Here is a 57,671-nt window from a genome sequence, read left to right on the forward strand (position 1 = left end):
CGTCATGATCGTCGCCGGGTTCGAGTTCACCAGCACCACCCGCAGACCCTCGGCCCGCAACACCCGGCACGCCTGCGTACCCGAGTAGTCGAACTCCGCCGCCTGACCGATCACGATCGGGCCGGAACCGATCACCAGAACCGACTTGATGTCACTGCGCTTAGGCACGCCGGCCCTCCGTCACGAGGTGATCCAGTAGCTGGCGGCGGTCCGGTCCACGGCGCGGTCGAGCGGGTCGCGGACCAGCCGGGCGACCAGCCCCACCGGTGTGAACACCAGCAGGTAGACGAGCAGGAGCAGCAGCTGCAGGCCGGTCCGGCGCGCGGCGTCCAGGCGTTCGCCGTCGGTGCGTGCGGTCCTGCGGGGTTCGGCGCCGTGAGGTTCGGTGCTGGGACGTGCGGTGCTGGGACGTGCGGTGCCCATCGGGGTCGTCCTTCCGGAGTCCGGGAGTCGGGTGGTGCGGAGGAGGGTGGTCGGGGGCCGGGCGGGTGGTCGGGGGTCGGACGGCGGGGGCGGGTGGTCAGTCGAGCGGGATCTCGTCGCGCCAGTCGCCCTCCTCGGTCCAGGCCGGCTGGTCGGCCTTGGCGAGCAGGAAGCCGCCGATCGCCAGGGTGTCGATGTCGGTGCGCATGAAGCAGCGGTAGGCGTCCTCGGGGGTGGCCACGATGGGCTCGCCGCGCACGTTGAAGGAGGTGTTGACCAGGACGGGGCAGCCGGTCCGCTCCTTGAAGTCGCCGAGCAGCCGGTGCAGCCGGGGGTCGGCCTGCGCGGTCACCGTCTGGATCCGCGCGGAGTGGTCGACGTGGGTGACGGCGGGGATGGTGGAGCGGGCGGCCCTCAGCCGGTCCAGGCCCCGGGCGTCCCCGTCCGACTCCAGCCGCTGCTGTTCGGCCACCTGGGCGACCACCAGCATGTACGGGCTGGGCTGGGAGAGCTTGAAGTACTCCTCCGCGTCCTCGGCCAGGACGATCGGCGCGAACGGACGGAACGACTCCCGGAACTTGATCTTCTGGTTCATCACCGACTGCATCGCCGGGTTCCGGGGGTCGCCCAGGATCGAACGCCCGCCGAGTGCCCGGGGGCCGAACTCCATCCGGCCCTGGAACCAGCCCACCACCTTGCCGTCGGCGAGCTGGTCCGCGACCCGCCGGGACAGCTCCTCGGAGCTCAGCCGGGTGTAGGGGATGGCGTGGGCGTCGAAGTACGCCCCGATCCGCCGGTCGTCGAAGCCCGGGCCGAGCCGGGAGGAGCGCATCGCGTCCCGGCCCTGCCGCGGGTGGCGGCGCGGGGCGCGTTGGGCCAGCAGGGCGGCCCCGAGGGCACCGCCGGCGTCCCCGGCGGCGGGCTGGATCCAGACCTCGTCGAAGATCCCCTCCTCGACGATCCGGCCGTTCGCCACGCAGTTGAGCGCGACGCCCCCGGCCAGGCAGAGCCGGCGCTCGCCGGTCCGCTCGCGGGCGGTGCGGGCCAGCCGGACCATCACCTCCTCGGTCACCTGCTGGACGGACGCGGCGAGGTCGAACTCCCGCTCGGTGAGAGCGGCTTCGGGCTCCCGGCGAGGACCGCCGAACAGCTCCTCGAACCGGCGCCCGGTCATCACGTGGCCGTGCAGGAACTCGAACCAGTCGGTGTCGAGGTGGAACGAACCGTCCGGCTTCAGGTCGATCAGCCGCTCCCGGATCAGCCGTGCGTAGACCGGCTTCCCGTACGGGGCGAGGCCCATCAGCTTGTACTCGCCGGAGTCCACCTTGAAGCCGCAGAAGTAGGTGAAGGCCGAATACAGCAGACCGAGCGAGTGCGGGAACCGCAGCTCGGCGAGCGGTCGCAGGCCGTCCCCGGTGCCGTGCCAGAGCGAGGTGGTGGCCCACTCGCCGACGCCGTCGACGCAGAGCACCGCGGCGGACTCGTACGGGCTCGGGAGGAAGGCGGAGGCGGCGTGCGACTCGTGGTGCCCGAACCGCCGGACCGGCGGGACGTCGCCCAGCCCCAGCCCGCGCAGTTCCTTGCGCACGGTGTCCAGGGTTCGGGCCTTCCACCCGAGCCAGGCGGGCATGACCTCCCGGAAGGAGCTCCAGGTGTGCGGCGCGGTCGCCGCGTACGTGGCGAGCACCCGGCGGAACTTGCGGGCCGGGTCCTCGTAGTAGGCGATCGCGTCGACGTCGTCCAGCTTCATCCCGGCCTCGTCGAGGCAGTACCGGACGGCCTGCGCGGGGAAGGCCGGGTCCTGCCGCCGCCGGCTGAACCGCTCCTCCTGGGCGGCGGCCGCGATGCCGTCCGCGCCGACCAGCGCGGCGGCGCTGTCGTGGTAGTAGGCCGCGATGCCAAGCACTGTGGTGGCCACCGGTCAGCTCCTCAATTCCTCTTCTTCAACGTGACGTTCAGTGCCGCGTACAGGTCGGGCACGGTGCCCTCCGGGGGGTTGAGGGACCGGTACCCGGCCCGGACGCGCTCCCAGACGGTGCTCTCCTGCTGCGGGCCGACCACACCGGGGAGGTCGGCCATGTAGCTGTCGATCGCGTCCGCGGCCCAGGCGGAGTGGCCGGTGGCGACGTTGTCGATGGTGTTGTGCAGGTCCACGAACTGGGTGCTGAAACCGTGGTGCCGCAGGGCCGCCCGCGCGCTCCGGTAGCTGCCGCCGACACCGGAGAGCTCCATGGCGAGGTTGAGGCCGAGGATCTCCGGCTGGAAGCGCTGGGGGAAGCGGGAGACGCTCAGCCAGTAGACGGGCAGGGCGAAGGAGTCGTCCCGGAGCCCGGGCCACCCGGCGAACCCGGCGGAGTCGGTGGGCGGCAGTTCGACGCCCATCGTGGCGAGCAGGTCCCGGTAGATCTTCGGGTGGTTCAACTCCCTTTCGCCGTTCCCGAGTTCGTCCCAGTATGTGCGAAAGAGGAACTGGCCGCAGCGGGAGGAGGCCAGCCGGTAGTCGGTGAACCCCTGCAACCAGCCGCCGTCGATCATGATCAGTGGTGCCAACTGGAGTGTGGAGTCGATGAGTTCGTCCCGGCTCGGGATCGGGACGCGGTTCTCGGCGAACTCCGTGCCGTGCCGGTCGTGCGCCTGGTCCAGCCACTCCCGCAGGCCGTTCTCGCCCGCCCAGGCGGCCGGCAGCTGCTGAGGGGCGCGGTCGAGGCCGTAGCGGGCCCGGGCCAGCCAGCGGCGGGCGTAGTCGTACGCGTACCGCCGCAGGCCGGGGGTGTCCTTGCGGGTGAGCAGCGCGCGGTACGCCGCCCGGACGTCGAGCCGGGGGAGCGGGGCGCCGTCGGGGGCGGACGGCGCCGGGGCCGGACGCTCCTGGTGCAGGTACCAGGAACGCTGGGCCCGGTGCAGGGCCCGGCGGTCGTCCGGTCGGCCGGGGCCGTCGCCGGTCGTCGCCGCATCGCCCGCCGCAGCGCCCCCGGCCGCACCGCCGTCGACCGAACTGCTCGCCGCCCTGACGCCGTTCGCCCCGGGGGCGCCGTCGGTCGGCAGACCGGCGATCCAGCGGCGCAGGACGGCGATCTCGGCCGGTGTGAAGATTCGGAACATCGGACCCTTGGGACCGATCAGGCCGCGCAGCAGCGGGCTGGCGTCGGGCCTGCCCGGCCGGACCAGCGGGCTGGCCGCCAGCGCGTCGAGGAACGGGCCGGGCCCGCTGCCGACGTCCGCGAACCACGCGCCGAGCGGCCGGCCCGCGAGCTTGAACCGGGAGTGGTAGACGGCGGCCTGCCGGGCCCGGGTGCAGATCATCCGCCACACCTCGTAGTCCGGGTGCCGGGAGATCAGCGCCTCGTCGAGCAACGCGTCGCACCAGCGCCGCAGTTCGCCGAGGGCCCAGTGGAAGCCCCGGCGCAGCCGCTCCGCACCGACCGGCCCGTTCTCCGCCAGGTACTGGCGGGCGGCGGCGGCCGACAGGTCCAGCGCGGTGGCCGTCGGCTCGCCGCGCGCGGCGCCGAGGTCCAGGGCCAGGACGTCGTCCCGGTCCAGGACCTCCGGTCCGAGCCCCGCGAGCGGGGGCGGCAGGCCGACCGACCGCAGACAGAGGTCGGCACCCAGCAGTTCGGGCAGGAAGGCGCCGGGCTGCCGGCTCATGGCGAGCAGCAGCGCGGGCAGCCGGAAGCTGAAGCCCTCGACCCGCTCGTTGGCGGCGAGCCGGATCCGGGCGATCGGCTCCTCGATCCGGTGCCGGTGCAGGACGCGGCTGTAGTCGGAGCCCCGGTCCGCCTCCGGGTAGCCGACGCCGACGTCTGCGGCGTACAGGGTGAGCACCCGCAGGGCGAGCTCGGTCTCGGCGTTGCCCGAGCTGGACAGCCACTGGAGCCACGCACCGGCGGACAGGGCCAGTGGCGCGCAGTTCAGCAGGACGCACCGGACGGCCGCGCCGTTGTCCGGCCCGCCGGTCGGGCGGAGGTCCGGTCCGTCGTGCGGGCGGACGTCAGGTCCGGCCAGGACCTTGCGGAACCGTTCGCCGACCTCGGCCGCCCAGGTACGGGCGAGCCCGGTCAGCTCCTCGAAGTCCACCTGCTCGTCGGTGGGTTGATCGCCGGTGGGTTGTTCGCGGGCAGGTTGTCCGGTGCGCCGGCCCTCCGGGCCGGCGGCGGCGAGCGCCGCCCGCACCGGTTCCAGGTCCGCCGGCCGGAGCGGCAGGTCCCCCTCGGGGTCGAGCGCGCGCAGGTACAGGATGCGGTGGTCGGGCTCGGACTGGACGGCTGTGTTCCTCATGGCGTACCGCGCACCTCCGTTCGGGCGTGGGGATCAGAACATCGGGTAGATGGAGCTGTCGTTGCGGCGCTTGCGACGGCGGCGGCGGAACAGCGCGACGATCTTCCGGAACATCGGTCGGCTCCCTACTGCTGAGGTGGTCGGCGGGTGGTGCGGGTCAGAGGTCGAGCGCGGTGCGCATGAGCTCGGCGGTCACCTGGTGGCCCCGGTCGGTGAGGTGGACCTGGTCGACGAAGAGCCACTCTCCGGCGGCCGGTGACGCCGCGATCGCCGCGTTGGCGTCGAGGAACGGAACCCCGAGTTCCTTGGATACGGCCGCCAGGCGCTCGGCGTACGCGCGGTGCACGGCCGGGTCGAGGACCGGGGCGAAGAGGTTCCACATGCCCGCGCGCTCGTTGCCCGCTTCCGCGATGAGTGCCCGCTCCTCGGCCGTGAACGGCTTGCGGGTCCAGGCGGCGGTGGGCTGCAGCACGTAGTGGAGCCGCGCTCCGAGCGGGGTCACCAGGTCGGCGAGCGCCCGCAGGTCGCGGGCCACGTGCCGGACGGCGGTGTCGATCCGCTCGGCGGGGTCGGGCACGGCGGTCCCGCCGTCCGCAGGCTCGTCCTGCCGGCCGAGCCGTTTGGCGACCCGGCCGAGCCGGCCCCGGGCCCACCCCGGCTGGCCCAGCCGCTGCCCGAGGTCGGGCGTGCCGAGCTGGCCGAAGAAGTCGCCCGAGAAGAAGAACTGCGGGTAGTCGTCGTCGGCCTGCGGCAGACCGGCCACCACGAGGTTGTTGAGCCCCGAGAAGACCAGGACGTCGCGCACCGCCGGCAGCCGGTGCCGGTGCAGCAGGAAGAGGAGGACCTCCTGCGTGGAGTTGAAGGCCGGCGCCGCCAGGTTGAGCCAGGGCCGGGCGCGCGGGCCCCGGGCGAGCAGCGAGGGGATCGTCCAGGCGTCCCCGCCGGCCCCGAAACCGAACGCGGGGGAGGCGCCCAGGACGACCCCGACCGGTTCCTCGGGAACCGTCCCGTGCAGGGAGACCGGCCCGGCGGTCCCGTGGGAGACGCGGAACCCTCCGGCGTCGGTGTTCACCGTCGAGGAGCGGTAGCCCGTCCGGTTGAAGAACGTCACGTGCGGCAGCCAGCGCATCTCGCCGGTCGCGAAGTCCTCGTACTGCCTGATCTGCGGCGTCAGCCGGTGCTGCGCTTCCACTGCGGCGCCTCCGATGTACCGGTGGGTCTCTTCGACCACCGAGTCTTCGAGGCGTGCCTCGAATGCCGCTCGAACCCCGTCGGAGCCGTGCGCCGAGGCCCTGCGCCGGGGCCCTCTGCCGGGCCCGGCCCGGAGCCAGCCCGCCCCGGGCGCAGGGCGGTCCGGGGCGGGCGTCGGTCCAGGGTCAGGCGGCGGCCTGACAGGGGTCCTCGGCGGAGCCGGCCGAGCCGGCGGACCCGGTCGAACCGTCGGCCCCGGTGCCGGCCGTCCCCGGGTGCACCGGGCACTCGGCGTACAGCCAGAACCAGTCGCCGCAGCTGGTCGTGGTGACGGTCCCGCCGCTCAGCGCGAGCCGTGCGCGGAGGTTGTTCAGCCCGATGCCGCGCCGCACGGAGGCGGTCTCCGGTGAGGCCCGGACCCCGTTGTTGGCCACCGACAGATGGACCCGGCCGGCCCGCTCCGCGATGATGACCGTGCACCGGGTGGCGTCGCTGTGGCGGAGCAGGTTGGTGACGGCCTCCCGCATCACGATCGACAGGTTGGTGCCCACCTGTTCGTCGAGCCGTTGTGGCGGCTGCCCGTCGATTCTGAGGCTGACCCCGGCGGTCTCCAGGGTCCCGCGCACCACTCTCAGCTCCCGGGCCAACGACATGGCCTGCGGCCCGGTGGCCACCGCACGTACGTCGGCCAGTGCCTGACGCGCAATCAGAAGGGTTTCCCGGAGCTCGGCCTGGGCCCGGCCGTCGTCGGTGCCGACCAGGCGCTGGATCAGCTCGATCTTCAGGGTGATCGCCGAGAGGCTGTACCCGAGGAGGTCGTGCAGGTCCCGGGAGAACCGCAGCCGCTCGCTGGAGACGGCGATCCAGGCCGCCCGCTGCCGGGCCTCGTGCTGGCGGTGCACGAGATCGCACAGCGCGCTCAGGCCGTAGGTGAGCAACCCGACTGCCAGCGAGGACAGTTCGAGGTACATCGGCGCGAGCCCGTCGTGCTGGCGCGTGGAGAGCGCCAGCAGGGCGACGTTCACGAGTGCGTACAGGGCCCAGGCCAGCGGTCTGCCGCGCAGCGCGATGAGGATCGCGCCGCCGAGGAAACCGCTCAGGCTGCCCGAGAGGACATCGGTGAGCGGCAGGGTCAGGAAGGTCAGGACGGCCTGGAGGCTGAGCAGCCAGGCGGTGTGCTTGCGCGGCGCTCGGAGCGCCCGGGGGTGGCAGTTGTAGAGCTGGAGGAGGAAGCAGCAGGTCACGATCAGCAGGGCGCTCACCAGCCCTGGTCTGTCGTGGGTGCGCTTCGCGAGATTGACGGCTCCGATGATGCTGAGCCCGAAGGTGACCGCTCCTACGAGTGCGTAGGCGAACCGTGGCGGCATGGTCTCGCCGTGGGGTTCTTCGGTGACCGGTGCGGAGACAAAACGGTGGGGACTCTTTGTGGGGATGTTCATGCCCTCGCCCTTGATCGGTGTACGGCGAGTTCATACACGGGGTGCCTGGGTGTCATGCACAGGGCGGCCAAGTTGGCCGAAACGCTGACGGGTTCGGCGGACCGGTCGACACCCCGGTCCGCCGAACCCGCGGCACCGCGCCCGAAACGGGTCACGTCCGCCCCAGGTCGATGCCGGGAGACCGGCTCCTCCCGAAGGGGGGCAGGTCGCCCATGAGCTCGGTCGGCACCCGGACTTCGGCCGCCCACAACAGGCCGAAGAGCACCGCACAGGCGATCGCCGCGTCCTTGCGGGGGCGGGCTCAGAACTCGCCCGGCAGGCACTCCTCGTGCAGTTCCCCGCCGAAGGCGTGGCGGGCGTGCTCGCGCATCCGCGGGCCGTAGGTGCGGTCGTCCGCCAGGTCGGAGTAGCCCTCGCCCCGGAGGGTGATCAGCCCGGCGGTGTCGGCCAGGTAGACGTCCAGCCCCGGGTACATCAGCATGATGCACGGGATGTCGTCGACGTCGAGGGCGAACACCGGGTACTCGCCGTGCGCGTCGGGCTCGCCGGTCGCCAGGACACGGCGGGAGTCGGAGCCGCCGGGCAGCAGGAAGCATTCGTCGAAGCGGTCCGACAGCGGGGCGAAGCAGGAGCCCCAGGGCTCGCCGAACTCCTCGTCGGCGAGTTTCCCCATCGGGCGCGGAGCGAAGTCGCCCTCCGGTCCGAACCAGTCGAACCGGCGCAGCAGGCTCGTGTCGAAGGCCAGCCAGCGCCGCAGGCTGGGCGGGAGCGGGCGCCCGCTGGGGAAGGTGATCCCGGCCAGGACGTCGGCCGGCAGCGGCTCCGGAGCGCCGGTGAGCCAGGGGCCGACCCAGGGGCTGTAGCCGAGGACGAGCCGGTGCGGATCGGCCTCGACGGAGGCGACGACGCGGTCGGTCAGTGCGGTGCCGTGGTCGGCGGTCGGGGAGGTCATCGGTCTCGGCGTCCTGTCCGTGGGTGGCCGGGTGCTGCTCGGTCGCGCCGAATCTACGACCGGCCTCTGACAGTTCGGCGGTCGGGGACGGGCGGCCGGACGCCGGTGCGGGGTCGGACGGAGTCGGCGTAGCGGTGGCCGGCGAAGGCCCGGACCGCGTCGGGGACGGCCGCGCCCCGGTCCGGCAGCCGGTCCGGGCGCAGCAGCGCGTACACCTGGTGGCCCGCCCGGAGATGGGTCCGCCGGATCCCGGGTTCGGCGCCCGGCACCGCGTACACGGTGAGCCACGGGCGCCGCGTACGGCCCGGCAGCGGACCGCAGGTTTCGGCGGAGAGCTGTTCCCGGCGCACGAACACCTCCTGACCCCCCGCCTCCCGCACCGCGGGCCGGCCGGGCCCACCCGGAGCCGCAGCGGACGCCGCCGACGCCGGAAGGAGCGCACCGACATCCAGCACCCGAGGACCGCGAGGAGCGGCCGGACGTCGACCAGCTGGTCCGGCCGGGTCACCCCGTCGCGCCTCAGGTGCGCGACCGTGAACACCAGGACGACGGCGGTGACGGCCGGCGTCAGGAGGAGCCGGAGTCCGGCGCCCCGGCCGGCGGTGAACGTGCGCTCCGGCCCGCCGCGGCGGGGGTCCACCGCGTCCGCCGGACCGCCCGGGAGGATCCCGGGAGGGGCGCCCTCCAGGGCGCGGCAGTACGGAAACCCGGCCCGTCGCGCCCGGGCACTCAGGGGCGGTGCGGCACGCGTTCCCCGGGGGCGTCGGGCCCGACGCCCCCGGCCGCCCCCTCCTGCGACCACGTCAGGGTGGCGACGACGGAGCGGAACGCGGTGCGGTAGACGCTCGGGCTGCTGCCCGTGTACCGCTGGAAGTGGTGGCGGAGGTTGGCGGGCGTCCCCAGCCCCGTACGGGCGGCGATCCGGGCCACCGGCTCGTCCCCGCGCTCCAGGAGGCGCTGCGCCCGCTGGATGCGGGCGCGCAGGAGGTACTGGAGCGGCGGCAGGCCGGTCTCCGCCCGGAACCGGCGGGTCAGACCGCGGACGGTGAGCCCGGCGTGCCGGGCGATGTCGTCCAGGGTGAGCGGGCGGTCGAGGTGGGCCTCCATCCACCGAAGGGTCGGCCCGAGACCGGACCCGGCCGGTCCGGGCGTCCCCGGTACCCTGCGTGCGGTCACCCGGTCCGGGCCGTCCGCGCCGTCCGTGCCCGCCGGCCCGGTGACCGCGCCGCCGCCCGGCGGCCCGGCCGGGCCGTGCAGCTCCAGGAACACCTGCCGCTCCGTCTCGACGGCGACGGGCACACCGTGGTCGAGGGTGATCAGACGCAGGCAGAGGTCGAGGCCGCCGAGCACCCCGGCCGCGCTGTAGAACGGGTCGGCCTCCACCACCGCCCCCTGCGGGTCGACCTCGACCCGGGGGTGGCGCGCCGCGAGTTCCGCCGCGTGCCGCCGCCCGGTGGAGGCCCGGCGGCCGTCCAGCAGCCCGGACGCGGCGAGGGTGAACGTTCCTGTGCCGACCGACCCGATCCGGCAGCCCCGGGCGGCCGCGGCCCGCAACGCCTCGGCCACCCCGCACGGCGGCTCGTCCAGGTAGCCGTCGTGCCCGGGCACCAGCACGGTGTCGCAGGCCCCCAGCTCCGCCAGACCCTCCGGACCCCACGGGGTGTCCAGCCCGAACGGGGCCGCGCCGCCGGTGCCGCGGAACCCCGGCGCCGCGCAGTACCGCACCTCGTAGTCCACCTGCGGGTGGCAGCGGGCGGCCGTGCCGAAACAGATCCCCGGTGCGGTGAGCTGGTGGCCCGGCACACCGTCGAGCGCGAGGACGGCGATCACTGGCATGTCCAGAATTTAGCCCAGGGTGACACCGGTGCTGCTGTCGGCCCCCGGCGCCGGCGCGAAGGATGGAGCACACGGCGCCGCAGGCCAGAGGCCCTCCGGCAGCCGGTTCCGACCATCCCGCGGCGCGCGACGGCGCGCCTGACGAACGGATCCCCTGTGTCCAAGCCGAGTACCCGCCTGCGCCGTGCGGCGCGCACCGTCGCCGTCGCGCTGGCCGTGGCGGCCAGCGCCGCGACCATGACCGGCCCGGCCGAAGCCGTCGTCAACGGGCAGAACGCCGAGGGGCGTTACCCGTTCATGGCGTCGATCCCGATCACCGTCCCCGACCTGAGGTTCGACGACGGCGTCTGCGGTGCGACCCTGATCCACCCCCGCTGGGTGCTGACGGCCGCCCACTGCGTCGACACCCGGCTCGTGAAGCCCGACGGCATCGTGCGCATCGCCTCCGACCGCCGCACCTCCGGCGGCACGGTGCGCGGCATCGAGCGCGCCGTGACCCACCCCGGCTACGCGCTGGGCGTCGACGGCGCACCGAACGAGAACGACCTCGCGCTCGTCCGGCTCGACCGGCCCGCCCCGCAGACACCGATCCGGCTGGCCGACCGGCCGGCCCCGCCCGGAACGCCCACCCGGATCCTCGGCTTCGGCACCGTCGTCGACACCACGGACATCACCCAGGCCGCGTTCGCGAACCGGCTCCAGCAGCTCGACACCCGCCGGGGCGCCGTCGACGAGTGCTCGCCCGGCCGGGCGGGGCTGACCCGCCTGTGCACCGTCAGTCGGGTGCCGGGGGCGATGGCCTGCATCGGGGACTCCGGCGGCCCGCAGATCCAGCGCGGCCGGGGCGGACGCTGGGAGCTGGTCGGCGCCACGTCCGGGGACGGCGACACCGACCCCACCTGCTCGACCGGCCCCGGGCTCTACAGCAGCGTGCCGGCCTACGCGGGCTGGATCCGGTCGACCATCCGCACCTACGAGGGCTGACCCGCCGCCCGCCCCACCCCGCCGCCCGCTCCTGCTCGCCGCCCGCCCGGTGCCCCGGATCCCGGTCCGGGGCACCGGGCGGTTCCCCGCCCCTGCCTCCCACCCTCCTCGTCCGTGTCCGAACCCTCCCGGAATATCCTCCTCCCATGCCAGTGATCGCCGTCCTCGTCCCCGACCGCCTGCCCGGGCACCACCTCACCACCCCCGGCCTGGTGTTCGGCACCGCGGCCCGCGACCACCCCGGTGTCGCCTACGACGTCCGGCTGTGCGCCGCGGGCGGCGGCCCCGGGCCGGGCAGGATCGGGCTGCCCGCGCCCACCGCGATCACCCTTCCGTGGGGCCTGGCGGGCGCGGCCGACGCGGACGTCGTCCTGCTGCCCTCGCGCGAAGCCCTGCCCGTCCACCAGGGCCTCCCTGCAACCGAGTCGACCGAGGTCCTGCACGCCGCCGCCGCGCGCGGCGCCCGGATCGCCGCGGTCGGCACGGGGGTGTTCGACCTCGCGGCCACCGGCCTCCTCGACGGCCGCCGGGCCACGACCGGCTGGCGCCACCAGGAAGAACTGGCCCGGCGTCACCCCCGCGTCGAGGTCGACCCCGCCGGGACGCTCGTCGGCGACGGCCCGTTCCTCACCTCGGCCGGGATCTTCGGCGGGCTGGACGTCTGCCTGCGCGTGCTGGCGCAGGACCACGGCGAACAGGTCGCCGGCGACACCTGCCGGGAACTGCTCAGCCCGCTCGCGGTCCACGCGGAACGCGTGCGCGAGGGCATCGACCGCGGACTCGCGGACAGCAGCGGCCTCGACGACACCCTGGCCTGGCTGGACAGCAGGATCCACCTGCCGCTCACCCCGGCCGACATCGCCGCGCACGCCGGTATCAGCGTCAGCAGCCTCAACCGCCGCTTCCGCGCGCGCACCGGCCTCAGCGCCCAGCGCTACCTGCTGCGCCTGCGCCTGCAGCGGGCCCGTGAACTGCTGGAGGGCACCGACGACTCGGTGGAGTCGGTCGCGGCCCGCGCCGGCTTCACCTCCCCGGCCGGACTGCGGCACCACTTCGGGCAGCTCACCGGCACCACCCCCCGCGCCTACCGCGCGCGCCACCGCACCACGGCGCCCGGTCCCTGAAGGCGCCTGCGTGAGCGGCGGCGCGGGCGTGAGCTGCCGGACGTGCGGCCGGTGCGGATCCCCGGCCTCCCCGCCCCGGCCTCCCCGCCCCGGTCGAACTCCCCGGGCGTGCCGACCGAACAGGCCCTGACTACCGCCGAGTTCACGCCCCGGGCGGCTGCCGGACGCTGTCTGACGTGCCGGACCCTGCCGGTCGGACCGACCGGAGACGGCGGCCGGTCCGACCGGCAGGGGGCTGCCGGGCCGTCCGGTCGGCCTGTCCGGACGCCCTGTCAGGTCAGCCCGCCCGGTCGGCCGTGTAGCGACTGGCGGGCCGGGGGAGGCCGAGGTGGCCGCGCAGGGTCCGTGCCGTGTACGCCGTCCGGAAGGCGCCGCGCCGCTGGAGCTCGGGGACGAGCCCGCGGGCGACCGCCACGAGGTCGTGCGGCAGCCGGCCGGGGCGCAGCCGGAACCCGTCGAGCCCGGCCGTCCGCCGGTCGAGGAGGAGGTCGGCGAGCTCCGCGGGCGTCCCGGTGAAGATCTCCGCGTCGGAGCGCAGCGGTTCGCCGTTCAGCTCGTCGAGCCGGTCCCGTTGACGGGCGGCCTCGCCGGGCCGGTCGTCGAGGAACACCAGCAGGTCCGCGAAGACCTTGAGGGGCCGGTCGGGGGACCGGCCGACCGCTGCGCCGGCGGTGGCGACCTCGGCCAGGATCGCCGCGGTGCCGGCCGGGGAGTGCGGGGTGACGAAGACCAGGTCGGCGCCCTTGGCCGCGAGTTCGTACGGGATCCGGGCGTGCGCGAGGACGGCGACCGGCGGCTGTCCCTGCGGTGGGCGCGGGGTGATGGACGGGCCGCGGACGGCGAAGTGCTCGCCGTGGAAGTCGATCGGGTGGAGGCGGTCGCGGTCGAGGAACCGGCCGGTGGCGGTGGAGCGGATCTCCGCGTCGTCCTCCCAGCTGTCCCAGAGCCGTCGTACGACCTCCACCACGTCGGCGGCCTCGTCGAAGAGGGGCGCGAGACGCTTGGAGATCGCGTCGGAGTCCTGGACGTCGTCGTGGGTGAGTCGCGGTGTGGTGCGGCGCCCGAAGTGGGCGGCGTCGTCGGCGCGGGAGGAGAGCTGCGGGCGCCAGCCGGCCCGGCCCTGGCTGGTGAAGTCGAGGGTGGCGAGGGCGGTGGAGAGGTGGAACGGCTCGGTGTGGGTGACGTTGGTGGTCGGCACCAGTCCGATCCGCGAGCTGAGCGGTGCCACCCGGGAGGCGACGAGGACGGCGTCGAGGCGGCCGCGGACCTGGTCGGTGCGGTCGTCCGGGGTGGTGGGGTCGGCGGACTGGAGCGCGAGGGTGTCCTCGAAGGTCACCAGGTCGAGCAGGCCGCGTTCGGCCTCCGCGACGAGGTCGGCCCAGTACCCGGCCGTGAACAGCTCGCCGGAGCGGGCGTCCTCGGCGCGCCAGGCGGCGGGGTGCCAGCCGGCGCCGTCGAGCGCGACGGCGAGGTGCAGCGGCGGCCGGTGCGACTCGGTGGGGCTCATGCGGTGGCCTCCTGCGCCGTTCGGCGGGCCTCCGGCAGCCCGAGGTGTTCGCGGAGCGTGCTGCCGGTGTAGTCGGTGCGGTACACGCCCTTCTCCTGGAGCAGCGGTACGACCCGGTCGACGAGCTCGTCGAGCCCGCCCGGGGTGAGGTGCGGGGTGATGACGAAGCCGTCCGAACCGTCGCTCTGCACGAACGCGTCCATGGCGTCGGCGACTTCGTGCGGCGTGCCGATGAACGTCTGCCGGCCGGTGACCTCGGTGACGAGCTCCCGGATGCTCAGGTTTCGTTCCCGGGCCAGCGTGCGCCACTGGCGGGCGGTGGCGGCCCGGTCGATCCGGAACAGGGCGTGGCCCTTGAACAGCAGGCTGTCGGGGTCGGGGTCGATGTCCGGGAGCGGGCCGTCCGGGTCGTAGCCGGAGAGGTCGCGTCCCCAGACGCCTTCCAGGTGGGCGATCGCCGTCCCGGGGCCGATCTGGGCCCGGCGGATCTCGGTGGCCCGCTCCCGGGCCTCCTCGGCGGTGTCGCCGAGGACGTACGAGACGGCGGGCAGGATCTTCAGCTGCTCCGGTGCGCGGCCGTGGCCCGCCAGTCGGCCCTTGACGTCGCGGTAGAACTCCTGGGCCTCGGCGAGTCCGGCGTACCGGCTGAAGACCACGTCGGCTGCGGCGGCGGCGAACTCCCTTCCCTGGGGCGACTCGCCGGCCTGGATGACCACGGGGTGGCCCTGGGGCGGGCGGGGCGTGTTGAACCGCCCGGTGATGTCGAAGTGCGTGCCCCGGTGGGTGAAGGACCCGGCGCCGGGGCGGACGAACCGGCCTCCGGCCGCGTCCGCGAGGACGTCGCCGTCGGCCCAGCTGTCCCACAACTCCCGTGCGGAATGGAGGAATTCGGCGGCCCTGGTGTACCGGTCGGCTTCCGGGAGGAAGCCCCCGCGGCGGAAGTTCTCCCCGGTGAAGTCGTCCCGGCTGGTGACCACGTTCCAGGCGGCGCGGCCCTCGCTGAGGTGGTCCAGCGCGGCCAGCCGCCGTGCCACCTCGTACGGTTCGTTGAAGGTCGAGCTGACGGTGGCGGCCAGTCCGATCCTGGAGGTGACGGCCGCCAGCGCGCTGAGGACGGTCAGCGACTCCGGGCGGCCCGCGACGTCCAGTTCGTAGATCTCGCCCTTGTGCTCGCGCAGGCGCAGGCCCTCGGCGAGGAAGAAGAAGTCGAACTTGCCCCGCTCGGCGGTCCGCGCCACGTGGCGGAAGGTCTCGAAGTCGATCTGGCTGCCGGCGCGCGGGTCGGACCAGACGGTGGGGTTCCCGATCCCGGGAAGGAACACGGCGAGATGGATCTGTTTTCCTGACACGACGAACGACCGCCTCCCGTCAGCCCGTTGGCCGGGCCTGCCCATCCTGCGCACCGCCGGGAAGCGGGGGCAACCGTCGCAACCAACTGTTCACGGGCGGACATGGGGCGCCATGCGGGGACACCCGACCGGCGGGTTTCGGACAGACAAAGGCTGAAATCAGAAAATGGCTTCGAAATGAAGGATGGAATCAAATATTCCGCTTGAATCCATGGCAGTATGTGAGGTGTGAAGCGTGAAATGTCACATGGCTTCCACCTGACTTCCACCTGACATTCCTACCTACGAACGGGAAGCACCCGATGAATCGGCTCCTCGCCATTCTTGCCGGCAGCACCCTCCTGACCGTCGCCGGCGCCGCCCAGGCCACCGCCCAGGCCTCCGACGAGGCCGCGTCCGCCGTCGTCACGAGGACCTGCGTCAGCAGCTACCGCGGCGTCGTGGTCAACGAGCTCTGCGCCGTCGTCTACGGCGACCAGGTCACGTTCACCGGAACGGCCACCCCGAGCAGCGTCGCGTGGTCGCCGCGGGCCGTCCCCTTCCGCTTCACCGCCTCGGTGGTCGGCGGTCTCCAGCTCGGCGCGCTGAAGCCGGCGCCGGTCGTCAGGCGCAGTGCGACCGAGGTGGGCACGATCTCCGGTGTCGTCCCCTGCGGCTCGACCGCCGAGGCCACGATCGAGGCCACCGAGTGGGGCTGGCCGCCGTCGATCGCCACCCTCGCGGTGCCGGCGAACTGCTGACCCCGCCCGGGTGGGAAGGGCCCTGCCCGGCCGGTCGGGCAGGGCCCTTCCGCGGCTCCGGTCCCGGTCGCCCGCCTCGCACGGCGCCTGCGGGGCGGGAGACCGCGTCACCGGCTGCCGCGCGCGGTCACCGGCGCTCCGCCGGCGCTCCGTCGGCGACGAGGGGCACCCGGGTCAGGCGCGGCTCAGCCTGGCCAGCCGCACCAGGGCGAGCGGGTGGTTGGCGGCCTTGCGCGGGGAGGGCGAGATCCACACCGTGGCGCGGACCTGGTCCGAGGCGCACAGCGGCGCGGTGGGCGGGTTCAGCGAGCGGTGACGTGCACTCATGTCGTCGGAGCCTTCCTGGTGGGGGGCGCGGCGGTCCTTCTCTCCGGCCACTCCAGGGAACCGGTCCGGCCGGGCCGGATCAATGCGGAGGACTACCTATCGACGCGGGTGAACGCTGGGGGAGCCGTCCGCGAAGGCGCCGTCCCGCCGGCCGCACCGCCCGTCGCCCCGTCCGCCGCCCACCCGCCGACCGCAGGTGCCCGACGTGCTTCGGGCGCCGCAGGTCAGACCTGCACGCCGTCCGCCGAGCCGCCCCCGATCCCGTCCGCGTCGGCCTTCGCGAGCGCCCGCGCCGTCTCGGCGCGACTCGTTCCCAGCTTGTGGAGCACGTTCGCCACATGGTGCTCGACGGTCCGGGGCGAGAGGAACAGGGCCTGGGCGATGTCCTGGTTGACGGCGCCCTGGGCGAGGAGTTCCGCGACCTGCCGCTCCCTCGGTGACAGGCGCTTGCCGTAGCCGCGGCGTCCCGGCGAGCCGGTGTTGCCGAGGTCGAGGTCCCGGCGGAGCTTCTGACAGCGGGCGGTGTCGGAGGTCGCCGCGACGTCGAGGTAGACGCGTTCCGCGGCGGCGATCCGCTCGGTAGCCCGGGCGCGGTCGTGGGGGGCGAGCGCGGCGGCGATCCGCTCGTCGGCCCGTGCCGCCTCGTACGGCCGGCCGATGTCGTGCCACTGGTTCCGGGCCCGGGTGAACGCCTCGTCGGCGCCGGGCTCGCCACTCGCGCTGAGCAGGAGTCCCCGGGCGAGGTCGAGGGCCGCCGAGACGGCGGGCGCGGCCCGGCCGGTGAGGGCGTCCGCGGCCTCCTCGGTGACGGCCGCGGCGCGGGCGTGGCCGCCGGTGGCGATGAGCGCCTCGACGGCGACCGGCAGCAGTTCGGCGGTCCTGGCCCAGGCGTCGGCCTGACGCGCGGTGGTGAGGGCGGGGCCGACCGTGGCGGCGGCGGCGACGGCGTCGCCCTCCAGCAGTTGCAGGCCCGCGAGGCCGGCGGCGGCGCGCAGGGCGGCCGTGACCTGGGACTCCCGCTGACCGTACCGGCCGGCGATCTCGAACTCCTCGCGCGCCAGGGCCAGTCGGCCGCGGGCGGCGGCCAGCCGTCCGAGCAGCAGGGAGCGTTCGGCCCCGGCCATCGCCAGGTCGTCGAACTCCGCGCCCAGGGTGTCGAAGCGCTGCTCCAGCTCCTGCCAGCGGCCGGCCAGCATGTCCAGCCGGATCAGCGCGAGGCGGCTGTAGCACTCCAGGTACGGGATGGCCGCCTGCCGGGCCAGTCGCCGGCTCTCGGCCAGCAGGTGTGCGGCCCGGCGGTCGTAGCCGAGCTCGATGCCGATCTCACCCGTGTTGTAGAGAGCCCGGGTGGTCTGCCGGACGACCTCGGGGCGTTCGGAGGACCGGGGCAGTTCGTCGAGCCGGTCCCACACCGCCGGGTCGCCGTCCCGGGCCATGAAGGTGAGCGAGGTGGCCCGCACCGCGGCGGCCACGTCCTCGTCCGGACTGGTTGCCAGGAGGCCGTCGGCCCGCGCCAGCCAGTCCGCCGCGTGCCGGCCGGCGCCGTCGCGCTCGTCCATGGCGATCGCGACCATGGCCCGGGCGGCCCGGCTGGGGCGTTCCTCCAACTCCTCCAGGGCTTCCCGGATCCGGTCGAACCCGGCCCGGTTGCCGCTGTGGACGGCGGTGAGGAACCCGAGGGCGAGACGGATCTCGCCGCGGTCCGCGACCGGCAGCCGGGGATCGGCGACCATGCCGCTCAGGACCTGGATGCTGGCCGCAGGGTCCACGTCGTCGGCCGCGATCCGGGCCAGGGCCAGCGCGGCCCGCCCGCGCCGCTGCGGGTCGAGCCCCGGCTCGTCCAGGAGGCTGCGCAGCATCGCCCGGGCGCTGCCCGGGTCGCCGAGGGCCACGGCCTGGTCGGCGGCGGCCTGCGCGAGGTCCTGCCAGGCGGGGCGGTCGCCCATGGCCAGCGTGTGGTGGGCGATCTGGACCAGCGGCCGGGGGGCCCGGGTGTCCAGGGCCTCGACCGCCCGGCGGTGCAGGACCCGGCGCTGCGGCCCGGGGACGCGCCGGTAGGCGACCTGCTGGGCCAGCACGTGGCGGAAGGCGTAGCGGTCGGGGGCGCTCTCCTGGAGGACCGCCGCGTGCAGGGCCTCCGTCAGGCCGTTCGCGCCGTCGGCGGGGCCGAGGCCGGCGACGGCGGTCAGCAGGTCCTCGTCGGCGGGGACGGCGAGGACGGCGGCGGCGGCCACGACGGCGTCGCCGGCGCCGCTGAGGCGGGCGAGCCGTTCGGTGACGGCGTCGCGCAGGCCCTGCGGCACCTCGCGCCGGGCCAGCCGGGCGGCCAGGTCGGCGGCCGGGTCGGCCCCGCCCGGCCGGCTGCCGGTCCGGGTCTCGGCCCGGGTCTCGGCCCGGGGCCGTTCGGCGATGGCGAGCAGGTCCTCCTCGGCGGTCAGGGGGAGGCCCTGACTGCGGTCGAAGAGCACGCGGGCGAGGTCGGGGGTGGCGCGCGGGCCGAGCGCGGCGCGGGCGAGCTCGTGGACGTCCGGCTCGGTGAGGGGGCCCAGCCGGATCAGCGCACCGGCCACGCCGGGCGGGCGCCGGTAGGCGGCACCGAAGGCCGGTGCGTCGGGCGGCATGTCCTCGGCGCGGTAGGTGACCGCGAGGGAGAGTCGCGGCGGCATGTCGCGGGCCAGCTGGAGCAGCAGGTCGCGGGTGGCGTCGTCGGCCCAGTGCAGGTCCTCGATCACCAGGACGGCGTCGTCGAGTGCGCCGAGCAGCGCGCGCAGGCCCTGGACCAGCAGATGGCGCCCGGAGAGCAGGCCCTCGCCGCCGGACGGTGCGGGGGGCAGGTGCGGGGCCAGGTCGGGCAGCACCCAGCGCAGCGCCCCGGCGCTGGGCGGGAGGTCTCCGGGCGGGGGCAGCAGGGCGGCGGCGTCCCGCAGGGCGTCCACCACGGGGCCGAACGGCAGCGGTTCGCGCAGCGGGTGGCAGAGTCCGCCGAGCACGGCACGTCCCGTCCCGGCCCGGGCCGCGACGGCCTCGGCCACCAGTCGCGACTTGCCGATGCCGGCCTCGCCCTCGACGACGAGCACGGCCGGCGGGCGGGACAGCGCGTCGCACGCGAGGGCGAGCTCGTGGTCGCGGCCCACCAGGGCGAATCCGGAGCCGTGGGCGGCCGGCGGCTGGGGCCGGCTCATCGCCGTGCTGCCGCGGGGCGGTCGTGGCGCTCGGCGTATCCGGTCTGGGCTGGCATGACCCCTATGATGCCTCCGCCCCGGTCGGGCGCGTCGGGTGGGCCCGGGTGCACGTCACCCCGGCAGGCCGGCCGGGACTCCGCCGGGGGTCCGGCGTCCGGGGCGCACGACGCGTCCCGGTGTCTCGACGACCTCGCAGCCCGCGCGGGCCAGCCGTGCGACGGTCGCCGCGGCGGTGCGGTCGTCGAGCGAGAAGACGAACGGCCCGGGGACGAGGACGACGTCCACCCAGCCCTGCTCGGCCGCCGTCACCAGCTTCTCCAGGGCGGGCAGCGGGCCCCTGGCGGAGCGGCCGTGGTCGGCGTAGACGTCCGGGAACGGCAGGGCCAGCCGGACGGCCAGCATCTCCATGGCGGTGCGCACGTACTCCGCCTCGCGGGTGTCGTAGGGCTGGCACCGCAGGTACATCGCGGGCCGTCGCACCGGTCCCACCGGCGTGCGGGCGTCGTCCATGCCGTTCACCTGGCCTTGTTGTCGTGGAGCGCGTCGTGGGGCGTCGGGACGGGACGGCGGTGCTGGGCGTGCGATGCCGTCGGTGGCCCGGCAGGTCCGTGGGCCTGTGAGCCCGCCACCTCCTGACTCGTGTCCGCGCCGACCGCAGTGGCCACGGTGACCGCTGTGGCCGGTGCGGCGCCCGGGGCGATGATCCAGCGGACCTCCGGAATCGTGCGGAGAACAATGCGGGGGAGTACCCATCTCTCGGTCCGTGTCCTGGTGGGCGGAGGTTCCCCGGGCCGGCGCTCCGACCCCGCCCGCGGTCGCACCCGGTGGTTTTCGGTCACGCATGCGGTGCCCGGTGACCGTTTTTCCGGCAGGGGAGGCGATGTGGGCGGTCGGCGCCGGTTTCCGTGGCAGTATCGACGTTGCGATGTGACATATCACATTGTGTTCGAAGGGTGTCGGCCCCACACGGCATGCCTAGCCGACCCTCAGGAGAGAAACCCGTGAAGCGAACCGCCCTCGTCCTCGCCACTGCCCTCGCCCTCGCCGGTCCGCCGGCCGCCGCGGTGGCCGCCCCCGCCACTGCCACCACTCCTTCTGTCGGCGCTTCGGCCCCGACGGCCGCCGGTCAAGCCTCCGGGACTGCCGCCGGCCCCGCCGCGGTGACGTCCGGCTGCGGGCCCGCCGTCATGATGATCAACAGGCTGAACTCCGTCTGCGTGACGGTCGACGGCACCTCGGTCAGTGTCTACGGGAGCAGCGCGCAGCTGATCCCCGGGCCCGGACGGAGCTTCCTCTACACGGTCTCCCTGGCCGTCGTCGGCGGAGCGGGGCTGGGGACCCGCAGCGGCTCCACCTACCTCGGCGCCGGAACCGGCTACGTCAGTGGCCCGAAGGCCGAAGCCCCGTGCGGCTCGACGGTCCGGGCGTCCTTCTCGCTGACGGACTTCGGCACCCCGCCGCCCGCGTCGACCGTGGACGTCCCCGTCACCTGCTGATGCCGGTGCTGCGCCCGGGTCGCCCCGGTCCGCCGCCGCGCGGCCCGGGGCGCCGGGGTCCGGACCGCCGCCGCCGGGGGCCCCGTCGGCCCCTGCGGCGGCCCGTCACCGCCCGCGCGGACCCCGACCCCGACCCCGACCGGGTCCGGGTCCGGGCCCGGGGCCGGGGTCTCGCCCGGGGAAGCGGTCGGACGTGTGGAGGCCGGACGCGTCGAGAAGGCCGCGGAGCAGCGGAGCGAACCGGGGGATCACGGCGTCGGGCGGCCGGGGCCGGTACGCGACGGTGTCGTGGACGCGGACGGCGACGCGCAGGGCGGGCCAGAAGCTGTCGGACACCTCCGCCGTCGCCCCGTACCCGGCGGCGGCCGCGTCGACGAGCCGCTGCCAGGCCTCCGGCGCACCCGCGCCGAGCGACCACCGCAGCCCGATCAGCTCGCCCACGAGCCACCCCAGGTCGGTCGCCGGCGGGGCCAGACAGAGATCCTCGCCGATGAACACCGCGGCCGCGCCTCCCGGCCCGCCGGGCAGCAGTGAACCGAGTCCGGGTGCCCCGTGGCAGAGCACCCCGTCGTCGCCCGGGGCCAGGGCGGCCGAGCACCCCCGGACCAGGGTGTTGTGGCGCCGTGCGCCCAGTGCGTCGCGCAGCAGTTCCGCGCCGGGAACGGGCGAGTCGTCGGTGAGCCAGGCGTGCAGCCTGCGCAGGGCGCGGGAGGGGGCGGGCGGCGGGGTCCCCGGCGGCAGCGGTGTGCGGTGCAGACGGGCCAGCAGCGCGCCCAGGCCGGTGACGGCGTCCACGAGGGCGGTGGGCGGAGCGCCGTCCGCCCTCCGGTCGCCCGGCAGCAGGAGCCGGGCCGCGCTCAGCGGGCTCCGCGCGGAGTAGTGGCGGTGCCCCCGGCCGTCCTCCTCCCCGAGGAGCCAGCCGGTTCCGGCGGCCCGGCCGGTCCCGGGGACCGCGGGCAGGCCGGCGAGCAGCGCGGCCGTTCCGGGGGAGACGGCCGCGAAGGGGGACGGCGCGTCCGGGCCCGGCGCGCGCGACCAGCGGTAGCCGTGCACGGTCCGGCGCACGGTGGTCCGGAGCAGGCCCGTACCGAACTCGACGGCTTCAGCGGCCACGGCCCGCCCCTCGGGCCGCGCCGGACGCTCCGTCCGCCGCAAGGGGCGGGGCGCCGGCGGCACCCCCGTGACCGCCGGCGTCCCCACCCCCGCGGGGCCCGGTCCCCCCGCCGGGCCCCGTTCCTCCGTGGGCGCCGCCCCCGTCGGCGCCCCCGCCCCCGCCACCCCCGGACGAGTCCGGGCCGCCTCCGCTCCCGCCACCCTGCCGCCCCTGTCGTCCTGGACGGTGAAGGCCGTTCTGCACGGTTTCCTCCTGTGGTGTGCGGGGCGGTCGTCCGGCGCCTCGACGCGCGCCGCCGGACGGTGGTGCGACCGCGGTCCCGGGCCGGTGCGGCAGATCCGAATCTCGCAGCCGGGACTTGCCCGGACCTTGCGAGGGGTGTTGAACCCGCAGGTCGGCGCCGATGTCGCGTTCCGGCGGCGATGGCTACGCTTGCCACGGGCGGTCCGCTCCCCACCATGATTCCGCTCGAAAGCAAGGAGATTGACGACATGTCAGTTCGGATCCGCTTGCTCGGGGGCGTCGAGGTCCTGATCGGCCGGCGGGCCGTCGACCTGGGGCACCCGCGCCAGCAGTGCGTGCTGGTGGCCCTGTTGGCCGACCGTGACGCCTGCGTGACCGCGGAGCAGCTGCTCGAACGGGTCTGGGGCGAGGCCCCGCCCCGTGGTGGCCGGAGCACCCTCTACAGCTACCTCTCCCGGCTCCGGCAGGCCCTGGAGGGGTCCGACGAGGCCAGGATCGAGCGCCGGGGCGGCGGGTACGCGGTCGACGTGGACCCCATGGCGGTCGACCTGTACCGCTTCGCACGCTGGACGGGCGAGGCGCGGACCGCCGAACCCTCCCGCGCGAGGCTCCTGTTGGAGCAGGCGGTGGCGCTCAGACGCGGCACGCTGCTGCCCAGGATCGACACGCCCTGGCTGAACGAGCTGCGGACGCGGCTCGACGAACGGCACCGTACCGCCGAGGCCGACCTGATGGACCTCAGACTCGACTGCGGCGAGCACACGGAGGTGCTCGGCGACCTGCAGCGACTCGTGACGGGCCACCCCCTCGACGAGGGCCCGGCGGGCCGGTTCATGCTCGCCCTGTACCGCAGCGGACGCCAGGCGGACGCACTGGAGCACTACGAGCGCACCCGGAGGGAGCTCGCGGAACAACTCGGCGTCGAGCCCGGTCCGGAGCTGCGCCGTCTGCACCTGCGCATCCTGGCCGCCGATCCCGCCCTGGAGGCGCCGAGGACGGAGTCGGCCCCGGTGGCCGCCGCGCCGCCGTCCGCCGAACCGGGGTTCGTCGTGCCGCGCCAACTGCCCTTGCCGCCGGACCGGTTCACGGCCCGGGAGGCGGAGCTGGAGCGGCTCGGTCCGCGTCGGGGCGAGGGCGCCCGCCCCGTCCTGGCGGTCACCGGGGCGGGCGGGATGGGCAAGACCTGGCTGGCTCTGCGCTGGGCCTACGACAACCTGGACTCCTTCCCCGACGGCCAGTTGTTCGTCAACCTGAAGGGCTTCGATCCCTCCGAGCCCCCGATCCGGCCGCAGACCGCCCTGCGCGGCTTCCTCGAAGCACTCGGGGTCGCCCCGCACGCCGTGCCGACCGACCTCCACGGGCAGACCGGCCTCTACCGCAGCCTGACGGCGGCGAAGCGGATCCTCGTGGTGCTGGACAACGCCCACGACACCGAGCAGGTCCTCCCCCTCCTGCCCGGCGGCCTCGGCTGCACCGCCCTGGTCACGAGCCGTCGTCGACTGCCCGGCCTCGTCGTGGCGCACGGAGCGCACGTGCTGACGCTGGGCGCGCTGTCCGGTGAGGACTCCGCCCGGCTGTTCGGCAGCCACCTCGGACACCCGCGTCCGGAGGCCGAACGGGCCGCCACCGACCGGCTGCTCGCGCTGTGCGGAGGGATGCCCCTGGCGATCGGTGTCCTCGCCGCGCGGGCGGCCGACCGGCCCGAACTCGCCCTGTCCGCGCTGGCCGAGGACCTCGGCCGCGTGCGCAACACCCTCGACGCGTTCGGCGCCGGCGACGGTGACACGACCGCCGACGTCCGGGCCGTCCTCACGTCCTCCTACCGGACGTTCGGCGGGCCCGCGCAACGGCTCTTCCGCCTCCTCGGCGCGCACCCCGGCCCGGACGTCTCCCTCGCCGCAGCCGCCGCGCTCGTCGGCGAGCCGGTTCCGGACGTCCGTCCGGTGGTCGCCGAACTCGCCCGCGCCCACCTCCTGACCGAGGACCGCCCGGGCCGGTACACCCTCCACGACCTGGTCCGGGCCCACGCCCTCGAACTCGTCGCCGGGGACGCGGACCGCGACGGCGCCTTCGACCGGCTGGTCGACCACTACCTCCACACCGCGCTCGCCTGCGACAGCCTGCTGAACGTCCACCAGGACACGCCGCCGCTGCCGCCGCCGCAGCCCGGCTCGGGCCCGTGGCGGCCGGCCGACGAGCGGGCCGCCCACGCCTGGTTCGCCGCCGAGTACCCGGTGCTGGGCACGCTCGTGCAGCAGGCCGGCGGCACCCGGTCGGGCGCCGGGTCGGGCATCCGGCCGGGTGCCCCCACCTGGCAACTCGCGAGCACCCTGAGCACGTTCCTCGGCAGGGGAGCACGGTGGCACGACGTGCTGGCCGTGTTCGAGGCGGCGCTCGACGCCGCCACGGCCGCCGGCGACCGGGCCGAACAGGCCCGCGCACACCGCGAACTGGGCTGCGCCACCATGGAACTGGGCCGCCACGACGAGGCCCTCGCCCACCTGGAGGAGTCGGTCCGGCTCTGCCGGGCCCTCGGGCGGCCGGAGGCCGAGGGGCATGCCGAGCTGCACCTGGGATACCTGTGGGAGGTCCGGGGGGACCAGGAACGGGCCCTGCGGCACGACCTGCTCGCCCTCGACCTGTTCGACACGGCCGGAGACGGAATCTGCCGGGCCAGGGCCCTCAACGCGGCGGGCTGGGACTACGCGCAGCTCGGCCGCTACGCCGAGGCGGCCGACACCTGCCGCCGGGCGCTGGACTACCACCGGGAGGTGGGCGACCACCGGGGCGAGGCCAACGCCCTGGACAGCATCGGATTCGCCCTGCAGGGCCTGGGCCGGTACCCGGAGGCCGCCGACTGCTACGAGCGCGCCCTGGTCATCAACCGCACCATCGGCCACCGCTCGAACGAGGCGCAGAACCTCGAACACCTCGGTGATGCGCACCACGCGGCGGGCCACGTCGCCGACGCGCGCGCCGCCTGGCAGGAGGCGGCCGAGGTCCAGACCGACCTCACCCACCGGCTGGACGACGTGGCCCGGCTCGCCGCCAAGATCCGGGACTGCGTCCCGGCCTGACCCGCACGACCTCCTCCCCGCACGACCTCCTCCCCGCACGACCTCCTCCCCGCACCCCGATCCAGGGCACCCCGATCCACGGGCGCCCCCGACCGACGGCCGCCGCCGCCACCCCGACCCGCCGCACCCCGCCGCCGTCCCTGCCGCCCCGTCACTCCGCCCCGCGCCCCGCCCGCGGCGGAAAACGTCGGGACCGGGCGGAGAACCCGGGCGTTCCCGGCACGGGCCGGGGGCGCCGGGCTAGGGTTCCACCGGAGGGGGCGGTCGGGATGACGGTGGAGTTCGGGGTACTCGGCACGATCGAGGCACGCGTCGCGGGCCGCCCCGCCGACGTGGGACACCTGCGCCAGCGCTGCGTCCTGGCCGCGCTGCTCGTGGACGCCAACCGGGCGGTGCCCGCCGACGAACTCGTCGAACGGGTCTGGGCGGGCAGGGCCCCGCAGCGGGCCATGGGCACGCTGTACAGCTACCTGTCCCGGCTGCGCCGGGCGCTGGACGGCGCGGGCACCGAGGTGCGGATCGGGCGGCAGGCCGGCGGCTACGTCCTGGAGGTGGAACCGGGCGCCGTGGACCTGCACCGCTTCCGTCTGCTCGCCGCGCGGGCCAGGGCGTCGGACGGCGAGCAGGCGGCGGAGCTGATGCGGCAGGCGCTGGAGCTGTGGCGGGGGGAGGCGTTCGCCACCGTCGACACCCCGTGGTTCCACGAGCTGCGCCGCAGCCTGGAACAGGAACGCTTTTCGGCCGAACTCGACGGCACCGACCTCTCGCTCCGCAACGGCCTGCACGGCGAGGTGCTGCCCGCGCTCACCGCCCGCACCGCACAGCACCCGCTGGACGAGCGGCTGGCCGGTCAGCTGATGCTCGCGCTGTGCCGCAGCGGCCGCAGCGCCGACGCCCTGGCCCACTACCGGAGGCTGAGGCGCAGACTCGCGGAGGAACTGGGGGCCGATCCCGGCCCGGCGCTGATGCGGCTGCACCGGCAGGTCCTCACCGACGACCCCGGGTTGGCCGCCCCCAGGCCGGCCCCGCGCGCCGGCCCGCCCGCCGTCCCCGGCCCGCCCGCCGTCCCCGTGCCGCGCCAGCTCCCCGCCTGTCCGTCCTGGCTGACCGGCCGCGACCGGCAACTCGCGGAGCTGGACGGGGCGCTGTCCGCGCCGCACCCGCCCGGCGACGCGGTGGCGGTCTGCGCGGTCGGCGGCAGCGGCGGGATCGGGAAGACCTGGCTGGCCCTGCACTGGGCGCACCGGAACCTCGACCGCTTCCCGGACGGCCAGCTGTACGCGGACCTGCGCGGCTTCGACCCGTCGGGGGAGCGACTCGCGCCGACCGTGGCGGTGCGCGCCTTCCTCGACGCGCTGGGGGTGTCCTCCGACGCCGTGCCCGCGGCCGCGCAGGCACAGGCGCGCCTGTACCGGAGCCTGGTCCAGGGCCGGCGGATGCTGATCGTGCTGGACAACGCCGCCGACGCCGAGCAGGCTGCCGCGCTGCTGCCGGGCAGCGCCACCTGTGCGGTGCTGGTCACCAGCCGCCGTCGGCTGGCCGGTCTGGCGAGCGCCCACGGCGCCCGGCTGCTGACCCTCGACGTGCTGGCCCCGCCGGACGCCCGCGCGTTGATGCTCCGCCACCTGGGGCCGGCCCGCGCCGAGGCCGAACCGGCGGCCGTCACCGCCCTGCTGGAGCACTGCGCGGGCCTGCCGCTGGCGATCAGCGTGGTGGGTGCCCGGGCGGCCGCGCACCCCGACTTCCCGCTGGCCGTGCTGGCCGAGGAGCTCAGGGACGAGTCGGCGCGACTGGACGCCCTGGACGCGGGTGACCTGACGGCCGACGTGCGGGCGGCGTTCACCGTCTCCTACCGCGCCCTGGGTGCCGGGGCGGCCGAGGTGTTCCGGCTGATCGGCCTGGCCCCGGGGCCGGAGATCGGGACGGCCGCCGTCGCGGCGCTGACGGCCTGGCCGGCCGGCGCCGTACGGACCGCGCTGCGGGAACTGGAGAACGCGCACCTCGTCCGGCAGCCCGCGCCCGGCCGCTACCGGCTGCACGACCTGGTCCGCCTCTACGCGGCCGAACGCGCACGCCAGGAGCCGGACGGCAACGACCGGGCGCTGCTGCGGCTGATGGACTTCTACGTGCACACCGCCGGATTCGCCGCCGAGCGGCTGGATCCGCACCGGGACCGGGTGAGCCCGGCGCCCGCCGGGCCCGGCGTCACCCCGGAGGAACCGGCGGACCACGGCGCGGCCCTCACCTGGTTCACGGCCGAGCACGCCGTGCTGCTCGGCGCGATCGACCGCGCGGTGTCGGCCGGTCTGGACGCGCACGCCTGGCACCTGGCGTGGGCCCTGGAGACGTTCTTCGACTTCCGCGGACACTGGCACGACTGGGCGGCCACCCAGCGGACCGCGCTGGAGGCGGCCCGGCGGCTCGGCGACCCGGCCCGGCAGGCGGGGGCCCACCGCAGCCTCGGCAGCGTGCACACCCAGATGGGTCGACCGGACGAGGGCCACCGCCACTTCCGGCACGCCCTCGACCTCTACCGGCTGCTCGACGACCGTACGGGCCAGGCGCACACCCACCGCGGTCTGGGTTGGGTGCTCGTCCAGCAGGACCGGCAGCGGGACGCGCTCGGCCACGTCGAGCAGGCGCTCGCCCTGTACCGGCAGACGGGTCACGCGGGGGGCCAGGCCCGGGCCCTGAACAACGTCGGCTGGCTGAACATCATGCTCGGCGACCACCGCACGGCCCTCGACCACTGCGTCCAGGCGGTGCGGCTCAACCGGGAGATCGGGGACCGGCACGGCGAGGCGGGCGCCTGGGACAGCCTCGGCCACGTGCACCACCACCTCGGCGACCACACCGAGGCCGTCGACTGCTACCGCCGGGCCCTGGAGCTGGACCGGGGCTTCGGCGACCGGTACGGCGAGACGGAGATCCTGGGCCACCTCGGCGACACCCACCTCGCCGCGGGAGACCCGGACGCGGCCCGGCAGACCTGGCGGCAGGCCCTGGCGATCGCCGAGGAGATCGGCCATCCGTCCACGGACGAACTCCGCGGCAAGCTCGCCGGCCTTCCCGTCGCGAAGCCCTGACGGCACCCGGACCCGACCTCCCGCCGCACCGCCGTACCGCCGTACTGGCGCCCCCCCCCGCCCACCATCCGCGCCGCCGCGGATGGTAAGGTCCGCAATCCTCACGAACGTGTCGTGCCCCCTTCACCTCGGTGCCGGCCGGATGCGTCATGCTCACTGCGGCGGGGCGTCCGCCGACGCGCTCTGACAAGGGGACAGACACGTGGCCGACCGCCGCTCCCTCACCGGCACCTTCTTCACCGGCCTGCTCGTCGCGGCCGCCGTCCTGCTGCCGGTCCGGCCGGTCACGGCCGCGGTCGGTCCCGGCGACCTCCCGTTCGGCTCGGCCACCACCGTCGGCCTGCACAACACCTACGACCCGGCGGCGTTCGGCTTCCTCGCCCAGGGACTCGACACCGGCACCGGCATGATCGAGCTGGACGCCTGGACGGACACCGTCACCAAGGAGTGGAAGGTCAGCCACTCCAACCCGCTCGGCAACGCCAACAACTGCGTCAGCGCGAGCACCCCCGCCCAGCTCTACACCGGCGGGGGTGACAAGAACCTGGAGACCTGCCTGGACGACGTCCGGGTCTGGCTCGGTGCCCACCCCGGCGCCGGCCCGCTCGTCATCAAGCTGGAGCTCAAGGCGGGTTTCGCCGGCAACCGCGGCATGGGCCCCGCCCACCTCGACTCGCTGATCGCCGCTCACCTGGGCGCCGCCGTCCTGCGCCCGGCGGACGTGCTCGCCAAGCCCGGCGGCGGCTCGTACGCGACCGCCGACGAGGCGGTGCGCGCGGGTAACTGGCCGACCAGGGCGGCGCTCGCCGGGCGGGTGCTGGTGTACGTGATCCCCGGCTCCTTCGAGGAGGGCAACCCCTTCGACACCCTGCCCACCGACATCGAGTACGCCCGCCACCTGCGCGACCTGGCCGCGGCGGGCCGGACCGGCGAGGCGCGGATCTTCCCCGCCGTGCACGGCGCCGCGTCCGGCGACCCGCGCACCAAGTACGCGGAGACGTCGATCCGGCCGTGGTTCGTGGTGTTCGACGGTGACGCCGCCGCCTACGCCGGCGGGATCGACACCTCCTGGTACGACGCGCGCCACTACCTCCTGACGATGACCGACGCCCACAAGGTCGCCCCGGCCATCAGCGCCACCGACCCCACCGCCGACCAGGCCCGCACCCGGACCGAACAGCTCGCCCGCGCCCACGCGAGCATCGTCTCCGGCGACTGGCGCAGGCTGCCCGCCGTCCAGTCCCTCGTCCTGACCCGCGGCTGACGGGTCCGGCGGTCGGCGGCCCACGCCGGCCGCACGCCCCGGATCCGGCCGGGGCACGTCGGGAGCAGGCCGGCCCGCTCCCGACGGTGCCGCTCAGGCGATCATTCGGGCGGGGTGATCACTCGGAGGGCCGGTGATCGTGGTTCCCCGCGACCGCCGGGCGGCGGCGCCGGGCTGCGACGACCAGCATCGGGGCGCCGGCGAGGAGCAGGGCCGCGCCCGTCGCGGCGACCGGGAGCAGGTCTCCGGCACCCGTCTCCGGCAGCGGCGCCGCGGGACCGTGCCCGGCCGGCGGCTGCGGGGCCGGCGGCTTGGGCCGTGGGCTGTGAGCCGGCTTCGGGGTCTCGGTCGGCTTCGGACTGTGGGTGGGCTTCGGACTGTGGGTCGGTTTCGGGGTGTGGGTGGGCTTCGGGCTGTGCGTGGGCCGGGGCGAGTGGGTGGGCTGCGGCTCGGCCCTGACCGTCACGGTCGCCGACGAGGGCGGCGAGGTGACCGTCGTGGGACCGGGGGCGACGGCCGTCGCGACGGCCGTGTTGGCGATGGCCTCCTGACCGAGATCGGCCTCGGTGACGGTGTAGGTGCCGGTGCAGGTGACCGAGCCGCCGGGAGCGAGCGGCGTGTCGGCGCAGGAGTGCACCGGGGTACCGCCCGAGCCGTTGAAGGCGGTGTCCACGACCTCGGGACGGGTGAGCGTGACGTTGCCGGTGTTGGTGAGGATCAGGGTGTAACTCACGACCTGGCCCGCGTGGTCGATCACCGCGGGTGCGGCGGACTTGACCAGGGTGAGCGCGGGCTGCCGGGTGGGCGTCACCGTCGCGGTGGAGGGCGGGGAGGTGACCGGGGGACCGCTCGGCGGGGTGCCGGTGGCGGTGGCGGTGTTGGTGAGCGTCCCGGCGTCGATGTCCGCCTGCGTCACGACGTACGAGGAGGTGCAGGTCATCGACTCCGCCGGGGCCAGGGTGGTGCCGGGACAGCTGACGGTCGGCGTGGTCCCCGCACCGGAGAACGAGGTGTCCGCGGCGGTCACCCCGGTCAGCGTGACGTTCCCGGTGTTGGTGACCAGGTAGGAGTAGGTGAGCCTCTGCCCGGGTGTCAGGGTCGCCACCAGCGTGGAGCGCCGGTTGTTGCCGCCGCCCCCGCCGGCGGAGGCGGTCTTCTCCAGGGTGAGGGACGCCCGCGGGCCGGTCACCGTGGTGGTGGAGGGCGGCGAGGTGACCGGCGAACCGGTGGGCGGGGTGCCGGTGGCGGTGGCGGTGTTGGTGAGCGTCCCGGCGTCGGCGTCGGCCTGGGTCACCGTGTACGCGGCGAAACAGGTCATGGACTGGCCCGGGACGAGGGTGGTGTCCGGGCAGGTGATCGCGGGCGGTGTGCCCGTGCCGGAGAACGAGGTGTCGGTGACGCTGATGTCGGTCAGCGTGACGTCCCCCGAGTTCGTCACCACGAACCAGTAGATGATCGCGGAGCCCGCCACCAGGGTGGTGACGAGCGCCGAGCGCCGGTTGTTGCCGCCGCCCCCGCCGCCGGTCGTGGCTGTCTTGTCCAGCGTCAGCGCCGGTCCGGTCCGGGGGCCGGTCACCGTCGCGGTGGAGGGCGGGGAGGTGACCGGGGGACCGCTCGGCGGGGTGCCGGTGGCGGTGGCGGTGTTGGTGAGCGTCCCGGCGTCGGCGTCGGCCTGGGTCACCGTGTACGTGGCGGAGCAGATCATGGACTGGCCCGGGACGAGGGTGGTGTCCGGGCAGGTGATCGCGGGCGGTGTGCCCGTGCCGGAGAACGAGGTGTCCGTGACGCTCACGCCGGTCAGGGTGACGTTCCCGGTGTTCTTCACCAGGTAGGAGTAGACGAGGGTCTGCCCCGGCGACAGGGTCGCCACCAGCGTGGAGCGGCGGTTGTCGCCACCGCCCCCGCCGCCCGAGGCGGTCTTCTCGACGGAGAGGGCTGCGCTCTGCAACGCGACCGCCGTCACGGGGGAGTCGGGCGCGGTCACCGCGGAGCCGGTCGGCGGGGTGCCGCTCGCGGTACCGACACCGGTGACCCTGCCCGCGTCGACGTCGGCCTGCGTCACCGTGTAGGGCGCGGTACAGGTCATCGAGGCGCCCTGGGCGAGGGAGGTGTCCGGACAGGAGACCACCGGCGGGGTCCCGGTCCCGCTGAACGAGGTGTTCGCGGCGGTGACCGCGGTCAGCGGCTCGTCACCGGTGTTGGCCAGCAGGTAGGAGAAGGTGATCGTCTGGCCGGCCGCCCGGAAGGTCGTCGGCGCGACGCTCTGCGTCAGCGACAGGGCGGGGGACTGCGCGGTGGCGACGGGCGCCAGGGGGAACGCCGCGACGAGGACCGCCCCTACGGCCACGACCGAGGTCAGCAGGCCGGGACCCCGGCGGGTCCCGCGTGCGCCCTCCGGTCCCGGTGGTCGTCCGGGGGCGCCTCTGGTTCCGCCGACTCGCATCGTGGTTCTCCTCATCTCGCCCCGTACCGGCAGGACCGGCGCGACGGCGGCACGACCTTCATGGACAGGTGGACGGCCGCACCCGCACCGGACGCGGCACGGAACAGATACTCGAATCCGGGGTCTCTCCATCGTTCGTGATCGCGGGAATCATCCGGTCGGGTGCGCGCACTCGCCGGAACGGTCCTGTTCCGCAGGTCCCGAAGTCCCCGAAGTCCCCGCGTGTCGCCGGACGGACGCCCCGCCGAACCGGTCGGGTGTCGCGGTGAGGGGGCCGGACGGGAGCGTGCGACGGGCGCCGTCCATTTCGGTTCGGTCACGGTGTGTCCCATTGGTTGACCATTGGGTGGGAGTGCGGTGATTGATCTTGTTGGCACCGGACTGGACCGACTCTCATAATTTCGGCTGAGACGCGTCACGGGCGGCCTGAAGTGCGCTGCCGGGGGCGGCCCGCGAGGCGCCGACGCGCGACATTCCGCTGTCTTCCTGGGGGAGTCCCTTGTCCGCGCCCGAGAGTTCGCCGTCTGCCGCCGACCAGGCGCAGCAGGGGGCGCTCGATCCCGCTGCCGTGCCCGGCCCGGGGTCGTCCGATCCCGCCCTGCCCGATCCTGCCGCGTCCGGCCCCGCCGCCTTCGACCCGGCCCCGGCCCCTGCCCCGGTCTCCCGGCGGACGCTGCCGCGCGCCCTCGGGGTGACCCTGGCCGCCGCGGGCTTGATCGCCGTGACGGCGACCAGCGCCGCCGTCACCGTGGCCGTCGGCAGGCCGGACCCGGAAGCGGCCGTCGTCGCCGGCACCGCGGCACGTCCGGGCCCGGCCGCAGTCACCTCGGCGCCGCCCACCACGTCGCCCACCGCGTCGCCCACCGCGTCCGCCCCGGCGTCCACGGCGGCACCCGCCCCCGCTCCGGCTCCCAAGCCGGCGAGCACCGTCAGAGGGACCGTCAACGGCGGGAAGCACGAGGGCGATCTGCGCTACTTCCTGCTCCCGATCCCCGAGGGCGGCGAGTCCTACGGACCGGCCGACGGCATGACGCTGACGGACGAGGAGGTCGCGGACGAGTTCAACAACCGGGACACCATCATGCGGATCCTCCGTGCGTACGGCTACAAGGACGCCGCGACCCGGACGTACCGCACGGCGGACGGCAAGGCCGAAGTCACCGTCACCCTGCTGCGCTTCGGCTCCGCCGGGGACACGAAGGAGTTCGCCGAGGGCTACACCATGAGCCTGGAACCGATGGAGATCACCGGCGACCCCGGTGCCCGCGGCTACGTCCGCACACCCAAGCAGCAGGCCTACACCGGCTCGATGACCGGGATCTCCAGCCAGGGTGACGTGCAGTACACGATCGACGTCGACGTGAAGGGTACCCCGGACAAGGCCCTGCTCAGCGAGCTGATGCGGCGCCAGCGCGCCTGGCTGACCTCCGGCGGCTGAGTCCGCCCGAGTGCCGCCCGAGTGCCGCCCGCGTCCCGCCTGATTCCCGCCGCCCGCGTTCTCCGCCGCCTCTTCCTTTTCCCAGGAGCCACCGCGTGACCACCGAACCCCTGGCGCCGGCACCCGCCGCCGCCCTCCCTCCGGACCGGCCCGCCGAGTTCCGGCCCCCCGAGGACCCGGCCGCCGGGCACCCGGCCCCCGAGGACCCGGCCGCCTTCCCCGCGCCCGCCGCCGCTCGCGTCCGCGCCCCCCGCCGGCCCCGGCCGGTCCTGCTGCTGGTCTCCGGCCTGGTGCTCGGCACCGTGGCCGGCGGGGCCGTCGGCTACGGGATCCAGGCGCGCCGGCCGCCGACGCCGCTGCCGCCGATCCAGGTGGCGCTGCCGTCCTACCCGGCCGAGGCGGTCGACCCCGCAGCCGTCGCCGCGGCTGCGCCCGCACCGCTCGCCATCGACGGCGACCTGCGGAAGCTGCTGCTCACGGCGCCGGCCGGCAGCTCGGCCTGGGACGACTACCCCGGCACGCCCAGCTGGATCTCGATCGGCGAGCTCGCCGAGCGCAGCGGCCCGTCCGCGGGCGCCTTCAGGGACCTGGCCGAGCGGGGCTTCCGCCGCGCCGTCGAGGTCGACTGGAAGCAGGGCGACCTGAAGGTCCGGGTCTCGCTGATCCAGTTCTCCGACGACTTCGCCGCCCAGGCCGGGAACCGGGTGAGGGGCTACCGGCTGGAGCCGTTCGCAGCCGAGGCCAACGGCGGCTACCGGGTGGAGAAGGAGCCCTTCTTCTGGGCCGAGACCACCGAGAAGTTCTACCAGGGCACCGCGGCCGCGCAGCGCGGCACGGTGGCGATGGAGGTCAAGGTCTTCGGGCTGCGGCCGGTGGACGCCGAGCTCGTGAAGAACCTCGCCAAGCAGCAGTGGGAGCGGCTGGTATGAGCGACGACACCGTGATGAGTGACGACACCGTGACCGGCTCCCCGAGCACCGAGCCGCACGTCGCGCCCGCGGCCGGAGCGCCGTCGGCCGGAGAACCGTCGGCCGAACGCGCCCCCGCCCCGCCGCTCGCGCCGTCTCCCGAGCCCGTTCCGTCAGACCCGTCCGGCCCGCTCGCGCTGCCGTCGGTCTCCCGCCGGCTCCTGCGCGCCACCGGCGCGACCGTGGCCGCCGCCCTGGTCGGCGTGGTCATCGGCGTCGGCATCATCGAGGTCCGGTACGACGACCCGGCGCCCGTCGCCGCCGCCGCGCCGGCGCCCGCGCCGCCCACCCCGGGCGCCACCCCGACGCCCTTCGGGGCGAAGTCCAACGGCAACCACTTCGGCTCGCTGCGCGACCTGCTGCTGCCGGTCCCCTCCGACTACGGGCTCGGTCCGGACGAGGGCGGCTACGGCAACGACGTCGAACTGACGGCCGCGCAGCTCTCCGCCGAACTGGACGAACTCCTCCAGGTGCCCAAGGAGCAGCAGGAGAAGCTCCGCGCGTACTGGGAGGGCCTGCACGTCAAGGCCACCGGTATCCGCACCTACGCCGAGCGGAAGGGCGGCCTGGTCATCGGCATGAGGCTGCGCCAGTTCAACCAGCAGGAGGTGCAGCGGATGAACGAGTACACGGCCGTGTTCACCGGTGACACCGGGCTCTTCCGCACCGGCCCCGCCGTCCCGGGCCACCCCGAGGCGCACTGCTACCTGATGCCCGCCCCGCCGTCCGCGCCGATCGACTACCTGGAGTGTTCGGCCGCCGAGGGCGACCTCCTGGTGGTCATGAGCGTCGAGGGTGTGGCGCCGCTGCCCAAGGACAAGATCGTCGCCTTCCTCGCCCAGCAGCTCGACCGTCTCGCCACCCCGGGAGCGTCCGCATGACCGACAGCACCATGCCGCACGACAGCGCCGCCTCCGGGGCCGCCTCCACGGGCCCCGCCGCCCCGGAGGGCCCCGGTACCGCAGAGGGCGACGTCACGGCGTCCGCCACTCCTGAGGCGGTCACGGACTCCCCGGCGTCCCCGGCGTCCCCGGCGTCCCCGGCGTCCCCGGCGCCGACGATGCCGGCCGCGTCCGACCGCGCCCCCGGAGACGACGCCGGCCCCGGCCCCGGCGAGAACCCCTGGACCGCCCCCGGTGCGACGGTCCCCGGCCCCGTCGAACCGCCGAGCGCCGAGGAGCTCGCGGCCCGCCGCACCCGCCGGCGCAAGGCGGCGCTGCGGTGGGGCGCGGCGGTGGTGGTCTGCGCGCTGGCCGGCACGGGTTCCGCGCTGGCGGTCACCGCGCCCGAGCGCACCGACCTCCCGGGCCTGGCCACCGAGAGCGACGGCCGCTACACCTTCCCGGCCCTGGTGCTCCCGCCGCTGCCCTCCGGCAAGCCCGTTCCCCGGGAGAACAAGAGCCGGCACGCGGCCGACCTGCGGTACCTCCTCCTCCCCGCCCCGCAGGAGGCCGGCGGTTCGCTCGCCCCGGTGGTCTTCCCGACCCCGACCCCGCCTCCGACCGGGAGCCCGACCGGGGGCCCCACCGGAACCCCGGCCGCCGCGAGCCCCACCACGTCCGCCGCTCCGCCCCCGTCGACCGCCTCCACCCCACCTGCCACGGCCCCCCTCGCGGACTGGGTCACCTGCGACGCCGTCGCCGCCGAGCAGAAGGACCCGGTCGCGGTGCGTTCCCTCCTCCTGGAGAGCGCCTGCCGGGCCGCCACCGTCCGGGAATGGACGGCGACCGACGGCACCCGGACGCAGATCCGTCTGCTCGCCTTCGGTTCCTCCGCCGCGGCCTGGGACGTCTACCGCGAGCTCCGCGACGGGGACCAGAAGGACCCCGGCTCCCGGACCACTCCGATGGAGGGCTGGGACACCGTCTTCGGCGTCGCCGTCGAGACCCGGGGGACCCCGGCCACCACGGCCGGCACGGCCCTCAGCGCCCGCCTTGCCTACCTCTCCGCGGGCGACCTCGTGGGCGTGGTCACCATGACCAACCCCGGGGGCGTCCCGGCCGAGGCCTTCCGCCAGGTCGTCACTCTCCAGTCCGACCTGCTGGCCTGACCCCCCGGGCGGGCGGCGCCTCCACGGCGCCGCCCGCCCGCTCACGTCGTCGTGCCCGGCCGCGGGGTGCTCCTCCTCAGGCGGGGACGCCGGTGGTGTCGAGGGTCAGCCGGACGGCCTCCCGGTGGAGGGCGGTGCCACTGACGACCGCGATGCTCTCCTCGCCGCGCTCCTCGCCGCTCGCGTCGGTTCCCGCGGCCCCGATCACGGCGAGGGTCGCCGTGTAGGCGCCCCACGTGAGCCGCCGTGCCGCCATCGCCGTGCCGTCCACGACGAGCCGGCCCGCTCCGAGGACGGGCCCGGACGGCAGGGGGATCGGTCCGTCGGGCGAGGAGTTTGCGAGGAAATCGCGTAGGAGGGCCTCGGGGTCCAGCGTCGGGAACACGCGGACGTGCGCCGGCAGGCGCCGCTGGGTGCTGACCTGCACCAGCAGGGTGCGCCCCTCGTGGTAGCCGAGGTCGAGCCGCTGGAGGAGCCCGTCGGTCGACCCCTGGCCCACCAGGCACTGCCATCCGGGCCGGGGCGCGTCGAGCAGGGCCGCGGGGCGGCCGAACGACCGCAGGAGCTCCGGCCAGGTGGGATCGACGGGTCGCCCCGGGTGGGCGGGACTGTGGAACACGGCGGCCCTCCGGACGGTCGCGGGTGCGCTGGGTGCTCTCCATCCTGACAGCGCATCAGCCGTTCCGGACCGGTACGTCGGCGGCGGGCAACCGGGGGAGGGGGCCGTACCGCCGGAGCGCCGAGCAGGAGGGAAGTCCACGGCGTCGACCCGGGGACCCGGGGGCGGGCCGGGGCCACCGGCTTCCGGTGGGCCGTCACCCGGTCCGGGTCGGTGAACACCGACTCCTCGCCACTCCCAACGTATAGCGCACCGGGGGGCTTGCGGCAAGGCCCCGGTGGTGGAACACAATGGTCGGCCACGGCCGATATTCCGGAAAAGACAGATCTGCCCCCTACGCCCCGCTTCGTCGACGTGCGTACTGCGCGGGACGTCGCGGGTGGGACTCGTCGCGCGGACTCGTCGCGCCGCTCCGGCGTCCCCCACCGGAGCGCGGGGGCACACGTCGCGGCCGGCCGGAATCCACTCTCGTTGAATGGGCGTTGTGATGATTGACGTGATCGTGGTCGGCGGCGGACCGACCGGCTTGATGCTGGCCTGCGAGCTGCGGCTGCACGGTGTGCACGTGGTCGTGCTGGAGAGGTCGACCGAACGGACGAGGCGGTCCCGCGGGCGTGGCCTGCACACGCGCAGCGTCGAACTGATGGACCAGCGCGGTCTGTTGGAGCGGTTCCTCGCGGCCGGCGAGAAGTTCCGGGTCGGCGGCTTCTTCGGCGGCATCCACAAGCCCTGGCCGGACGGGCTGGACACCGCGCACCCGTACGGGCTCACCACTCCGCAGGCGGTCACCGAGCGGCTGTTGGAGGAGCGTGCGCTCGAACTCGGTGCGGAGATCCGGCGCGGCCGGGAGGTGGTCGGGCTGAGCCAGGACGAGGACGGAGTGACCGCCGAGACGGCGGACGGTACGCGGCTGCGCTCCCGCTACCTCGTCGGGTGCGACGGCGGCCGCAGCACGGTGCGCAAGCGGATCGGTGTCGGCTTTCCCGGCGAGCCCTCCAGGGTCGAGACCCTGCTGGGCGACATGGAGGCGACCGAGGACCCGGCGACGATCGCGGCCGTGGTCGCGGAGGTCCGCAGGACCGAGCTGCGCTTCGGCGCCGTGCCCGACGTGGACGGGAACGCGGGGGTGTACCGCATCGTCGTGCCCGCCGACGGCGTGGCCGGGGACCGCACGACCGCCACGACGTTGGACGAGTTCAAGCGGCAGCTGCGGGCCGCCGCGGGCACCGACTTCGGCGTGCACTCGCCCCGCTGGCTGTCCCGGTTCGGCGACGCCACGCGGCAGGCCGAGCGCTACCGGCTCGGCCGGGTCCTGCTGGCCGGCGACGCGGCCCACATCCACCCGCCGACCGGCGGGCAGGGGCTGAACCTCGGCGTGCAGGACGCGTTCAACCTGGGCTGGAAGCTGGCCGCCGCCGTCGACGGCCGGGCACCGGAGGGGCTGCTGGACAGCTATCACACCGAACGGCACCCGGTGGGGGCCCGCGTGCTGGACAACACCCGCGCGCAGATCACGCTGATGGGGACCGATCCCGGGGCGGTCGCCCTGCGGGAACTGCTCTCGACGCTGATGGACTTCGAGGAGGTGAACCGGTACGTCACCGAGATGATCACGGCGGTCGGCGTCCGCTACGACCTCGGCGAGGGCCATGAACTGCTCGGCCGGCGGATGCGGGACGTCACGCTCAAGCGGGGCCGCCTCTACGAGCTGATGCACGGCGGCCGGGGCCTGCTCCTCGACGCGACCGGCGGGCTCTCGGTGGACGGCTGGGAGGATCGGGTCGACCACGTCGTCGACGCCGCCGAGGAGCTCGACGTGCCCGCGGTCCTCCTGCGGCCGGACGGCCACGTGGCCTGGGTCGGCGAGGACCAGGACGCGCTGGCCGCCCGGCTGCTCACCTGGTTCGGCGCCGCCACCCGCTGACCGCGCCCCCACCCGTCCCACCCCCGCGGCCCGGGCCGGAGCCCCCGCTCATGAGGACGGGGGGACCGTGGCCCGGGCCGATTGGGGGTGCCTGCACCCGCCCCGAACGACAACGTCGGTTTCCAGGACCGGACCGAGTCCTGGAAACCGACGTGGCTTACGAGCCCGAACCGACCGGCGGAGTCCTGAGCCGGTCCAGCCGGCCCCGTCCTCCGTCCGTTGCGCCGTCAGGCGTACGGGTTGGCCGAGAACTCCGGGCGCTCACTCGGGAAGTCGTCCGGGAAGAGGGCCAGCCGCACCGTGCCGGAGAGGAGCGCCAGCAGGACCCCGGGGGAGCTCAGGGGCAGCTGGGCGAACCTCAGCCGGCCTGCCTGCACCACGAGCGTCGGCCAGTCGTCCGGCTCGCCGACGGGCAGCCAGAACAGCAGGTCGGCGTTGTCGGTCACCGCCCACTGCACCAGGTCGTCGGTCGTCAGGCCGTGCTCGGTGAGCAGCGCGGGGAGATCCGGTTCGGGGTAGTCCCGCAGGAGCTGCCGCGCCTCCTCCGTCTGCCGGACGATGTCCGACCCCGGACGCGCCGATCCCTCGGCGAACACCCAGAGGAACTCGTCGAAACAACCCGGCCCGTAGGCGTCGATCAACGCGCGGTGGCTCCGAGGGATCTCGAACGCCGCCCGACCGGTGGCGGCCACCGCGACCTTCTGCCCGGGTGGCGGGCAGAGGGCCAGCAGGCTCTGCAGCTCATGCACGGGCGGACCTCACAGGTTGGGGAGTGTCGTCTTGAAGTGCCAGCCGAAGTCGTCGACGGCCTCGATGGTAACTCTGGTGGCGAGCGCCCCGGGATTGTCGTAGTGGGGCGTGACGCTCATGATGACGGTGTTCCCCGTGTTCTCGACATGCTTCTTGATCACCGTCTCCGCCTGGTTGATGGGGCCGTTGTTCTGCACCTTGGTCTGGGAGATGATGTTGCGGAGGTCCGTACCGGAACCACCGAACTGCTGTCCGATCAGGTGGCCCTTCGACCAGCCGGCGTCGCCGCCACCGAGCTTGACGAACTCCGCCGGGGCGTTCCGCTTGCCGCGGCTCGGTGCGCTGCCGATCAGATCGGCCTTGGCATCGGCCAGGACCTGGGGCGTCACCTCGGCGTAGGCCACACCTGCCCGGCCGTTGGACACCTCGCTGAGGTGCACGTTGCTGCCGTTGCAGTTGTGCACGAGCAACGGGCTCGCGCCCGCGACCACGTAGTAGGTGTGGACCAGGTCGACGGTCAGGTTGTGGGTGACGACGGCGTTGCGGTAGCTGCGGACGGTACGGACGGTGCTGGTGCTGCCGTCCGGCTTCCTCAGCTCCTCCCCGACGGTGAGCTCGCCCGCGTCGACCCACTGCTTGCGCGTCTCGCTCCAGTAGGGGTGGTGGTAGGTCGAGGTGACCACGGTGGACTCACCGGCCAGGGTGACGTCGGTGAAGTCCTTGTCGTCGGGGGTGGTGATGGTGGCGACGACGCGTTCGGGCCTGGTCTCACCGGTCTGCGGGTCGGTGGCCGTCACCACGTCGCCGTCGACCACCTGTTCGATGGCCTTGACCGTTCCGTCGGCCATCAGGACCTGGGTACCGGCCGGGAAGCTGTTGCAGGCCGGCGCTGCGGAGCCCGAATCGACCTCGGCCCTGCTCGCGGACGGCTCCGTACTGGGCGCGTCTCCGGCTGTCTCCTTGGCCGCCTTCTCCTCGGCCGCCTTCGCCGCCGCTCTCTCCGCTGCGCGGGCCTCCTCGGCCGCGCTCTTGGCCCGGACGATGGCCTTCTCGGCATTCGCGGCGGCCCGTTCGCCGGCGCGGATCATGTCGTAGGCCTTGTCGATCTCCTTGTAGACCTTGAAGGCCTTGATGCCCACCTTGATGGCCTTGAAGAGCTTGCCCCAGGGCACCGCGTTGAGCGCGGTGTTGACGCACGCCATCACGTCGCCCTTGGTGAAGCAGTCGCGGGCGTCGTTGTAGCCGATCAGGTCGCCGATCATGTCGACGATCTGGTGCTTGACCTCGTCGCGCTTGCGCTTGCCCTCGTTGACGATCTTGTCGGCCGCGTGCTTGTCGTCCTGGGCCTTCTGCTCGTCGGCCGAGGGTGCGGGCGTCGGCGTCGGGGTCGGGGGAGTCCCGCCCGAGTTCTTCCGCTGCTCCGCCTCCCACTCACGGAGACTCTGGCACTCGGCCGGAGTGTCGCAGGCGTGCCTCAGTCCGTTCGCGTCGGACTTGTTGACCGGGCTGTTGTTGGCGTACGCGTAGGCGTTCCACTGCTGCGGATCGCCCGCGTCCACGATCGGGTCGGGGCTGATGAAGCGGCCGGTCGCGGGGTCGTACTCACGGGCGCCGAGGAGGGTGAAGCCGGTGGCCTTCTCCTTGGTGCCGCCGACGAAGCCGCGGTCGCCCGCCCAGACGCCCGGCGCGGGCTGGCTGCCGCGCTCGTTGCCGAAGGGGTCCGTCGGACGGCGGACCTGGGCGAGGGTCGAGGCGTCGAACTGCACGCTGTTCGTTCCGTGCGGGTCCGACCCCTGATACGCCAGCCGTGAACCGGCGCCACTGGTGGTCCGGGTGATGGTGAGTCCGCCGGCGGCGGGGTAGGACCGGACGTCGGTGACGGTGTCCGTGGCGGTGTCGAGGGTGATCTGGTCGGATCCGAGGTTCAGCGTCGTCCTGCCGGCGTCGCGGCGGATCAGCTGGTTGCCGGAGGTGTCGTAGAGGTAGCTCGTGCCGGCGCTCTCACCGGTGCCGGTGACCTTGTCCAGCTTTCCCTGGTCGTTCCAGGTGAGCTTCTTGGTACCGGAGGTGTTGGTGATCGAGGCGGTGTTGCCGCTCATGTCGTAGGTGTACGACGTCACCGCGGTGCCGGCGGGGCCGGTCCGGGTGGACTTCACCAACGCGTGCGGGCCACCGGTGCCCACGCCGTTGTTCGGATCGCCGACCGCCGTGTTGGCGCCGGGGCCGAAGTTCTGGGTGGTGGTGACGTCCTTCGACGTGTCTCCGCCGACGTCCTTCTGGACCAGCTTGGTGCGGTTGCCGATCAGGTCGTACTCGTACTGCTGCCAGTAGGGGGCCGGTCCGCCGACGCTGGGCCTGCCGGCGCCGAGGGCCGGGCCGTTGGCGTTGTCGCAGGCGCCGATGCCCGGGACGGCGGGCTGCGGCGCGGTGGTCTGGCCGCCCGTGTCGGTCCAGGCCTGGGTGAGCCGCCCGAGGTAGTCGTGGTTGAAGCACTGCAGGTCGGCGACCTGGCCGTCCTGCGCGTTGCGCACGGAGGTGACCTGGCCGAGCGCGTTGTAGGTGTAGTCGTTGACGTCGACGCTTGCGGTCGGCGCGTTCTCCTTGTCCAGGATCGAGCGGGTCACCCGCCCGGTGCTGTTGTCGAACATCGTCGTCGAGACGACGTTCGCTCCGCCGCGGCCGAGGGTCGTGCGGATGATCCGCCCGTACGGGTCGTACCGCAGGTCGGCGACGTACGTGGTGGAGGGGCCGAACCCGAACGCGCTGGACAGACCGGCGAGGTGGCCGACGGTGTCGGAGACGAACGTCAGCTTCTCGGCCGCCAGGCCCGCGTTGGGCACGGCCGGGAGAAGGGTGTTCTGGAGCCGTCCGGCGGTGTCGTAGGTGTTGGTGGTGGTGTAGGTGCCGCCGAGCTTGCCCTCCTCCATGGGGATGGTGGTCTTGGTGCCGAGGATGCGGTAGCCGGTGTCGTAGCCCGTGACCTCCGACCTGTAGGCCTTGCCGGATGCCCCTCCGACGAACCGCGTGCCGGAGGTCGCCTTGCCGAGTGCCAGGCTGTCGTAGGTCCAGGCGCCGACCTGCTTGGCCGCGTCGATCGCGGTGCCCTCGTAGGACGCGACGGTGCGGCCCAGCAGGTCGGTGACGCTGGTGGCGCTCTTGCCCCGGGCATCCGTTCCGGTGGCGGCGTTCTTCGCCTCGTCGAAGGACATGGTGTTGGTCCCGGAATCCGGGTCCGTGGACTTCACCAGGCGTCCCAGCAGGTCGTACTCGTGGGTCCAGACGTTGCCGGCGGCGTCCTTGCGCCAGGCCTCCTGGCCCTCGACCGTGTACCGGTAGGTGGTCTCGTCGTACGCGCCGGTCGGGGTGTTGGCCTTGTACTGCCGCAGGGCGACGACCTGGCCGCGGGCGTCCGTGATCGACGCCGAGGCGTACCCGCCCGCCGGGGGGATGGATCGGGTCTCGTCCGCGCCCACGTACTCGGTGCGGCTGCGCCACTGCTCGATGCCGAAGGACTGGAAGATCGAGTCGGTGATCCGGCCCATGCCGTCGTAGGTCCGGACGGTCTGGGACGGGATCTTGCCGTCGGGGTTCACCCCGCCGTTGGGCAGGAAGAGCGCGCCGCCCGGTTGACCCTGGTCGGTGTAGTAGGCGGCGCTGGTCTTGGTCTGCCAGCCGTGCGAGTCGAACAGTGCGTCGGTGACCATGCGGCCGGCCACTCCGGACGGGGTGCCGGCCTGGGTCTGGCGGATACGGCCGAGGCCGTCGTAGATGGTGAAGCTGGCCGTGTACGTCTTCAGATCGCCCAGTAGCGCCTGGGTCAGCACGGTGGACGGCGCGTTGGCACCGTTGAGCGCGTACGAGAACTTGCGGTTCGGTAGCGCGTTCCTGCTGCGGTCACTGCCCGGACTCCAGGCGGAGACGACCCGGCCGAGGGCGTCGTGGTCCTGCTCGGAGATCCGGCCGTTCTCGTCCCTGGCCTTGACCGGCAGGGCGCGACCGACGTCCAGGGTGGTGACGGTCTGCCAGCCGAGCGGGTTGGTGTGGGTGATCTGCGTGGGCAGCTGACCGGTGGCCGGCTGGTAGGCCGTCCTCGTCTCGGCGCCGGTGAGGTGGGCGGCGTCGGTGCGGGTCGGGTCCTTGGTGCTGGTGACCCGGCCGTACTCGTCGAAGGTCGCACGAGCGGTGAACCTGTAGACGGCCCTGCCCGCCGCGTCGTAGCGCTCCAGGACCTCGGTGGCGGTCTGCTCGGCCTTCGCGCCGGCCTGCCCAAGCGGCAGGTTGTCGAAGTGGGAGCGGGTGTCCGCGATCGTGTTGGCCGCGGTCGGCGTCTGGTTGCAGGCACCGGCGAGCAGCAGGATCCGGGAGGCCAGTTGGGTGGTCGCCCCGCCGGGTCCGTCGGCGTAGGTGAACTGCGAGCAGCGCGCCAGCTCGGGGTGCGCCGTGTCCGGGTTGTCGATGACGACGGTGGGTCGAGCGACGAGCGTGGTGTCGTACGCGGTCGACTGTTCGTTGGTCCGCCAGCCGGAGGCCAGCTTCGTGCGGGTGGTCACCTTGGCGGTGTTCACGGCCCGGGCCGTGATCGCCGGCATGCCGCCGGACTGGTTGCGGGTGGCCGTGACCGGGCCGATCCACGGGTCGGACACGACGCTGGAGACGACGTCGCCGCCGTCGCGGTCGTAGTTCCGGGTATCGCGGATGTAGCCGGAGAGGACGTCCTCGTCCTTGACGGTGCCGCCGTGGACGTCGGTGACACTCACCTGGCGCTTGGAGCCGTTGGCGAGGACGTCGCCGTCCATGCCGCGCAGGAAGGTCGACGTCGTCCGGGTGCGCGGCGCCTCGACGGCGCTGCCGCTGCCGCCCCGCGTGGTGACCGTGGCGAATCCGCGGAACTGGTCCCAGGTACGCGTCTTGGGGTCGGTGAGCTCGGAGTCGTTGCGGTGCCAGGCCGCGCCGCCCCCGTACTCGTACGTGGTCACCGTCGGCGTCGCGCCGGCCACCATGTCCTGCTGGGTGACGGACTCCACCACGATCTTGTGGAACCAGTCGTTCACCGGATCCGGCGCGGACTGCCCCGGCAGGTACCACTTCACCGGCATGCACGCCATGGTGTTGCCGTCCTCGGAGGACGGCATCCGGCCCGCGACCCGGGAGCAGTCGGCGGCCTTGTAGACGATGTTGACCACGCCACCGGTCTCGGTGGTGATCTTCTGGATGCGCGGACGACGGTAGGGCTCCACCGAGGCGTGCGTACCGTCGGGTCGGGTGATGTCGCCGTCCACCCGGTTGGGGATCTGCAGCGGTTGGAACGAAACCTCCGGCAGCGTGATCGGCGTCTTGCCGTTGCTGCCGGTGCGCTGTACGGAGTCCAGCCACAGGGCCGGCGAGGTACCGTCACCCGGGTCCTGGAAGGACTGCTTCAAGGCGAAGGAGTCCACCGGGCGGTACGTGGAGCCGTCCCACACCTCGGTGTCGATCTTCGTGAGGCGCTTGGTCGTCCAGAACGTCGGCGAGTAGATGTCGCACGTGCCGTTCTGGTCACAGCTCTGGTCGACGGGCGTGTCCGGCCAGGACTTCGCGTTTGCCTTGGTCCGCTGGGACGGGTCGCAGGTGATCGCGCCGTTCGGCAGGCAGCGCTCGTCGGTGCGGAACCACACCTGCGCTGCCGGCTTGGCCTTGCCCTTCGCCGCGATCTGGTCCGGCAGGCGCTGTCCGTACCCCACCCACGCCGGGTACGAGGCCCGCTGGTACTGGGTGCGGGTGCCGTTGCCGTTGTTCTGGCCGCCACCGCGTGCGTAGCTGTTCTGCTCCTGCTCGTACCGGTAGGTGATCAGGTTCTGGTGCGGGTCGACGACGTAGTCAAGTGACCACTGCCAGCCCATCTGGGACCAGGAGTTGGTGGCAGGAGAACCCGACTTCAGGCACGGGTCCTGGCCGCCAGGCCAGTACACCGGCACCGTGGAGACCGAGTTGGCGGCCTGGTCGCTGCCGTCGCCGCCCGGTAGGTGGTTCGCGCCGAAGTAGAACTGCGTGCCGTCGACGGTGGTGACCCGCCAGGCCTCGCCCTTCCAGGCCCCGTTGTTCCGGTCGGTGAGCCGCTCGACCTTGGTGCCGTCCTCGCCCTGGAGGTGCCACACGCAGGACGTGTCGTCGCGCACCAGCTGTCCGGCGTGCCCGGCCAGCGACAGTGACAGCAGGTCGCCGCCCCAGCACTGGTCGCCGGAGTTCTGCACCCCGGCGTCCTTGCAACCCTTGTACCCGCGGGTGATCGACCCCGGTTGCCAGTCCCAGCCGTCACCGATCCACGACGGCTGCGCGTTGGTCGACGCGGTCCTCCCGTCCACCGCCGAGGAGTCGTACCCCAGCGAGACGCTCGGTGAGGCTCCGCCCAACGCGGAGGGCAGCTCGACCGTGTAGCCGTAGGTGAAGTTGGCCGCGTTGGCGCCGGCCTGCCAGGAGGCGGACGGAGTCAGCGGCGAGGCGGAGAAGTCGCCCTCGCTGCCGGACGGACCGGCCTCGACCGCGAGGGCCGCCACGGGCGCGGCCTGCGCCTGTGAGGCGGCGAACGCGCTGGAGGACGACGACTTGGCTGTGGGGGAGGAAGCCTGCGGCACCTCGACCTCGACGACGAGACGCCCAGTGGCGTCCCGCTGCGCGGGAACGGGGGTGCGCGACGTGCAGCCGGCGGCACCGGGGGTCGTCAGCGCACAGGCCGGCAGCTGGACCACCCGTGCCCGGGAGCCCCAGTCGGCGCCGGCGGCCTTCGCCCAGGTGGTGGTGTCGATGCCGACCCGGACCCGGCCGGGTGCGGCGCCGTCGCCGGCGTCCGCAACCGATATGAGGGCACCGGAGACCCCTGCCGAGCGGGCCCGGTCGGCGTCCGCGACCTCGACCCTGAGCTGCGCGTTACCCCCCTTGGCGGGGGCCAGTGGGGCCGGTCGGGCCGATGTGCCCGGGGCGGAGGGCTGGGGCCGCGTCTGTTCGATCCAGACCGGCAGCGTGCCGACCTGCACGGGTGAGGCGGCCGAACCGGCGGCTGCGGCGTCGCTCGCACCGGCGGACCCGGCCGAAGCCGCCTTCGCACCGGTGCCGGCCGACGCGGACAGCGCAGTCGTCGCAGTTCCGGAGGGCGTGGCGGTGTCCGACGGAGGGGACCACGGTCGGCCGCGGTCGGCCGTGTGGCCCTCGACCTCGGCGGCGGAGCCCTTCACCGGCGCGGTCTGCGGCAGCGGGGTGTTCGGTGGAACCCAGACCTTGGGTTCCTTGACGGCTCCGGCGACGGCCTGCGCGGAGGGGATGGTCACCACCGACATCAGGACGGCGAGTGTCGCGACGGCCGCCGTTCTGGAACGGCCTCTCCGCGCGAATGGCCATGTACGACGAGACAACTGATCCCCCATGAGTGCCCGAAGCAAGCAAGGGCCCCCACAGAGGCCCAGGTCAGGGGGCACCCTACGAGTACATGATCGATCTCGGGTAGGAAATTCTTAAAATTTTCTTACGTGACCAACATCACCTGTGAGGCAATGCGCCACCAGCCCCGACAACTCGGACACCCGGTCGACGAAGGGCTTTGACATCGCGGAGCCGTACGGCCAGCGTGCGACTGACGTCTGCTCCCGTACCGGCCGCTCCGCGTACCGTCGCGCCGCCGACCCGAGCCGACTTCCCATCAATTCACGACTCACGACGGGGACTCCATGCCGAGGCCGCAACCACCCGCACCCAGACCAAGATCCCGGACATCCCCCGGTCGCCGCGTGCTCGGCACCACCGCCCTGCCCATCGCCCTGACGGCCGTGCTGTCGCTCGGTGCAGGGCTGCTCGTCGCTCCGGCACCGGCCGCCGCCGCCGACCGCGGCCACGGACCGGCGGACACGTCCTGGCCCGTGTCACCGGCCAAGCCGACCGAAACCGGGCAGGCCGGTGCGGTCCAGGCGGCCCGGGCCGAGGCGAAGCAGACCGGTCGAGCCGTCACGATCGATGCACTGACCACCGAGACGTCACGGACCTCGGCCAACCCCGACGGCACCCTGACCTTCAGCTCCGCCCCCGTCCCCGAGCGGACCAAGGCCGCCGACGGATCCTGGCGCCCGGTCGACGCGACGCTGCGCGGCAACCCGGACGGCACCGTGACGCCGACTGCCGTCGGCTCCGCGCTGAGCTTCTCCGGCGGCGGCAACGGTCCGATGGCGACCATGACGACGCCGGACGGCAAGAAGCTCGCCATCACGGCGCCGTTCAGCCTCCCGAAGCCCGTCCTCGACGGCGACAGCGCGCTCTACCGCTCCGTCCTGCCGGACGTGGACCTCCAGTTGAGCGCCACCACCTCCGGCGGCTGGCGCCAGGTGCTGATCGTGCGCACCGCCCAGGCCGCCGCCGAGCCGCGGATCAGGAACCTGCACCTCGACGTCGCGGTGAACGGGCTGACCGTCCAGGCCGACCCGAACGGCAACCTCGCCGCCGTGGACGCCTCCGGCACGCCCCGCTTCACCGCGCCCTCGCCCGTGCTGTGGGACTCCGCCGTGGGCGCACCGGCCGGGGTCCCGGCGGCCAAGGCGGCGCCCAAGACCCGCGGCAAGTCCGCCGAGGCACCCCCGCCCGACAGCCTGCTCGACCCGGCGGCCACCGTGTCCTCCGCGAAGGGCCCCGGCGACAACGCCACGGTCGCACCGATCGCCGCCACCGTGAACGGCAACGGCATCGACCTGGTGCCGGACGCCGCGACGCTCGGGAAGGGCACCGGCCCCTGGTTCATCGACCCGGGCTGGAACCCCAGCATCGACAATGGCACCCAGGCCTGGGCGCAGGTCCAGGAGGCCTACCCCGAGACGATGCAGTACAACAGCACCCACGACGACCAGGACAAGCCGGCGGCCGGCTACTGCGGGTACATCGACACGGCCAACCCGTGCCCCAAGGTCGGCCGCACCCGCGCCTACTTCCAGGTGGGCTTCAACTCCGGTCTGTGGGACACCACGATCCTGAACGCGACGCTCTACGCCAACGTCATCAGGTCGTCCAGCCCGTCCACGTCCACGCCGATGGGTCTCTACACCACCCCGGTCATCAACCAGTGGACCCGATGGAACGCCCAGCCCTGCCAGACCGGCTCGACCATGCAGAACTGCTCGAAGGTCGCCGACAAGTGGATCGCCGGCACCGGGGGCGTCGACTTCAACGTCACCGGCGAGATGCAGCGGGCCGCCCGTGAGCACTGGCCGAACTGGACGTTCGGCTTCGCCCCCGACGACGAGCGCAACAAGTACTACCGCCAGCGCTTCGCCAACAACCCGCACCTCGCGGTCACGTACGACATCGCGCCGCACGTCGGCTCGCCCGGCGCGAGCCCCACCCCGGGCTTCGCGCGCGACGGTTCCTCCAACCCCTGCTCGACGCCGGGCACCACCAACCCGTGGGACAACCCCGGCTGGATCGGCGTCAACACCGACGTCACGCTGCGCACCGACACCTGGTCCCCCACCGGAGAGCAGCTCTGGACCACGTTCAAGATCTGGGACGACGACAACGGGGGATCCTCGCAGTTCTTCGAGACCGGCTGGCTCGGCAGTTCCGGCACCGTCTACAAGAGCGTCGGCCCGCTGACCGACGGGCACCAGTACGGCTGGATGGCGGCCACCGGCGACGGAACCCTCAACAGCGGCACCACCGCCATGTGCTTCCTGCGCATCGACCGCACGCCGCCCACCGCACGCGTCACCTCGACGGACTTCCCGGAGTCCGGCACCCTCGGCGCCAAGCCCAAGCTGGCCGGCCAGCCGGGCACGTTCACCCTGACCGGAACGGACCCGGCCCCTGCCACCGGCGGGCGCAGCTCCGGACTGGCGTGCGCCCGGTGGACCACCGACCCCGTCCAGGCCGCCGCGACCGGCTGGAAGTGCACCGACAACGACAGCCGCATCGTCCGGATCGACAACGGCTTCTCGACGAACGTGACGATCACCCCGAACAACTGGGGCACCAACTTCGTCTTCCTGCAGACGCAGGACAACGCCGGCAACATGTCCCAGCCGGTGTCGTACAGCTACTACGCCCCGACCAACCCGAACGGCCCCGCGCCGATCCTCGGGGACATCGACGGTGACCGGAAGTCGGACGTCCTGCTGCCCGACAGCGCCGGCAACCTGAGGCTGATCGGCGCCGGTGCCGACCCGTACAGCGCTCCCAACGCCCGGCCGCAGTCGGCCCCGGGAACCAGCGGGTGGAGCAACGTCCAGATCACCCACCGAGGTTCGTTCAACGATGCCAACGTCGACGACCTGGTCGCCCACGCACCCGGCAGCGAAGAGCTCTACCTGTACGTCAACGACCGGATATCCGGACGCTTCGACGGCCAGGCCGGTGTCCCGCTGGCCAAGCCCACCTACTGCGCGTCGCCGGACGGGACGCAGATCTCCTGCTCCGACTGGGGGCTCGGCGGCACCTGGTCCGGCGTCACCGAGATCGCCGCGTTCGGGTCGCCCACCGGTGACACCCCTGACATCCTCGGCACCAACCTGCCCGGCCTGCGGCGGACCTCGCTGCTCTTCCGGGAGGGCGGGCGACTCTGGCTGGCGCTCTCGTCGAGCGTCAAGACCCTCGACGGTCCGGCCGTCCTGCTATCCGGCACCAACCGGGAGTGGGACTACTACGACCTGATCACCCCCGGGCCCACCAAGGGCACGGACATGCCGACGCTGTGGTCCCGGTCCAGGGGCGACGGCACCATCCACGCTTTCCAGCTCAAGCCCGCCGCGAACGGCACGTTCGACGCGAGCGCGTTCACCACGCCCACCGCCGGCTGGATCGCCAACGGAGCCGACCGCCGGCTCTACCCGCGCGTCGGCTCCAACGGGGACCTGACCGGCGACGGCGTACCCGACCTGTGGGCCGTGGACACCAACCAGCAGCTCATCGCCTGGAGCGGCGTCGGCACGAAGGCGCCCGACACCGGCACGGCGGTGGGCCCGACCGTCAACGGTCTCAGCCGCACCCCCGTGGTGCTCGGCAACCTGAACAGGCCGACCGCCTCCTGGCTGGCCTCGCCCGACGGGAGCAACAACGTCCCGGACGGGCAGGGCCGGAGCCAGTACGCGGCCACCGCCTCGGGCGTCAACTGGTCGGGGGACACGGTCAACGGAAAGTCCAAGACCGTGGCCGGCTTCAGCCGCGCCGCCAACTCGAACATCACGATGGCCGGCCCGGTCGTCGACACCCGTAAGAGCTTCACCGTCTCGCTCTGGGTGAAGTCCGGCCCTGCCGGCGGCGTCGTGGCCACGCAGACGGCCAACCACGCGAGCGACTTCATCGTCTACAACGACGGGGGCTCGGGCCCCTGGCGCTTCGCTCTGAGCTGGCGCGACAGCACGGGGTGGCCGTTCCACTACACCGACCTGATCAACTCGAACGCCACGTCCCGCCCAGGGGTCTGGACGCAGATCACCGCCTCCTACAACAGCGTCACCAGCCAGATGGCGCTGTACGTGGACGGCGTCCTCGCCGGGACCGGCATCCACGCCGCCGGAGAGAGCTCCGCGCCGTCCGGGCCGTTCACGCTCGGCCGCTACAAGGCGGACGACGCCCTGAACGCCAGCTTCGACGGGGCCATCGGCGCCGTCGCCGCCTACCCGTTCCCGGTCAGCCCGTCCGCGCCCGACTCCAGCGGTCTGGTGCGCTCCGGGGTCGACAACGCCATGTGCGTCGACGACTCCGGCTCCGCCACCGGACCGGACAACCCGATCCATCTGTGGCCCTGCCACGGCGGCACCTCGCAGCAGATCTCGGTGGGCAACGACGGCACCCTGCGGGTGCTCGGAGGTTGCCTGACCGCGCAGGGGTCGGGCACCGGCAACGGCACCAAGATCGTGTACCGGGCCTGTGACGGCACGCCGTCGCAGATCTGGTCCCCGACTGCCGACAACCGGTACTACCACCCGGCGTCGACCCGCTGCCTGGACCTGCCCGGTTGGAACGCCGTCAATGGAAACCAGCTACAGCTCTGGGACTGCCACACCGGCGCCTCCCAGCAGTGGCCCACCACCCTCCTGCGCACCCCTGTGATTCCCGCACCCCCGCAGTAACCGCTCCGCCGGGAAGACGTTCCGGGCCCGCCGCACCGATCGGTGCGGCGGGCCCGGTCGCGTCAGGCGTCGGGGCGCCGCGGCTTCCGGGGGTCAGCCGGCCGTGACCGGGAGGAGGCCGCGCTCGCCGAAGACCTTCTTGGCGACGAAGGTCGCGTTGAGGGCCTTGGGGAAGCCGCAGTAGGCGGCGGAGTGCAGCAGTGCCTCGACGATCTCCTCGGGGGTGAGGCCGACGTTGAGGGCGGCGTTGACGTGGACGTCCAGCTGGGGCTCGCAGCCGCCGAGCGCGGTGAGCATGCCGAGGGTCACCAGCTGCCGGTCCCGCGGCGCCAGCCCGGGGCGGCGGTAGATCTCGCCGAACCCCCAGGCGACGACCTGGTGGGCGAGCTCGGGGCTGATGTCGGCCAGCGCGTCGACGACCCGCTGCCCGCCCTCGCCGTCGACACGGGTGAGCATCTCCATCCCGCGGTCGAAGCGGTCCTGGCGGGTCTCGGCGTCGTTCGTGGCGGAGTGGCTCATTCCGGTGGTCCGTTTCCAGCGCGCGGCGGCGGCTTCTCGTCGTGTGTCCGGTTCTGCCATGGCCACCGGCCGGGCGGCCGGGGGGCATGGCACGACCGTAGGACTTCGAGTGCACTCAAGCTCAAGTCCGACACCGGCGACGCGGTGCGACCTGCCCTCCTCGACCCGGAACACCCCGCCCGCCCGTCATCCGCGCGGGCTCGGCTTGCGGGCGCCGCCGGCGGGGGCTTGAGTGGATGGGTGGTCCCCGGGCACCGGCAGCCGGCGCAACGGAACCCTGCGACGGCGCCGTCCGGACGAGGAGGAGCCATGGCACACCACAAGTCCAACAAGCAGGTCGAGGGCGACCCCGACACCGGGCACGGACGCGGCCTGCCGCTTCGGCCCGACGAGGACGAGCTCGAAGAGCGCACCGAGGAGGACCGTGAGGAGGCCGGTCTTCCGCCCGACCCGCAGGCCGCGCCCGACGAGGAGGGCGAGCGCGGCTGATCCGCGCCGGCACCGGCGCCACCGGCCCCGATGACGCGGGCCCCCGGCCCCGGTGCCGGGCGCGTGGGCGTCAGGCGTGGGCGCCCGCGCACTGGGGGTGCCCCCAGCTACTGCCGACCTTGGTGATCGTGTCGCCCTTGGCATAGGCGCGGGTGCACGGGCACGTGCCCGCGTAGCGGGCCTTGAGGGTCCGCGTGCCACCCGCCGGACGCTTCCCGGCCGCAGGTGCGGCGGAGGCGCGTCCGCTCCGCGCCGACGTGCCGGTGACCGGGTCGGGCTCGGGCAGGTCGGAGGCCGTCCCGGCCGCCGCTTCCTGGGTGCGGGCGGCGTCGCTGGCGGCCTTGTCGGCGATGGCGTTCAGCGGGTCGCCGTCCACCTGGTGGGCGGGAACGTACACGAAGGTGACGTCCCGCCCCGCCAGGAGTGCGTCGATCTGCTGGATCAGCTCGCGGTTGGCCACCGGCTTGCCCGCCGCGGTCTTCCACCCGTTGCGCTTCCACGCCACCAGCCACTTCGTCGCCGCGTCGCGGGTGTACGTGCTGTCGAGGCGGACCTCCAGCGGCACGGCGGGGTCCGTGGCGAGCAGCAGCTGCTGCAGCGCGGTCAGTTCGCCGACGTTGTTGGTGCTGTGTCCGAGCGGACCGGCCTGCCAGCGCTGCGGGATCCCGGCACTGTCGGCCACCACGTAGGCCCAGGCCGCCGGCCCGGGGTTGCCCTTGGCCGCTCCGTCACAGGCGGCGATGACTCGTTCGATCATGGACCGATCATGCCAGGGCCCGGCCCGTGCGGTCCAAGACGGCGTCGGACCACCCCGCGCGGGAGAGCGTGCCCGCCCCGCCGGCCCGGAGCCCGGCCGGCGCGACCGCACCGAAATGACGCGTCGTCATATGTTCGTCTCTGCTGGCGGATTCAGCTGAGCTGCCCGTTGCGTGGTGCGGGGACGCGGGGCAGGACGTCCCACAGGGGCCGCCCCTCGCTCGCCCACCGGGCCAGAGCGGCCCGGTCCACCAGGAGGACGCCCTGCTCCGCGCCCCACCTCACCGAGTCGCGGGAGAACCGGCCGTTGGTGACCACCACCGCCACCTGCGCGGCGTGGACGCGCTGGAACGTCCCGGCCAGGGCGTACAGCACCCCGACCCCCACCGGCTTGCCGCCGACCGGGTCCTGTTTGTGCTTGCACTGCACCGCCCACCGCCGCCCCATCGGATCGTCCGCGAGCACGTCCACGCCCTGGTCGTTGGAGCGTCCGACCTTCTCCGCGCGGCAGCCGTCACGGGCCAGCAGGTCCCGCACCGCGTACTCGAACCCGTCCGGACTCATGTGGTCGATGCCGCCGGGGCCGCTCAACGCCATGCGCAGACCGGCGAGTCGGCGCCGCCGCTCCCGAGCCGCGACGACTCGCGCCCGCCCCACCGCGGCGGCGACCGCGCCGGCCACCGCCAGGAGCGCGACCGGCACCCACCAGTGCGTCGCCAGCCACCGCACCGCGGCGGTCACCGCACTGACCGCCACGGCTCCGACCAGCACGACCGCCGGCCACGTGCCCTCGTCGCGCCGCGCGCCCCGCCGTCCGCCACGTCGCCGGGCCGCGGGCCCGCGTCGCCTAGCCACCCGCTGCTCCCGTCCTGCCGGTCCGCGCGACCCGTCCGGTTCTCAACCGAGGGCCTGGGCGACGACGCCGACGAGCCGGAGGATCGCGTCCCCCCAGGGCGTCGCGGCGATCAGGACGCCGAATACGACGCAGCTGAACGCCGTGATCCGCTCGTCGTTGCGGCTGCGGGCCTCGGTTCGCCGGGAGAGTCGGATGAGGATGATGATCCCCAGGAACACGGAGGCGCTGATCGTGTACTGCAAGGTCCACCCCGGACACTCGGTTCGCTGTGCGTGAGACCCCGGTGACACGGAGTCAGGACTGTCCGGCAGAGCATGCCAGAGGCGCGCCCGGGCCGAGGTGGGTTTCGAAGAATTTCAGCCGCACCCGAACAAGTCCCCGCCGGTCCTGTGCGCTCTCACTCCGGACGGGCAGGCCGCCGCCCGATCCTGGCCGACCGGCGCGAACTCCCGCGCACGCCCAGGGAGAGAGGCGCGCGTCTCCCGCCGTGCTCCTGTGTCTCGCACCCCGGTCGACCTGCCCGGCCGGTGACCTTCACCGCAGGTGGACCACCATGGTCAGCGGGTCCTCGCCCTCGTCCCGGCCGTGCAGACGGAAGCCTTCGCGGGTGTACAGCCCCACGGCGGGGTTGTCCCGCCCGACGCTCAGCGAGACGCGTTCGATGCCGGCCTCGCGGGCCGTGCGCAGCAGGCGCCGGATCAGCACGGTCCCGGTGCCCCGGCCCCGCTGCGCGGCGTCGACGCCGATGCTCAGTTCCGGCACGTCGTCGCCGACGAAGCCGTAGCCGGGATCGTCCTCGGTGAAGTGCCGCAGCCACGCCGCGCCGACCGGAGTCGGCTCCCAGCGGTCGACCTCCCGGGTCGCGAGCGCCACGAGGCCCAGGTCGCCCGGCCGGGGCCAGCCGTCCACGTAGTGGGCGTTGCGCGGATCGGACAGCACCGCCTCGCGGGGAGCGGCAGGGCCGGGCCCCCAGTTGACGGCGGCGACCACCATGTCGCGGAGCAGCTCGACGTCGCCGGCGAGGGCGAACCGCGTGTGGATGTCCGGCGGGCCGCCCGCGGGCCGGACCTCTTCCTCCCGGCCTTCGGGGGCGATCTGCCGCAGCAGCGGGCCGTGGAACATCCACACCCGGAAGGAGGACTGTTCCTGGTCCATCACGAACAGTTGGACGAACTCGGGCTGTCTCCACGCAAGGCGTTCGACGTGCGCGATCAGCCCGGCCAGGTCCGCGTGGTCGAGCGCTCCGGCGTAGACGTCGCATTCCGGGACCTTGCCGCCGCCCCGGCGGGTGTCCTTGCCGGTGGTCTCGCCGAGCGATCCGACCCGGCCGACGGCACCGGGCCCGTGGCCGCGCAGCGGGGCGGACGTCTGCAACCACCGGCTCAGCGATTCGACGGTCGGTCGATCGTCCGGATCGACGGAGATCATGATGTTGGCGACGTGGCTCACCGCGGGATTCAACCCGTTCACCCGTCGCTCCGCCACCGGGTTCCCACGCGACGGGGCGGAGGGAGGGCCCCCCGGATTGCCGTGCCCGGATCGCCGTGCCCGCACCGCTGTGCCCGCCGCGTCGAGGTCGCGGCCGAAACCGACCGCCTGATCAGCCGGGAAGGCGGAGTCGGCGGTCCCCGAGGAGGGACGGGCCGGCCTGGCTGGCCACGAGCTCGCGGTACGGGACGCAGCGGGTGAGCAGTGTGGTGTGGTCCGCGGCGTCGACGACGGTCCCGCGGTTCATCATGATCACGTGGTCGGCGTGCTGGACCGTGGAGAGCCGGTGCGCGACCACCACCACGGCCCGACTACGGGCCAGTTGCTCCACGATCGTGCGGAACCGCAGCTCGTTGAGGCCGTCCAGCTGGCTGGTGGGCTCGTCGAGCAGCACGATGTCGGCGTCGGTGAGCAGCGCCCGGGCCAGTGCCAGCCGCTGGCGCTGGCCGCCGGAGAGGTCGGACTCGCGGCCCAGCACGGTGTCGAGGCCCTGCGGGAGCCGCGCGACGTCCTCGGCCAGGCCGACGGCGGCCAGCGCCTCGGCCAGCTCGCCGTCCCCCGCCGACCCGGCCCGGCCGAGCTGGAGGTTCTCCCTCGCGCTGGCCTCGACCAGGGTGAACGCCTGGTCCACGTAGGCGATCCGGGCGCGCAGCGCTCCCAGGGGCCAGCTCCGGACGTCGTGGCCGAGGACGCTCACCGAGCCGGCGGAGGGCCGGACGAACCGGCCGACGAGCGAGAGGGCGGTGCTCTTCCCGGCGCCCGACGGGCCGACGACGGCCGTCAGACCGGTGCGCGGGATGCCGAAGGACACGGCGTGCAGGGCGGCGTCGTCCGACCCGGCGTGGGTGTAGGACACGGAGCGGAAGACGACCGCCGGGGCATCGGGGGACGGGGTGGGGGTGGTCCGGTCGGCGTCGTCCGGGTCGGCCTCCGGCGGTACCGCGAGCAGTTCGTTGCAGCGGTCCCGGGCGGCCAGCCCGGCCTGCAGCCGCCCGAAGCCGGTCGCGAGCGTGTTCACGGCCGGGACGGTCTGGAGCAGGTAGAGCAGGAACGCGGCGAACGCCGCCACCTGGAGGTCGCCGGCCGCCAGCCGGGCGCCGCCGGTGAGGATCACCGCGATCATCGCGAACTGGTTGCCGAGCGTCAGCACCGCGGGCACCAGGGCGCCCAGCCTGGCCCCCGTCAGCGAGACCGCGCGGAGCTTCTCGGCGTCCTCGGCGAGGAACCGGTCGGCCACCGGTTCGGCCCGGTACGCCTTGATGGTGGTGAGGGCCTCCAGGTTGGCCGTGAAGCGCTGGGCGATCTGCCCCACCGCGTCCTGCTGCCCGGTGACGTTGGACTTCATCCGGCGGAGGATCAGCAGCACCAGGACGGTCAGGACGACGAGGGCGGCGACGGTGACCACGGTGAGCACCCAGTCGATCCACACCATGACGACGAGGGTCGCGGCGACGCTGAGCGCGGCCAGCGGCAGCTGGGTCGCCACCTCCACCACCTGACGCAGGAGTTGCGCGTCGGAGGTGACCCGTGCGGCGAGGTCGCCGGTGCCCCGGGCCCGTACGACGGGCAGCGGAAGCCGCAGCGCGTGCGCCATGAGGGCGATCCGGAGACGGTACGTCATCCGCTCGCCGATCCGGGCCAGTTGGAGACCCGAGAGGGCCTGGGCCACGGCCCCGCCGAGGGCG

The 57,671-nt window shown here is 74.0% G+C and carries 39 protein-coding genes (1 of these 39 running past the window's edge); 14 read left to right on the top strand and 25 right to left on the bottom strand.

The genetic code is table 11. The features are described from left to right. From PUR56_RS43535 to PUR56_RS22245, 9 genes are all read right to left on the bottom strand, one after another. Nucleotides 1-168: carbamoyl phosphate synthase preATP-grasp domain-containing protein (locus PUR56_RS43535; protein ID WP_443034531.1), on the bottom strand; the 168-nt coding region annotated here is incomplete at its 3' end. A gap of 12 nt (nucleotides 169-180) precedes the next feature. Further along, a complete protein-coding gene (locus PUR56_RS22210; RefSeq protein ID WP_329950191.1) occupies nucleotides 181-423 on the bottom strand; it encodes a hypothetical protein in 243 nt (80 codons plus the stop codon). A gap of 97 nt (nucleotides 424-520) precedes the next feature. Continuing rightward, complete coding sequence (locus tag PUR56_RS22215) at nucleotides 521-2,341, bottom strand: carbamoyltransferase family protein (RefSeq protein WP_329878055.1); 1,821 nt, start codon at nucleotides 2,339-2,341, stop codon at nucleotides 521-523. 11 nt (nucleotides 2,342-2,352) lie between these two features. Continuing rightward, complete coding sequence (locus PUR56_RS22220) at nucleotides 2,353-4,698, bottom strand: iron-containing redox enzyme family protein (RefSeq protein WP_329950192.1); 2,346 nt, start codon at nucleotides 4,696-4,698, stop codon at nucleotides 2,353-2,355. A gap of 157 nt (nucleotides 4,699-4,855) precedes the next feature. Next, a complete protein-coding gene (locus PUR56_RS22225; protein ID WP_329878059.1) occupies nucleotides 4,856-5,890 on the bottom strand; it encodes an SGNH/GDSL hydrolase family protein in 1,035 nt (344 codons plus the stop codon). Between the two features lie 184 nt (nucleotides 5,891-6,074). Then, complete coding sequence (locus PUR56_RS22230; RefSeq protein WP_329950193.1) at nucleotides 6,075-7,328, bottom strand: sensor histidine kinase; 1,254 nt, start codon at nucleotides 7,326-7,328, stop codon at nucleotides 6,075-6,077. Nucleotides 7,329-7,629: 301 nt separating this feature from the next. After that, nucleotides 7,630-8,280 (bottom strand): hypothetical protein, encoded by a 651-nt coding sequence (locus PUR56_RS22235; RefSeq protein WP_329950194.1) that lies wholly within the window; start codon nucleotides 8,278-8,280, stop codon nucleotides 7,630-7,632. Between the two features lie 53 nt (nucleotides 8,281-8,333). Further along, on the bottom strand, nucleotides 8,334-8,630 hold the full coding sequence (locus tag PUR56_RS22240; RefSeq protein WP_329878065.1) for a hypothetical protein: 297 nt from the start codon (nucleotides 8,628-8,630) through the stop codon (nucleotides 8,334-8,336). A 379-nt stretch (nucleotides 8,631-9,009) separates the two neighbouring features. Beyond that, a complete protein-coding gene (locus tag PUR56_RS22245) occupies nucleotides 9,010-10,116 on the bottom strand; it encodes a GlxA family transcriptional regulator (protein ID WP_329950195.1) in 1,107 nt (368 codons plus the stop codon). Between the two features lie 156 nt (nucleotides 10,117-10,272). Between PUR56_RS22245 and PUR56_RS22250 the strand changes: the two genes are divergently transcribed. Together PUR56_RS22250 and PUR56_RS22255 are read left to right on the top strand one after the other, a co-directional pair. Continuing rightward, on the top strand, nucleotides 10,273-11,100 hold the full coding sequence (locus PUR56_RS22250) for a S1 family peptidase (RefSeq protein WP_443034546.1): 828 nt from the start codon (nucleotides 10,273-10,275) through the stop codon (nucleotides 11,098-11,100). 146 nt (nucleotides 11,101-11,246) lie between these two features. Continuing rightward, the gene (locus tag PUR56_RS22255; protein WP_329950196.1) at nucleotides 11,247-12,224 is read left to right on the top strand and encodes a GlxA family transcriptional regulator; all 978 of its coding nucleotides are present in this window, start codon (nucleotides 11,247-11,249) and stop codon (nucleotides 12,222-12,224) included. Nucleotides 12,225-12,501: 277 nt separating this feature from the next. On the opposite strand, the gene PUR56_RS22260 is transcribed toward PUR56_RS22255, so the two are convergent. Together PUR56_RS22260 and PUR56_RS22265 are read right to left on the bottom strand one after the other, a co-directional pair. Further along, nucleotides 12,502-13,731 carry an LLM class flavin-dependent oxidoreductase gene (locus tag PUR56_RS22260; RefSeq protein ID WP_329950197.1) on the bottom strand — a complete coding sequence of 410 codons (1,230 nt, stop codon included), beginning with the start codon at nucleotides 13,729-13,731 and terminating at the stop codon, nucleotides 12,502-12,504. Further along, the gene (locus tag PUR56_RS22265) at nucleotides 13,728-15,080 is read right to left on the bottom strand and encodes an NtaA/DmoA family FMN-dependent monooxygenase (protein WP_329950198.1); all 1,353 of its coding nucleotides are present in this window, start codon (nucleotides 15,078-15,080) and stop codon (nucleotides 13,728-13,730) included. Before PUR56_RS22265 ends, PUR56_RS22260 begins: the two co-directional genes overlap by 4 nt. Before the next feature lie 302 nt (nucleotides 15,081-15,382). Here PUR56_RS22265 and PUR56_RS22270 point away from each other — a divergent pair, with 302 nt between their 5' ends. Continuing rightward, on the top strand, nucleotides 15,383-15,820 hold the full coding sequence (locus PUR56_RS22270; RefSeq protein WP_329950199.1) for a hypothetical protein: 438 nt from the start codon (nucleotides 15,383-15,385) through the stop codon (nucleotides 15,818-15,820). Between the two features lie 174 nt (nucleotides 15,821-15,994). On the opposite strand, the gene PUR56_RS22275 is transcribed toward PUR56_RS22270, so the two are convergent. The 3 genes from PUR56_RS22275 to PUR56_RS22285 all read right to left on the bottom strand — a co-directional run bounded on the left by PUR56_RS22275 (nucleotide 15,995) and on the right by PUR56_RS22285 (nucleotide 19,839). Next, nucleotides 15,995-16,147, bottom strand: coding sequence for a hypothetical protein (locus tag PUR56_RS22275; protein ID WP_329878077.1), 153 nt, complete (start codon nucleotides 16,145-16,147; stop codon nucleotides 15,995-15,997). A 224-nt stretch (nucleotides 16,148-16,371) separates the two neighbouring features. Continuing rightward, on the bottom strand, nucleotides 16,372-19,329 hold the full coding sequence (locus tag PUR56_RS22280) for a helix-turn-helix transcriptional regulator (RefSeq protein ID WP_329950200.1): 2,958 nt from the start codon (nucleotides 19,327-19,329) through the stop codon (nucleotides 16,372-16,374). 111 nt (nucleotides 19,330-19,440) lie between these two features. Further along, complete coding sequence (locus tag PUR56_RS22285) at nucleotides 19,441-19,839, bottom strand: hypothetical protein (RefSeq protein ID WP_329950201.1); 399 nt, start codon at nucleotides 19,837-19,839, stop codon at nucleotides 19,441-19,443. 491 nt (nucleotides 19,840-20,330) lie between these two features. Here PUR56_RS22285 and PUR56_RS22290 point away from each other — a divergent pair, with 491 nt between their 5' ends. After that, complete coding sequence (locus PUR56_RS22290; protein ID WP_329950202.1) at nucleotides 20,331-20,825, top strand: hypothetical protein; 495 nt, start codon at nucleotides 20,331-20,333, stop codon at nucleotides 20,823-20,825. A 105-nt stretch (nucleotides 20,826-20,930) separates the two neighbouring features. On the opposite strand, the gene PUR56_RS22295 is transcribed toward PUR56_RS22290, so the two are convergent. Further along, nucleotides 20,931-21,938 (bottom strand): phosphotransferase, encoded by a 1,008-nt coding sequence (locus tag PUR56_RS22295; RefSeq protein WP_329950203.1) that lies wholly within the window; start codon nucleotides 21,936-21,938, stop codon nucleotides 20,931-20,933. A gap of 492 nt (nucleotides 21,939-22,430) precedes the next feature. Between PUR56_RS22295 and PUR56_RS22300 the strand changes: the two genes are divergently transcribed. The 3 genes from PUR56_RS22300 (at nucleotide 22,431) to PUR56_RS22310 (ending at nucleotide 29,609) form a co-directional block, all read left to right on the top strand. Beyond that, nucleotides 22,431-25,259, top strand: a complete 2,829-nt coding sequence (locus PUR56_RS22300) for an AfsR/SARP family transcriptional regulator (protein ID WP_329950204.1) — start codon at nucleotides 22,431-22,433, stop codon at nucleotides 25,257-25,259. A gap of 269 nt (nucleotides 25,260-25,528) precedes the next feature. Continuing rightward, nucleotides 25,529-28,345: an AfsR/SARP family transcriptional regulator gene (locus PUR56_RS22305; RefSeq protein ID WP_329950205.1), complete on the top strand. Its 2,817-nt coding sequence runs from the start codon at nucleotides 25,529-25,531 to the stop codon at nucleotides 28,343-28,345. A gap of 202 nt (nucleotides 28,346-28,547) precedes the next feature. After that, nucleotides 28,548-29,609 carry a phosphatidylinositol-specific phospholipase C domain-containing protein gene (locus PUR56_RS22310; protein WP_329950206.1) on the top strand — a complete coding sequence of 354 codons (1,062 nt, stop codon included), beginning with the start codon at nucleotides 28,548-28,550 and terminating at the stop codon, nucleotides 29,607-29,609. 118 nt (nucleotides 29,610-29,727) lie between these two features. Here PUR56_RS22310 and PUR56_RS22315 read toward each other — a convergent pair whose 3' ends face one another. After that, nucleotides 29,728-31,956, bottom strand: a complete 2,229-nt coding sequence (locus PUR56_RS22315) for a DUF7507 domain-containing protein (protein WP_329950207.1) — start codon at nucleotides 31,954-31,956, stop codon at nucleotides 29,728-29,730. A gap of 595 nt (nucleotides 31,957-32,551) precedes the next feature. Between PUR56_RS22315 and PUR56_RS22320 the strand changes: the two genes are divergently transcribed. The 4 genes from PUR56_RS22320 (at nucleotide 32,552) to PUR56_RS22335 (ending at nucleotide 36,508) form a co-directional block, all read left to right on the top strand. Continuing rightward, a complete protein-coding gene (locus PUR56_RS22320) occupies nucleotides 32,552-33,490 on the top strand; it encodes a hypothetical protein (RefSeq protein WP_329950208.1) in 939 nt (312 codons plus the stop codon). 95 nt (nucleotides 33,491-33,585) lie between these two features. Continuing rightward, complete coding sequence (locus PUR56_RS22325; RefSeq protein WP_329950209.1) at nucleotides 33,586-34,419, top strand: hypothetical protein; 834 nt, start codon at nucleotides 33,586-33,588, stop codon at nucleotides 34,417-34,419. Further along, complete coding sequence (locus PUR56_RS22330) at nucleotides 34,416-35,339, top strand: hypothetical protein (protein ID WP_329950210.1); 924 nt, start codon at nucleotides 34,416-34,418, stop codon at nucleotides 35,337-35,339. The genes PUR56_RS22325 and PUR56_RS22330 overlap by 4 nt, the downstream gene beginning before the upstream one ends. Continuing rightward, complete coding sequence (locus PUR56_RS22335) at nucleotides 35,336-36,508, top strand: hypothetical protein (protein WP_329950211.1); 1,173 nt, start codon at nucleotides 35,336-35,338, stop codon at nucleotides 36,506-36,508. Before PUR56_RS22330 ends, PUR56_RS22335 begins: the two co-directional genes overlap by 4 nt. Before the next feature lie 76 nt (nucleotides 36,509-36,584). Here the strand turns inward: PUR56_RS22335 and PUR56_RS22340 are convergent, their stop codons facing one another. Then, the gene (locus tag PUR56_RS22340; RefSeq protein ID WP_329950212.1) at nucleotides 36,585-37,127 is read right to left on the bottom strand and encodes a hypothetical protein; all 543 of its coding nucleotides are present in this window, start codon (nucleotides 37,125-37,127) and stop codon (nucleotides 36,585-36,587) included. Nucleotides 37,128-37,614: 487 nt separating this feature from the next. Between PUR56_RS22340 and rox the strand changes: the two genes are divergently transcribed. Further along, nucleotides 37,615-39,051: a rifampin monooxygenase gene (rox, locus tag PUR56_RS22345; RefSeq protein ID WP_329950267.1), complete on the top strand. Its 1,437-nt coding sequence runs from the start codon at nucleotides 37,615-37,617 to the stop codon at nucleotides 39,049-39,051. Nucleotides 39,052-39,278: 227 nt separating this feature from the next. Here the strand turns inward: rox and PUR56_RS22350 are convergent, their stop codons facing one another. After that, complete coding sequence (locus PUR56_RS22350) at nucleotides 39,279-39,800, bottom strand: hypothetical protein (RefSeq protein ID WP_329950213.1); 522 nt, start codon at nucleotides 39,798-39,800, stop codon at nucleotides 39,279-39,281. Between the two features lie 9 nt (nucleotides 39,801-39,809). Then, nucleotides 39,810-47,111: an RHS repeat-associated core domain-containing protein gene (locus tag PUR56_RS22355; protein WP_329950214.1), complete on the bottom strand. Its 7,302-nt coding sequence runs from the start codon at nucleotides 47,109-47,111 to the stop codon at nucleotides 39,810-39,812. 447 nt (nucleotides 47,112-47,558) lie between these two features. Between PUR56_RS22355 and PUR56_RS22360 the strand changes: the two genes are divergently transcribed. Further along, a complete protein-coding gene (locus PUR56_RS22360) occupies nucleotides 47,559-51,878 on the top strand; it encodes a ricin-type beta-trefoil lectin domain protein (protein ID WP_329950215.1) in 4,320 nt (1,439 codons plus the stop codon). Between the two features lie 93 nt (nucleotides 51,879-51,971). Here the strand turns inward: PUR56_RS22360 and PUR56_RS22365 are convergent, their stop codons facing one another. After that, nucleotides 51,972-52,397, bottom strand: a complete 426-nt coding sequence (locus PUR56_RS22365) for a carboxymuconolactone decarboxylase family protein (RefSeq protein WP_329950216.1) — start codon at nucleotides 52,395-52,397, stop codon at nucleotides 51,972-51,974. 309 nt (nucleotides 52,398-52,706) lie between these two features. Here PUR56_RS22365 and PUR56_RS22370 point away from each other — a divergent pair, with 309 nt between their 5' ends. Further along, nucleotides 52,707-52,886 carry a hypothetical protein gene (locus PUR56_RS22370; RefSeq protein ID WP_329950217.1) on the top strand — a complete coding sequence of 60 codons (180 nt, stop codon included), beginning with the start codon at nucleotides 52,707-52,709 and terminating at the stop codon, nucleotides 52,884-52,886. A gap of 70 nt (nucleotides 52,887-52,956) precedes the next feature. Here the strand turns inward: PUR56_RS22370 and PUR56_RS22375 are convergent, their stop codons facing one another. The 5 genes from PUR56_RS22375 to PUR56_RS22395 form a co-directional block, all read right to left on the bottom strand. Then, complete coding sequence (locus tag PUR56_RS22375) at nucleotides 52,957-53,643, bottom strand: ribonuclease H family protein (protein ID WP_329950218.1); 687 nt, start codon at nucleotides 53,641-53,643, stop codon at nucleotides 52,957-52,959. 152 nt (nucleotides 53,644-53,795) lie between these two features. Beyond that, nucleotides 53,796-54,497 (bottom strand): restriction endonuclease, encoded by a 702-nt coding sequence (locus tag PUR56_RS22380; protein WP_329950219.1) that lies wholly within the window; start codon nucleotides 54,495-54,497, stop codon nucleotides 53,796-53,798. 42 nt (nucleotides 54,498-54,539) lie between these two features. Continuing rightward, a complete protein-coding gene (locus PUR56_RS22385) occupies nucleotides 54,540-54,740 on the bottom strand; it encodes a hypothetical protein (protein WP_329883774.1) in 201 nt (66 codons plus the stop codon). Nucleotides 54,741-55,032: 292 nt separating this feature from the next. Next, nucleotides 55,033-55,947, bottom strand: coding sequence for a GNAT family N-acetyltransferase (locus PUR56_RS22390; RefSeq protein WP_329950220.1), 915 nt, complete (start codon nucleotides 55,945-55,947; stop codon nucleotides 55,033-55,035). 151 nt (nucleotides 55,948-56,098) lie between these two features. Further along, nucleotides 56,099-57,671, bottom strand: partial view of an ABC transporter ATP-binding protein gene (locus PUR56_RS22395; RefSeq protein WP_329950221.1) — the 3' portion only. 218 nt of this gene lie beyond the right edge of the window; 1,573 of the gene's 1,791 nt are visible here — the last part of the coding sequence; its start codon lies off the right edge, out of view; the stop codon is at nucleotides 56,099-56,101.

Source organism: Streptomyces sp. BE303 (genome assembly GCF_036290945.1).
In the GTDB taxonomy this organism is placed as follows: domain Bacteria; phylum Actinomycetota; class Actinomycetes; order Streptomycetales; family Streptomycetaceae; genus Kitasatospora.

Excerpts from the sequence above, each read along its gene's own strand:
- PUR56_RS22210 (WP_329950191.1), bottom strand. The coding sequence starts at position 423 with ATGGGCACCGCACGTCCCAGCACCGCACGTCCCAGCACCGAACCTCAC.
- PUR56_RS22220 (WP_329950192.1), bottom strand. The coding sequence starts at position 4,698 with ATGAGGAACACAGCCGTCCAGTCCGAGCCCGACCACCGCATCCTGTAC.
- PUR56_RS22230 (WP_329950193.1), bottom strand. The coding sequence starts at position 7,328 with ATGAACATCCCCACAAAGAGTCCCCACCGTTTTGTCTCCGCACCGGTC.
- PUR56_RS22235 (WP_329950194.1), bottom strand. The coding sequence starts at position 8,280 with ATGACCTCCCCGACCGCCGACCACGGCACCGCACTGACCGACCGCGTC.
- PUR56_RS22245 (WP_329950195.1), bottom strand. The coding sequence starts at position 10,116 with ATGCCAGTGATCGCCGTCCTCGCGCTCGACGGTGTGCCGGGCCACCAG.
- PUR56_RS22255 (WP_329950196.1), top strand. The coding sequence starts at position 11,247 with ATGCCAGTGATCGCCGTCCTCGTCCCCGACCGCCTGCCCGGGCACCAC.
- PUR56_RS22260 (WP_329950197.1), bottom strand. The coding sequence starts at position 13,731 with ATGAGCCCCACCGAGTCGCACCGGCCGCCGCTGCACCTCGCCGTCGCG.
- PUR56_RS22270 (WP_329950199.1), top strand. The coding sequence starts at position 15,383 with ATGAATCGGCTCCTCGCCATTCTTGCCGGCAGCACCCTCCTGACCGTC.
- PUR56_RS22275 (WP_329878077.1), bottom strand. The coding sequence starts at position 16,147 with ATGAGTGCACGTCACCGCTCGCTGAACCCGCCCACCGCGCCGCTGTGC.
- PUR56_RS22280 (WP_329950200.1), bottom strand. The coding sequence starts at position 19,329 with ATGAGCCGGCCCCAGCCGCCGGCCGCCCACGGCTCCGGATTCGCCCTG.
- PUR56_RS22285 (WP_329950201.1), bottom strand. The coding sequence starts at position 19,839 with ATGGACGACGCCCGCACGCCGGTGGGACCGGTGCGACGGCCCGCGATG.
- PUR56_RS22300 (WP_329950204.1), top strand. The coding sequence starts at position 22,431 with ATGTCAGTTCGGATCCGCTTGCTCGGGGGCGTCGAGGTCCTGATCGGC.
- PUR56_RS22305 (WP_329950205.1), top strand. The coding sequence starts at position 25,529 with ATGACGGTGGAGTTCGGGGTACTCGGCACGATCGAGGCACGCGTCGCG.
- PUR56_RS22330 (WP_329950210.1), top strand. The coding sequence starts at position 34,416 with ATGAGCGACGACACCGTGATGAGTGACGACACCGTGACCGGCTCCCCG.
- PUR56_RS22335 (WP_329950211.1), top strand. The coding sequence starts at position 35,336 with ATGACCGACAGCACCATGCCGCACGACAGCGCCGCCTCCGGGGCCGCC.
- rox (WP_329950267.1), top strand. The coding sequence starts at position 37,615 with ATGATTGACGTGATCGTGGTCGGCGGCGGACCGACCGGCTTGATGCTG.
- PUR56_RS22355 (WP_329950214.1), bottom strand. The coding sequence starts at position 47,111 with ATGTCGGTGGTGACCATCCCCTCCGCGCAGGCCGTCGCCGGAGCCGTC.
- PUR56_RS22365 (WP_329950216.1), bottom strand. The coding sequence starts at position 52,397 with ATGAGCCACTCCGCCACGAACGACGCCGAGACCCGCCAGGACCGCTTC.
- PUR56_RS22370 (WP_329950217.1), top strand. The coding sequence starts at position 52,707 with ATGGCACACCACAAGTCCAACAAGCAGGTCGAGGGCGACCCCGACACC.
- PUR56_RS22375 (WP_329950218.1), bottom strand. The coding sequence starts at position 53,643 with ATGATCGAACGAGTCATCGCCGCCTGTGACGGAGCGGCCAAGGGCAAC.